55 protein-coding genes, 1 tRNA gene, 1 other RNA gene and 1 pseudogene (1 of these 58 only partly in view) are annotated in these 56556 nt (G+C 62.6%); 45 read left to right on the top strand and 13 right to left on the bottom strand.

Annotation, left to right across the window (positions count from 1 at the left end; translation table 11 throughout):
• Nucleotides 1–193: pseudogene (locus tag F2P47_RS17730) on the bottom strand (DUF4169 family protein); the annotation flags it as partial.
• A gap of 106 nt (nt 194–299) precedes the next feature.
• Nucleotides 300–566, bottom strand: coding sequence for a hypothetical protein (locus tag F2P47_RS14150; protein ID WP_152217033.1), 267 nt, complete (start codon nt 564–566; stop codon nt 300–302).
• A 17-nt stretch (nt 567–583) separates the two neighbouring features.
• Between F2P47_RS14150 and F2P47_RS14155 the strand changes: the two genes are divergently transcribed.
• Together F2P47_RS14155 and F2P47_RS14160 are read left to right on the top strand one after the other, a co-directional pair.
• Nucleotides 584–898, top strand: coding sequence for a hypothetical protein (locus F2P47_RS14155; RefSeq protein ID WP_152217034.1), 315 nt, complete (start codon nt 584–586; stop codon nt 896–898).
• Nucleotides 899–1094: 196 nt separating this feature from the next.
• Nucleotides 1095–4613 (top strand): AsmA family protein, encoded by a 3519-nt coding sequence (locus tag F2P47_RS14160; RefSeq protein ID WP_185681128.1) that lies wholly within the window; start codon nt 1095–1097, stop codon nt 4611–4613.
• A 17-nt stretch (nt 4614–4630) separates the two neighbouring features.
• On the opposite strand, the gene F2P47_RS14165 is transcribed toward F2P47_RS14160, so the two are convergent.
• The 4 genes from F2P47_RS14165 to ssrA form a co-directional block, all read right to left on the bottom strand.
• Nucleotides 4631–4861 (bottom strand): ribbon-helix-helix domain-containing protein, encoded by a 231-nt coding sequence (locus tag F2P47_RS14165; RefSeq protein WP_152217036.1) that lies wholly within the window; start codon nt 4859–4861, stop codon nt 4631–4633.
• 16 nt (nt 4862–4877) lie between these two features.
• Nucleotides 4878–6269 carry a class II fumarate hydratase gene (gene fumC, locus F2P47_RS14170; protein ID WP_152217037.1) on the bottom strand — a complete coding sequence of 464 codons (1392 nt, stop codon included), beginning with the start codon at nt 6267–6269 and terminating at the stop codon, nt 4878–4880.
• A gap of 212 nt (nt 6270–6481) precedes the next feature.
• On the bottom strand, nt 6482–6946 hold the full coding sequence (locus F2P47_RS14175) for an SspB family protein (protein WP_152217038.1): 465 nt from the start codon (nt 6944–6946) through the stop codon (nt 6482–6484).
• 130 nt (nt 6947–7076) lie between these two features.
• Nucleotides 7077–7433: a transfer-messenger RNA gene (gene ssrA / locus F2P47_RS14180) on the bottom strand.
• 214 nt (nt 7434–7647) lie between these two features.
• Here ssrA and F2P47_RS14185 point away from each other — a divergent pair.
• The 8 genes from F2P47_RS14185 (at nt 7648) to F2P47_RS14220 (ending at nt 14742) form a co-directional block, all read left to right on the top strand.
• Nucleotides 7648–8442 (top strand): thymidylate synthase, encoded by a 795-nt coding sequence (locus F2P47_RS14185; protein WP_152217039.1) that lies wholly within the window; start codon nt 7648–7650, stop codon nt 8440–8442.
• Between the two features lie 5 nt (nt 8443–8447).
• Nucleotides 8448–8945 (top strand): dihydrofolate reductase, encoded by a 498-nt coding sequence (locus F2P47_RS14190; protein ID WP_152217040.1) that lies wholly within the window; start codon nt 8448–8450, stop codon nt 8943–8945.
• Nucleotides 8946–9044: 99 nt separating this feature from the next.
• The gene (locus F2P47_RS14195; RefSeq protein ID WP_185681129.1) at nt 9045–9854 is read left to right on the top strand and encodes a dienelactone hydrolase family protein; all 810 of its coding nucleotides are present in this window, start codon (nt 9045–9047) and stop codon (nt 9852–9854) included.
• 78 nt (nt 9855–9932) lie between these two features.
• A complete protein-coding gene (locus tag F2P47_RS14200; protein ID WP_152217042.1) occupies nt 9933–11042 on the top strand; it encodes an S-(hydroxymethyl)glutathione dehydrogenase/class III alcohol dehydrogenase in 1110 nt (369 codons plus the stop codon).
• Between the two features lie 5 nt (nt 11043–11047).
• Nucleotides 11048–11599: a GNAT family N-acetyltransferase gene (locus tag F2P47_RS14205; RefSeq protein ID WP_246176908.1), complete on the top strand. Its 552-nt coding sequence runs from the start codon at nt 11048–11050 to the stop codon at nt 11597–11599.
• Between the two features lie 34 nt (nt 11600–11633).
• On the top strand, nt 11634–12479 hold the full coding sequence (fghA, locus tag F2P47_RS14210; protein ID WP_152217043.1) for an S-formylglutathione hydrolase: 846 nt from the start codon (nt 11634–11636) through the stop codon (nt 12477–12479).
• Nucleotides 12476–13738, top strand: coding sequence for a flavin monoamine oxidase family protein (locus F2P47_RS14215; protein WP_152217044.1), 1263 nt, complete (start codon nt 12476–12478; stop codon nt 13736–13738). Before fghA ends, F2P47_RS14215 begins: the two co-directional genes overlap by 4 nt.
• An 83-nt stretch (nt 13739–13821) precedes the next feature.
• A complete protein-coding gene (locus F2P47_RS14220; RefSeq protein WP_152217045.1) occupies nt 13822–14742 on the top strand; it encodes an SMP-30/gluconolactonase/LRE family protein in 921 nt (306 codons plus the stop codon).
• Nucleotides 14743–14864: 122 nt separating this feature from the next.
• On the opposite strand, the gene F2P47_RS14225 is transcribed toward F2P47_RS14220, so the two are convergent.
• A complete protein-coding gene (locus tag F2P47_RS14225; RefSeq protein ID WP_152217046.1) occupies nt 14865–16013 on the bottom strand; it encodes an Mrp/NBP35 family ATP-binding protein in 1149 nt (382 codons plus the stop codon).
• 165 nt (nt 16014–16178) lie between these two features.
• Between F2P47_RS14225 and hflK the strand changes: the two genes are divergently transcribed.
• The 4 genes from hflK (at nt 16179) to F2P47_RS14245 (ending at nt 19970) form a co-directional block, all read left to right on the top strand.
• A complete protein-coding gene (gene hflK / locus F2P47_RS14230) occupies nt 16179–17321 on the top strand; it encodes an FtsH protease activity modulator HflK (RefSeq protein WP_152217047.1) in 1143 nt (380 codons plus the stop codon).
• A complete protein-coding gene (hflC, locus tag F2P47_RS14235) occupies nt 17318–18202 on the top strand; it encodes a protease modulator HflC (protein WP_152217048.1) in 885 nt (294 codons plus the stop codon). The genes hflK and hflC overlap by 4 nt, the downstream gene beginning before the upstream one ends.
• A gap of 25 nt (nt 18203–18227) precedes the next feature.
• Nucleotides 18228–18413, top strand: coding sequence for a DUF2065 domain-containing protein (locus F2P47_RS14240; protein ID WP_152217049.1), 186 nt, complete (start codon nt 18228–18230; stop codon nt 18411–18413).
• Between the two features lie 87 nt (nt 18414–18500).
• Nucleotides 18501–19970 (top strand): DegQ family serine endoprotease, encoded by a 1470-nt coding sequence (locus F2P47_RS14245; RefSeq protein ID WP_246176909.1) that lies wholly within the window; start codon nt 18501–18503, stop codon nt 19968–19970.
• 6 nt (nt 19971–19976) lie between these two features.
• Here F2P47_RS14245 and serB read toward each other — a convergent pair whose 3' ends face one another.
• Complete coding sequence (gene serB / locus F2P47_RS14250) at nt 19977–20861, bottom strand: phosphoserine phosphatase SerB (protein WP_152217051.1); 885 nt, start codon at nt 20859–20861, stop codon at nt 19977–19979.
• A gap of 131 nt (nt 20862–20992) precedes the next feature.
• Here serB and miaA point away from each other — a divergent pair, with 131 nt between their 5' ends.
• From miaA to F2P47_RS14285, 7 genes are all read left to right on the top strand, one after another.
• Entirely contained in the window at nt 20993–21943 is a 951-nt protein-coding gene (gene miaA, locus F2P47_RS14255; protein ID WP_152217052.1) for a tRNA (adenosine(37)-N6)-dimethylallyltransferase MiaA, read from the top strand.
• Between the two features lie 147 nt (nt 21944–22090).
• Nucleotides 22091–23848, top strand: a complete 1758-nt coding sequence (locus tag F2P47_RS14260) for an acetolactate synthase 3 large subunit (RefSeq protein WP_152217053.1) — start codon at nt 22091–22093, stop codon at nt 23846–23848.
• A gap of 126 nt (nt 23849–23974) precedes the next feature.
• Entirely contained in the window at nt 23975–24487 is a 513-nt protein-coding gene (gene ilvN, locus F2P47_RS14265) for an acetolactate synthase small subunit (protein WP_152217125.1), read from the top strand.
• A 34-nt stretch (nt 24488–24521) separates the two neighbouring features.
• On the top strand, nt 24522–25541 hold the full coding sequence (gene ilvC, locus F2P47_RS14270) for a ketol-acid reductoisomerase (protein ID WP_152217054.1): 1020 nt from the start codon (nt 24522–24524) through the stop codon (nt 25539–25541).
• Nucleotides 25542–25699: 158 nt separating this feature from the next.
• On the top strand, nt 25700–26404 hold the full coding sequence (locus tag F2P47_RS14275; RefSeq protein WP_152217055.1) for an aspartate/glutamate racemase family protein: 705 nt from the start codon (nt 25700–25702) through the stop codon (nt 26402–26404).
• A gap of 65 nt (nt 26405–26469) precedes the next feature.
• Nucleotides 26470–26808 carry a cupredoxin domain-containing protein gene (locus F2P47_RS14280; protein ID WP_204886698.1) on the top strand — a complete coding sequence of 113 codons (339 nt, stop codon included), beginning with the start codon at nt 26470–26472 and terminating at the stop codon, nt 26806–26808.
• An 18-nt stretch (nt 26809–26826) separates the two neighbouring features.
• Nucleotides 26827–27690, top strand: coding sequence for an FTR1 family iron permease (locus F2P47_RS14285; protein WP_152217056.1), 864 nt, complete (start codon nt 26827–26829; stop codon nt 27688–27690).
• A gap of 2 nt (nt 27691–27692) precedes the next feature.
• Here F2P47_RS14285 and F2P47_RS14290 read toward each other — a convergent pair whose 3' ends face one another.
• The 3 genes from F2P47_RS14290 to F2P47_RS14300 all read right to left on the bottom strand — a co-directional run bounded on the left by F2P47_RS14290 (nt 27693) and on the right by F2P47_RS14300 (nt 29746).
• On the bottom strand, nt 27693–28400 hold the full coding sequence (locus F2P47_RS14290; RefSeq protein ID WP_152217057.1) for an alpha/beta hydrolase: 708 nt from the start codon (nt 28398–28400) through the stop codon (nt 27693–27695).
• A gap of 78 nt (nt 28401–28478) precedes the next feature.
• Entirely contained in the window at nt 28479–29420 is a 942-nt protein-coding gene (locus tag F2P47_RS14295; RefSeq protein ID WP_152217058.1) for a cation diffusion facilitator family transporter, read from the bottom strand.
• Nucleotides 29420–29746, bottom strand: a complete 327-nt coding sequence (locus F2P47_RS14300; RefSeq protein WP_204886700.1) for an ArsR/SmtB family transcription factor — start codon at nt 29744–29746, stop codon at nt 29420–29422. Before F2P47_RS14300 ends, F2P47_RS14295 begins: the two co-directional genes overlap by 1 nt.
• A 128-nt stretch (nt 29747–29874) precedes the next feature.
• Here F2P47_RS14300 and purT point away from each other — a divergent pair, with 128 nt between their 5' ends.
• The 22 genes from purT (at nt 29875) to F2P47_RS14410 (ending at nt 52590) form a co-directional block, all read left to right on the top strand.
• Nucleotides 29875–31071 (top strand): formate-dependent phosphoribosylglycinamide formyltransferase, encoded by a 1197-nt coding sequence (gene purT, locus F2P47_RS14305; protein WP_152217060.1) that lies wholly within the window; start codon nt 29875–29877, stop codon nt 31069–31071.
• A gap of 116 nt (nt 31072–31187) precedes the next feature.
• A complete protein-coding gene (locus tag F2P47_RS14310; protein ID WP_152217061.1) occupies nt 31188–32153 on the top strand; it encodes a LysR family transcriptional regulator in 966 nt (321 codons plus the stop codon).
• 484 nt (nt 32154–32637) lie between these two features.
• Complete coding sequence (locus F2P47_RS14315) at nt 32638–33678, top strand: rod shape-determining protein (RefSeq protein WP_152217062.1); 1041 nt, start codon at nt 32638–32640, stop codon at nt 33676–33678.
• Between the two features lie 53 nt (nt 33679–33731).
• Nucleotides 33732–34901, top strand: a complete 1170-nt coding sequence (gene mreC / locus F2P47_RS14320; protein ID WP_152217063.1) for a rod shape-determining protein MreC — start codon at nt 33732–33734, stop codon at nt 34899–34901.
• Entirely contained in the window at nt 34901–35434 is a 534-nt protein-coding gene (gene mreD / locus F2P47_RS14325; protein WP_152217064.1) for a rod shape-determining protein MreD, read from the top strand. The genes mreC and mreD overlap by 1 nt, the downstream gene beginning before the upstream one ends.
• A 20-nt stretch (nt 35435–35454) precedes the next feature.
• Nucleotides 35455–37332 (top strand): penicillin-binding protein 2, encoded by a 1878-nt coding sequence (gene mrdA / locus F2P47_RS14330; protein WP_152217065.1) that lies wholly within the window; start codon nt 35455–35457, stop codon nt 37330–37332.
• The gene (rodA, locus tag F2P47_RS14335) at nt 37332–38480 is read left to right on the top strand and encodes a rod shape-determining protein RodA (protein ID WP_152217066.1); all 1149 of its coding nucleotides are present in this window, start codon (nt 37332–37334) and stop codon (nt 38478–38480) included. The genes mrdA and rodA overlap by 1 nt, the downstream gene beginning before the upstream one ends.
• Nucleotides 38481–38649: 169 nt before the next feature.
• Nucleotides 38650–38725: transfer RNA gene (locus F2P47_RS14340), tRNA-Lys, on the top strand.
• 378 nt (nt 38726–39103) lie between these two features.
• Entirely contained in the window at nt 39104–40246 is a 1143-nt protein-coding gene (locus F2P47_RS14345; RefSeq protein ID WP_152217067.1) for a 4Fe-4S dicluster domain-containing protein, read from the top strand.
• Between the two features lie 4 nt (nt 40247–40250).
• Complete coding sequence (locus F2P47_RS14350) at nt 40251–40721, top strand: cyclic nucleotide-binding domain-containing protein (RefSeq protein ID WP_152217068.1); 471 nt, start codon at nt 40251–40253, stop codon at nt 40719–40721.
• On the top strand, nt 40721–41566 hold the full coding sequence (locus tag F2P47_RS14355; protein WP_204886702.1) for an FAD/NAD(P)-binding protein: 846 nt from the start codon (nt 40721–40723) through the stop codon (nt 41564–41566). The genes F2P47_RS14350 and F2P47_RS14355 overlap by 1 nt, the downstream gene beginning before the upstream one ends.
• Nucleotides 41567–41571: 5 nt before the next feature.
• On the top strand, nt 41572–42363 hold the full coding sequence (locus F2P47_RS14360) for an NADH-quinone oxidoreductase subunit B family protein (protein ID WP_152217069.1): 792 nt from the start codon (nt 41572–41574) through the stop codon (nt 42361–42363).
• Nucleotides 42338–43654 (top strand): Ni/Fe hydrogenase subunit alpha, encoded by a 1317-nt coding sequence (locus tag F2P47_RS14365; RefSeq protein ID WP_152217070.1) that lies wholly within the window; start codon nt 42338–42340, stop codon nt 43652–43654. The genes F2P47_RS14360 and F2P47_RS14365 overlap by 26 nt, the downstream gene beginning before the upstream one ends.
• Entirely contained in the window at nt 43639–44097 is a 459-nt protein-coding gene (locus F2P47_RS14370; RefSeq protein ID WP_152217071.1) for a hydrogenase maturation protease, read from the top strand. The genes F2P47_RS14365 and F2P47_RS14370 overlap by 16 nt, the downstream gene beginning before the upstream one ends.
• A 10-nt stretch (nt 44098–44107) precedes the next feature.
• The gene (locus F2P47_RS14375) at nt 44108–44371 is read left to right on the top strand and encodes a hydrogenase maturation nickel metallochaperone HypA/HybF (protein ID WP_152217072.1); all 264 of its coding nucleotides are present in this window, start codon (nt 44108–44110) and stop codon (nt 44369–44371) included.
• A complete protein-coding gene (gene hypF, locus F2P47_RS14380; RefSeq protein ID WP_246176910.1) occupies nt 44372–46705 on the top strand; it encodes a carbamoyltransferase HypF in 2334 nt (777 codons plus the stop codon).
• On the top strand, nt 46705–46944 hold the full coding sequence (locus F2P47_RS14385; protein ID WP_152217073.1) for a HypC/HybG/HupF family hydrogenase formation chaperone: 240 nt from the start codon (nt 46705–46707) through the stop codon (nt 46942–46944). The genes hypF and F2P47_RS14385 overlap by 1 nt, the downstream gene beginning before the upstream one ends.
• Nucleotides 46941–48044 (top strand): hydrogenase formation protein HypD, encoded by a 1104-nt coding sequence (hypD, locus tag F2P47_RS14390; RefSeq protein ID WP_152217074.1) that lies wholly within the window; start codon nt 46941–46943, stop codon nt 48042–48044. Before F2P47_RS14385 ends, hypD begins: the two co-directional genes overlap by 4 nt.
• A 4-nt stretch (nt 48045–48048) precedes the next feature.
• A complete protein-coding gene (gene hypE, locus F2P47_RS14395; protein WP_152217075.1) occupies nt 48049–49098 on the top strand; it encodes a hydrogenase expression/formation protein HypE in 1050 nt (349 codons plus the stop codon).
• Between the two features lie 241 nt (nt 49099–49339).
• Nucleotides 49340–49876: a DUF4405 domain-containing protein gene (locus tag F2P47_RS14400; RefSeq protein WP_152217076.1), complete on the top strand. Its 537-nt coding sequence runs from the start codon at nt 49340–49342 to the stop codon at nt 49874–49876.
• A 334-nt stretch (nt 49877–50210) separates the two neighbouring features.
• Complete coding sequence (locus F2P47_RS14405) at nt 50211–51749, top strand: hypothetical protein (RefSeq protein WP_152217077.1); 1539 nt, start codon at nt 50211–50213, stop codon at nt 51747–51749.
• Between the two features lie 112 nt (nt 51750–51861).
• Nucleotides 51862–52590: a hypothetical protein gene (locus F2P47_RS14410; RefSeq protein WP_152217078.1), complete on the top strand. Its 729-nt coding sequence runs from the start codon at nt 51862–51864 to the stop codon at nt 52588–52590.
• Nucleotides 52591–52610: 20 nt separating this feature from the next.
• On the opposite strand, the gene F2P47_RS14415 is transcribed toward F2P47_RS14410, so the two are convergent.
• Nucleotides 52611–53354: a glycosyltransferase family 25 protein gene (locus tag F2P47_RS14415; RefSeq protein ID WP_185681131.1), complete on the bottom strand. Its 744-nt coding sequence runs from the start codon at nt 53352–53354 to the stop codon at nt 52611–52613.
• A 134-nt stretch (nt 53355–53488) separates the two neighbouring features.
• Here F2P47_RS14415 and greB point away from each other — a divergent pair, with 134 nt between their 5' ends.
• Nucleotides 53489–54043 (top strand): transcription elongation factor GreB, encoded by a 555-nt coding sequence (gene greB, locus F2P47_RS14420; RefSeq protein ID WP_152217080.1) that lies wholly within the window; start codon nt 53489–53491, stop codon nt 54041–54043.
• Nucleotides 54044–54102: 59 nt separating this feature from the next.
• Here the strand turns inward: greB and F2P47_RS14425 are convergent, their stop codons facing one another.
• Nucleotides 54103–55488: a DEAD/DEAH box helicase gene (locus F2P47_RS14425; protein ID WP_152217081.1), complete on the bottom strand. Its 1386-nt coding sequence runs from the start codon at nt 55486–55488 to the stop codon at nt 54103–54105.
• A 392-nt stretch (nt 55489–55880) separates the two neighbouring features.
• Between F2P47_RS14425 and F2P47_RS14430 the strand changes: the two genes are divergently transcribed.
• Nucleotides 55881–56556: the 5' portion of a magnesium transporter CorA family protein gene (locus tag F2P47_RS14430; protein WP_152217082.1), read on the top strand. 293 nt of this gene lie beyond the right edge of the window; the window shows 676 of its 969 coding nt (coding positions 1–676); its start codon is at nt 55881–55883; the stop codon falls past the right edge of the window.

Consider the following 56556-nt stretch of genomic DNA (forward strand, 5'->3'; position numbering starts at 1 on the left):
AATCCTCCGCAAATCGGTCAGAGGATTGAATCACGCGCGCCCATGCGACAGCAATGGCGGAGTTTTTCAACGGTATCCGCCCGAAGCGGACACGGTTGCTTGCGGCGCGGGCTTCCTTTTCCGCACGTTCGCGGCGTTTACGATCTTCCTTGGCGTCTTTTCGCGCCTTGGAGAACTGAATGATGTCGGCCATGCCCGAAACCTGCGGCGATTGTATTTTCGGCAATGTTAGCGCGGAAGATGCCCCACTATCGCCGAAAAAATAGTGGCGGCGAAGGGACCTGAGGCTCCTTGGGGCGTCAATTGTGCAAGCTGGGCGGCCGCAGCCAATCGAACAGCTTTTGCATGATGTTGCGCATTTTCCAGCGGAGGGTCTTCAGGCGTCGGCGACGGCCGCAGTCGATCGCGTCGATCCGCGATGTCAGGCAGTCCCGGCGGATCGGAGGTGGAAAGACGCCATATGTGATCAGGCCGAACCGCGCATAGCGGGCGAGGCACTGGTCGATCGCGCGATATCCATGCGCATCTAAGAGGAATTCGAGGCCTGGGGCGTGAAGGTGCTGCAAAGGGTGCCTGGGCTGTCATGCAGGATCAATATGGTTTCCGCGCGAGTCTGGAGCCTCTGGGTTTCGACAGGACGGTTGAGCAGGACTATTCATCGAGGCTCCGCGGCCGCGACATGCCGCTGACGGCTTTGCTCGGCCGCGAAACCAGAAGGCTCGCCCTCAAGGCCATCTCGTGGATGCCGGTGCGGCTGAAGGGCGGGAAAACGACCATGCGTGTCGGCTTCGATCAGGCGGAATTGACCGCTTCGAAGGCCAATCCCATTGCGCAGGGTGTAGCCGAATGCCCCGCCGATGCGGACCGGGAAGCCCCTGTCCTGATGAACGAAGGTTAACCGCTTGAAGCTAAAGATATTTATGAAAGCGGCTGGTCTTCCGCCCGCCGACACCATATTTTGCCCGCAAATCGGCGGTAGCTTGCCGTTCGCCTTTTGCCTTGGGACGCTTCTTGCAGGCCTTGGCGATAGAGCCCCGGTCTGAGACGTCCGCCGCTCGCCGGTCCGATTATCCTTGCTGACTTCGGAGACAGTTTTGAACTCGGTTCTGTCCTATATCGCAGGGCTCATCATTCTGCTGCTGCTCGCGGCGCTTGTGGGCCCGACCTTTGTCGACTGGAACCAGTTTCGCAATCAGATCGAAGCTCAGGGGACGAAGCTGACGGGGCGCGAGTTGAAGATCGGAGGCGATATTCGCTTCGTTGTGCTGCCCGCTCCGCATCTGACGCTCAATGATGTCTCGCTCTCCAACCTCGAAGGCGGCGCGAATCCCGATTTCCTTCGCTTCGGCCAGATCGATGCCGAGGTCGCGCTGGCGCCCCTGCTGAGCGGCGAAGTTACCGTCTCGAGCGTCACCGTGGCGCGGCCGCAGGTCCATCTCGAAATCATGCGCGACGGGCGCAGTAACTGGCGCGGCCTCGTCGCGGACTCGCTGCGCGAGGAGGGCCTTTTCGGTCTTGCCTCGATCAGCCTCGAAAAAGTGACTTTCGACGACGGCACTATCACCTTTTTCGATCATCGCAGCGAGCGGAGCTGGCGCGTCGATCATCTCAATGGCGCCGTGATGGCGACATCGCTGCTCGGGCCCATTCGCGCAAACCTCAAATTCACGGCGAATGAAATTCCGCTGGCGTTGCGGCTTGCCGTCGGCAATTTCGCCGGGCTCAAGGCGTTCCCGGTGACTGCGGAACTGCAGACGCTGGCGCAGCCGGCGAAGCTTCTCTTCTCCGGCGTATCGACCGGCTTCTCGAGTGGCGTGCGGCTCGATGGAACGGGCACTTTCGAATATGGCTCGACGAAAACCGAAGATGGGCAGAAGCCGAGAGCGCCGCTGCGCATTGAAGCAGGCGTCGTGATCAGCGAGGATCTGGCGACCTTCCGCAATCTCGCGGTCTCCATGGCTGGGACGACGCTGAAGGGCGAGGCGCGGGCGGAGTGGAAGAAGCGCCCCAATGTGAGTGTGTCGCTCGATGGCGAGGCGCTGACGCTCGACCCGCTGGCCGACCGGATCGGCGAATTCCTGAGCGGGTCGAAAGTGCCTTTCGGTTCGCTTGCGGCGCTGCCGTTGCCGCAAGGCTTCGACGCCAAAGCGAATGTGAAAGTGGGCGGGCTCCTCATCCATGACGTGCTTGTGCGCGACGCGAGTTTCGCAGTCTCGCTCGACGATGGCCGGCTGAGCGTCGATCGGGCGGCGGGCGATATCGGTGGCGGCACACAACTGGAACTTTCCGGCGCGCTGGCGCATGGCGACAAGGGCGGCCAGTTCGGTGGCAAGGTCAAGGCGACAAGCCGCAACATGGGCGCGCTTGCGAGCTGGCTTGAGAGCCTTGGCGCGGTTCCCGGACAGACGGCGGAGAGCAACGCGGAAAAACCTGTGCCGCCTGTGCTGGCAAAGGAGCCGGGCCGCGCCTTCTCCGTCGCGTCGAACATTCAGTTGACGGCGGACAGTCTCTCCTTCAATGGCCTTACAGCGGCCTATGCGTTGACGCCAGATGCGGCGGATATCAAGGGCGATGTCGCCTTTACGGAACGCGACGGGCGCGCGCTGCTGCGCGGCGCGCTGACTGCCAGGAGCTTCGACCTCGATCCGCTGATCGCGCTTTGGCCGGCAACCGCGCCAAAGCCGCTTACGCTGCTCGACGCGAATGATGTCGACATCGCGCTGAAGGCGGACAGGCTCACTGTCAATGACGAGGACGTGACCGGGCTCGACATGTCGGTGGCGATGAACAAGGGCGAACTCGATCTCAGGCATTTTTCCGCCGTCGATCTCGCGGGCGCGAAGCTGACGCTTGCTGGCGTCCTTTCCGGGCTGACGCGAGGTGACATCGGTGCGCTGCAGGGTACTCTCCATGGCGAACTCGCGGCGGAAAAGACGGACAGGCTTTTCGCGCTGACGGGCATCGATGCGCCCGGCGTCAAAGGTCCGTTGCAACTGACGCTCGACACCACCTCCGGTGAGGGCGAGGAAAAGCAGACGCGGCTCGATACGCTGATGCTCAAGGGAGCGGCAGGCGGAAGCCGCGTCGACGCAGTGCTGAAGCTTGCCCATGCGACGGATGGAAAGATCGGACATGTCGATCTGCTCGCCAATGCAGCGAACGCCGATGGACGCGTGCTGCTTTCGCAGATGGGATTCACGCCCGGCGACGGCATCTCCGGCGCGGGTACTATCTCGCTGCAAATGAGCGGCGCGGTGGGGAACCCCTTTGATACATCGCTGCGTGTCAATGTCGGGCAGGGCACTTTCAACGCGAAGGGCGAGCTGGCCGACCCATTCGGGAGCGCGGACTTTGCGGGCCATGTCGACATCTCTGCCTCGGAGATTGCGCCCGTTCTTGCTGCCATTGGTATGGGGCAGCGTATGGCCGACTTCACGGTGGCGCAGGCAGCGGGGCCGAGCTTCGTCTTTTCGAGCGATGTGAAGCGCGATGCCACCGGACTTGCCTTGAGCAATCTGGAGGGTGTCGCCGGAAACCTGCATCTCTCCGGCGAGGCAAGCTGGTCGGCGCCGACAGACGCGGGCAAGAAGCCATCGCTCGCCGGCAAATTCGAGGCGAATGCGCTCGATCTTTCCTCTGTCTTCGCCACGACTGCCTCGGACCAGGGATCGCTATGGCCGACTGCGGCGCTCGACTGGTCCGTTCTCGGAACATTTGATGGCAATGTCGAGCTGAAAACCAAGGCGCTGAAACTCGGTGGATTGCGGCTTGACGATAGCGATATGCATCTGACGCTGGCCGATGGCGTTCTCTCGGCGACACCCTTCACGGCGAAATTCGCCGATGGCACAGCGACCGTTGGCGCGCGCATCAATAGCGGCAAGAATGGCGAAGCGGGCATCGGTCTGAGTGTCGCGGTCGAGGGGGCGGACATCGCGCTGGTGGGGCCGGAAGTCTTCGGTACCTCCTTTGGCACTGGCCGCACGGACATCAATGCGGAACTCAATGGCCAAGGCCGGAGCTGGCTTGCGCTCATCTCCTCGATCTCGGGCACGGGAACGCTGAAGACGCGCAATGCCGGCCTCGCGCCGCTCGACGTGCCGGCCTTTTCAGCAGGTCTCAAGACGCTGAAGTCGCTCGATCAGTTCACCGCGCTTGAAGGAGAGACGCTCGCCAAGGGGAATACGCCGGTGGCGGGGCTCGACGGCGATTTTGCCGTGAAGGATGGCATTGCACGATTGGATCGCGAGGCGCTGCAGCTGAAGGGCGGCAAGGGCAAGCTCACCGCCATGCTCGACCTCGGCAGACTCGCGGCGGATGCGGAGCTCACCGTGATGCCTGACGAGCCGCAAGGGGTGCCGGCCTTCTCCTCGGTGGTGGCCGGAAAACTCGGGGCGCTGGATCGGCGCAACGATACGATTGCGGTTCAGGGCTTCGTGGCGAAGCGCATCATCGCCGATACGGCAAGGGAGGCGGGTGTCGGCGCCATCCCTTCGGATTTGAAGAACCTGCTCGGCCTCAGCGACGACGAGTTGAAGGCGAAGGGACCAGCGGCGGGGGGCATTCCGCTGCCCGTGACGCGCCCGGCGCAGCCCGAGGCTTCGTTGCAGTAGGGCCTGCGACCTTTGGTTCAGACCGCGCAACTTGCCTTGTTTTTGAAATGGGCGAGGACGTAGACGCGGACCGCTCCCGAGAGGTTGCCCTCGTTGTCGCGGCCCTCGTCGATGCGGCGAACGAGTTCATTCACCGATAGATCTTCGGAACAGGCGATTTCCTTGAGCGCTTCCCAGAACGGGCGCTCAAGGGAAATCGACGTGCGGTGACCCGCGATGCTGACGGAGCGTTTGATCTCTGCGGGCATGCGGGTCTCCTGATTGTCACTCCGGCGAAATCATCTTCTCCGGACGGACCACGGCGTCGAACTCTTCATTCGTCACATAGCCACCGCCCACAGCTTCCTCGCGGAGCGTCGTGCCGTTCTTGTGCGCGGTCTTGGCGATCTTTGCCGCGTTGTCGTAGCCGATCTTCGGCGCCAGCGCCGTGACCAGCATCAGCGAGCGTTCGAGAGCCGCCTTGATGTTGTCTGTGCGGGCTTCGATGCCGACGACGCAATTGTCGGTGAAGCTGACTGCGGCATCGGCCATCAGCCGGACCGACTGGAGGAAGTTATAAGCCATTACCGGGTTGTAGACGTTGAGTTCGAAGTGGCCCTGCGATCCCGCGAAGGTGAGCGCTGCATTGTTGCCGAAGATCTGCACGCAAACCTGCGTCATCGCCTCGCACTGGGTCGGGTTGACCTTGCCCGGCATGATCGACGAGCCGGGCTCGTTCTCCGGCAGCGACAGCTCGCCAAGGCCCGAACGCGGGCCGGAGCCGAGGAGGCGGATGTCGTTGGCGATCTTGAAGAGCGAGGCTGCGACGGTGTTGATTGCGCCATGGCTGAAGACCATCGCGTCATGGGCGGCGAGCGCTTCGAACTTGTTCGGCGCGGTGGTGAAGGCAAGTCCGGTGATCGCGGCGATGCGCTCGGCGACCTTTTCGGCAAAGCCGATCGGCGCGTTGAGGCCGGTGCCGACGGCGGTGCCACCCTGCGCGAGCTGCATCAGTGCGGGCAGCGTCTGTTCGATGCGGGCGATGCCGTTCGTGACCTGCTGCGTGTAGCCCGAGAATTCCTGACCGAGCGTCAGCGGCGTCGCGTCCTGCGTGTGGGTGCGGCCGATCTTGATGATGTCCTTCCACTCAAGCGATTTCGCGTTGAGCGCGTCGCGGAGCTTCTTCAGCGCGGGGAGCAGGCGGTGGACGATTTCCTCGGCGCAGGCGACATGCATCGCGGTCGGGTAAGTGTCGTTCGACGACTGCGACATGTTGACGTGATCGTTCGGATGTACGGGCTTCTTCGAACCCATCTCACCGCCGAGCATCTCAATGGCGCGGTTCGAGATGACTTCATTGGCGTTCATGTTCGACTGTGTGCCGGAGCCGGTCTGCCAGACGACGAGGGGAAAATGCTCGTCGAGCTTGCCGTCGATGACTTCCTGCGCGGCCTTGACGATGGCCTCGCCGATCTTCGGGTCGAGGCGGCCGAGGCCCATGTTGGTTTCGGCGGCGGCGCGCTTCACGATGCCGAGGGCGCGGACCACGGGGAGCGGCTGCTTCTCCCAGCCGATCTTGAAGTTGCCGAGCGAGCGCTGCGCCTGCGCGCCCCAATATTTGTCGGCCTGGACTTCGATCGGGCCGAATGTATCGGTTTCGGTGCGGGTCTTGCTCATATCGCGCGCTCCTGAAGGCTTTTTCGATGGGCGCTGATTTAGCACGCGGGGAGGCGTGGGGGAAGGTTGGGAGAGGGTTCCATACCTCAGCCGTCATGACCGACTTGACCAGGCCATCCATGTCTTACCGCCCCGATTCCCACGGAATGAAGGCATGGATGCCCCGCTTTATGCGGGGCATGACAGAAAAAGGGGGAGCGAAACCGGAAAAGCTACTTCTTCCGGAACGCGTCGAGGCTGACGACCGCGGCGTCGCTCGTGGGGAGGGTGGGGGTCTCTTCGGCCTTGGGGGCGGGCTTCAGCGCTTCGGCAGCTTCGGGCTTCTTCACTTCGAATTGGAGGCCGAACTGGACGCTCGGGTCGAAGAAGCCCTGAACGGCCGAATAGGGCACGACCAGGGTTTCGGGGATCTTGTTGAAGGTGAGATCGACCGAGAAACCGTCCTCGCGCACATCAAGGTTCCAGAACTGATGCTGGAGCACGATGGTCATTTCCTCGGGATATTGCTTGCGCAGTTTTTCCGAAATGTTGACGCCGGGCGCATCGGTGCGGAAGGAAATGTAGAGGTGATGCTCGCCGGGCAGCCCCTTTTTCAGCACGACGTCGAGCGCGCGCTTGATAACGCCGCGCAGCGCTTCCTGCGCCATGAGGTCGTAATGCATCAGGTCTTCGGCCAAGGGGAACTCTCCACTCACAAGCATGCGCGGCCTGTCTGCCGCTCTTGCCATGATTCAATCAGCGTTTCGGGTCGAGGTCCAGATGGCAGGTCTCGACCGGCATATCGAAAAGTTCTGCAGAGATGAAGGAAGTGGGGGTTTCTGTTGCCAGGTACCCCCGAACCCCGCCTTAACCGGCTAAAGTCAAGGACTTCAATCGAAGTGCTGGCACTGCATTACGCAGCGACGGCAACCTCAGCATAGTTGTCGTTGGCAACTATAAAACGGCCCGATGACGGCGGAACCATGCCGGGCAAAAGAACTACTTTTACACCCTCGTCGATCCTAGTTCGCCCCCAGGAATTCCCGCCACGACGGGGAGATAATTGGTGGAGGCGCCGGGTACCGCCCCCGGGTCCGAATGGCTTATTATGTAGCCCGTTTATCGCCATAGTCGGTCGAAACCGACAGGACTTATATAGGCGCTCCTCATCCGAAAATAAAGGGCGCCCGGCCTATGCGCGGCTAGGGCGCTATCTTCGACTCGAAAGCCAGATTCGTGCAGAAAACATCCTGAAATCAGTGTGTTGCGCCGATTCGCGATGGAATCGGACGAGTTGAAAATGGACCGGTTGAAATAGTCTGTGGATAGAGCCCCGATAGCGATGCGCTCCGGCCGCGCGCGCTGTAGACTTGATCTGCGAATCCCCGGAGCGAAGCCGATGAAGCAGTATCTCGACCTGATGCGCCATGTGCGCGACCACGGCGTCAAGAAGACCGACCGCACCGGCACGGGCACGCTCAGCATCTTCGGCTGGCAGTCGCGCTACAATCTCGCCGACGGTTTCCCGCTGGTCACGACCAAGAAGCTGCATCTGAAGTCGATTATCCACGAGCTGCTCTGGTTCCTCGCGGGCGACACCAACATCGCCTATCTGAAGGCGAACGGCGTCGGCATCTGGGACGAATGGGCGGATGAGAAGGGCGATCTTGGCCCGGTCTATGGCTATCAGTGGCGCTCCTGGCCCGCGCCGAATGGTGAAAAGATCGACCAGATTAAAAATCTCATCGAGCAGATCAAAAAGACGCCGGACTCGCGCCGCCTCATCGTTTCAGCCTGGAACGTCGCCGATGTCGATCACATGGCGCTGCCGCCCTGCCATTGCCTTTTCCAGTTCTATGTCGCGGACGGCAAGCTCTCCTGCCAGCTCTATCAGCGTTCTGCGGACATCTTCCTCGGTGTGCCCTTCAACATCGCCTCCTATGCGTTGCTCACCATGATGGTGGCGCAGGTGACGGGGCTCGAGGCGGGCGAGTTCATCCACACATTCGGCGACGCGCATCTTTATTCGAACCATATCGAGCAGACGAACCTGCAACTCTCGCGTGAGCCGAAGCCGCTGCCGCGCATGTGGATCAATCCCGATGTGAAGTCGATCTTCGATTTCACCTATGATGATTTCAAGCTTGAAGGTTACGAAGCGCATCCGCATATCGCGGCGCCGGTCGCGGTTTGAGATTCATGCATATTTGTCTCGTCGTCGCCATCGCGGAGAACGGCGTCATCGGCAGTGAGAATGCCATGCCGTGGCGGCTCGCGGGCGATATGGCCTTCTTTAAACGCACGACCATGGGCAAGCCGATTGTCATGGGCCGCAAGACTTACGAGTCATTTCCGAAGCGCCCGCTGCCGGGCAGACCCAATCTCGTCGTCACGCGCGATGCCGCATACGACGCGCCGGGCGCGGAAGTCTTCGGTTCTCTCGACGCAGCGATTTCCCGCGGGGCGGAACTCGCGGGCGATGCGGGCGAGGTGATGATTGTCGGCGGCGCGGAGATTTATCGTCAGGCGCTGCCTCGGGCGACGCGCATCTATCTCACTGAAGTTCATGCAAAGCCCGAAGGCGACGCGCATTTCGTCTTCGACCGCGCGGTCTGGCGCGAAATATCGCGAGAGCGCCACGCGGCGGGCGAGAAGGACAGTGCGGATTATTCTTTCGTAGTGCTGCAGCGGCCCTAGGGCCGTTATGCGCAGGCTTGATCTGCGCATCCGTATCTTGCGTACAGACGGCCAGGGGAATCCATCAGGGTCTTGATGCAGGAAGAAGGCGGGCGACGAATGACCACATCCGAGATGAACCTTCCCGCAAGTCTCCATTATGTCAGCTTCCCTTCGCTGCATGACACGCCGCTGACGATTGCCGCGCGAATGCGCGTGCCTCAGCATGAGGGGAAGCTGCCCGCCGTCGTTCTGCTGCATGGCTCGGCGGGGCCCTCGGCGCGCGAAGGCGGATATGCGGATATGCTCAATATGGCGGGCTTCGCAACGCTGGAACCTGATCAGTGGGCCGCGCGCGGCATTGTTGGCGGCGCGGAGGGGCCACCCAAATCGGTCACCGAGACGCTGCCCGATCTCTACGGCGCGCGGGCCTTTCTCGCGAAGCATCCGAAGATCGATGCCGATCGCATCGGCGTTTCGGGCTTTTCCTTCGGCGGCGTCGCGGCCATGCTCGCGGCTTGCCATGCGCATAACGACAAATTCCTGCCCGGCGGCGCTTTCAGGGCGATCATGCCGACTTATCCCTCCACATGGCTCTTCAATCGCGTGCCGGGTTTCGAATTCGGCGATCTCGTCGATGCGCCCGTGATGCTGGTGACGGGCGCGCTCGACCAATATGACAATGACGCGCAAGTTTCGGCGAAGCTCGTCGAGGGCTTGAGGCCGGCTGACCGCAAAAAAGTTTGTATTGAGGTGATGGCCGACGCGCATCACGGCTTCGATATGCCGGGCGTCGATGTCGAGGTGAGTGACCCTTTCGGCAATCAGGGCAAAGGCGGGCGCGTGATCATGCGGCACAATCCCGAAGCGACGGCCAAGTCGCATCTGCTCGCCGCCGCCTTCTTTTCATCGACCATGCGCCCGCGCTGAACGCCAATCGAGGCTTGTCGTAGGGGCTTCCTGCGGCGACAATGCCGCCGCTATTCATTCAGCCTTTGGAGTAACGACATGGACGTGCGTGCGGCGGTGGCATTCGAGGCGGGAAAGCCGCTTGAGATCGAGACGGTGCAGCTCGAAGGCCCGCGAGAGGGCGAGGTGCTGGTCGAGATAAAGGCGACGGGCATTTGCCACACCGACGCATTCACGCTGTCGGGCCAGGATCCGGAAGGCATGTTCCCGGCGATCCTCGGCCATGAGGGTGCGGGCGTGGTGGTCGAAGTGGGCGCTGGCGTGAAGTCGCTGAAGCCGGGCGATCATGTCATTCCGCTCTACACGCCCGAATGCCGCGAGTGCAAAAGCTGCACGAGTCACAAGACCAATCTCTGCACGTCGATCCGCGCCACGCAGGGCAAGGGGCTGATGCCGGATGGCACGAGCCGCTTCTCCTATAAGGGCAAGCCGGTGCTGCATTATATGGGCTGCTCGACCTTCGCGAATTACACGGTCCTGCCGGAAATCGCGCTGGCGAAAATCCGTCCCGACGCGCCTTTCGACAAGGTCTGCTACATCGGCTGCGGCGTGACCACGGGCATCGGCGCCGTCATCTTCACGGCGAAGGTGGAAGCGGGCGCGAATGTCGTCGTCTTCGGTCTTGGCGGCATCGGCCTCAATGTCATTCAGGGCGCGAAGATGGTGGGCGCCAACATGATCGTCGGCGTCGATCTCAACCCGGCGCGCGAGGGCCTCGCCCGCCAGTTCGGCATGACGCATTTCGTCAACCCGAAGGAGATCAAGGGCGATCTCGTCGCGCATCTCGTCGAGCTGACGGGCGGCGGCGCCGATTACAGCTTCGAATGCATCGGCAATGTGCACACCATGCGTCAGGCGCTGGAATGCTGCCATCGCGGCTGGGGCGTCTCGACGGTGATCGGCGTGGCGGGCGCGGGACAGGAAATTTCCACCCGTCCGTTCCAGCTCGTCACCGGCCGCGTCTGGAAGGGCTCGGCCTTTGGCGGCGCGCGTGGGCGCACCGATGTGCCGCGCATTGTCGACTGGTACATGGACAAGAAGATCAATATCGACGATCTCATCACTCACGTCCTGCCGCTCGAACGGATCAATGAAGGCTTCGACCTGATGCATGAGGGCAAGTCGATCCGCTCCGTCGTCGTCTACTGACGCCGATGGGCACGCCGGAGATCAGTCTCGTCGTGCCGCATAGAGACCTCCTCGGGAGCTATGCGGCAGCGCTGCGGGCGGGCTGGTCTCCGAACACGTTTCGCGATGTGAGCGCCGACGAGCTTGAGGCGTTGGAGGCCGATCCGGATGAGTTCCTGCGCGATCTTCTGGGGCAGGAGGGCGCAGTCGAACTCGCCGATGGATCGACGGCGCCGCGCCTGCCGTTCAGGATTTTCTGGATCGACGACGGCGAGTTCTGCGGCGTCATCGGATTGCGCTTCCAACCGGGAACGGAAGAGTTGCCGGATTACGTGCCGGGCCATGTCGGCTACAGCATCGTGCCTTGGAAGCGACGGCGAGGTTATGCGACGCGGGCGCTGGCGCTCATCCTGCCGGTGGCGCGTTCTATGGGGCTCGCGCGTGTAAGCGTCACTTGCGACGCAGAGAATGAGGCATCTAGGAAAGTCATACTTTCCAATGGCGGCAAGCTTATCGGCATGACGCCGCGCGATCCGGAGACGGGCAGGCCAACGCTCAGTTACCGGATCGAGACCTGACGCGGACCCGCGTCACCAATTTGTTCGAGGTATCATGTCCATCGAGTTCATCGAGTCCCATCGCTGCTTCTCCGGCGCACTTCACTTCTGCCGTCATCAATCGGAGGCGACGGGAACGCCCATGCGTTTCTCGGCTTACGTGCCGGATGGCGAGGGACCTTTCCCGGTTGTGACTTTTCTTTCGGGTCTCACCTGCACGGAAGAAAACTTCACCGTGAAGGCGGGGGCCTACCGGAGAGCCTCGGCGCTCAATCTGGTGGTCATTGCGCCGGATACGAGCCCGCGCGGAGAAGGGGTCGCCAACGATCCGGCTTACGATCTGGGGCAGGGCGCGGGCTTTTACGTCGATGCGACCGAAGCCCCGTGGGCACCGCATTTCCGGATGGAGAGTTACATCGCGAAGGACTTGCAGCAGGTGGTCGCGGAGAACTTTCCCGTCGACATGAAGCGGCAGGGCATCACGGGCCATTCCATGGGCGGACATGGCGCGTTGACGCTGGCGCTGAAATATCCCGATCTCTTCCGATCCGTTTCCGCCTTCGCGCCCATCGTCTCGCCGACGCGGTGTCCCTGGGGGGAAAAGGCGTTCAATGCCTATCTAGGTGCGGACCGCGAAACATGGAAAGCGCATGACGCGACGCTGCTCATCGAGGCAGGCGCCGCGAAAGGGCATTACGAAACGATCCTCGTCGATCAGGGCGGGGCCGACAATTTTCTCGAAGCGCAATTGAAACCAGAGCTTCTGGAAGAGGCTTGCGCGAAGGTCGGCCAGAAGCTCGTGCTGCGGATGCATCCCGGCCACGACCATTCTTATTATTTCATCCAGACCTTCATCGACGATCATCTCGCGTTTCACGCAGCAACGCTTCTCGCGGCATGAGCGGGCAGGTCGACATTGCGATCATCGGCGCGGGTGCGGCTGGCATTGCCGCCGCGCGTCGCGCGCAGGATTATGGGCTGTCCTTTGCGCTGCTTGAGGCGAGGGACCGCATCGGTGGCCGCTGCCACACCGACACGACTTCGCTTGGGCTTACATGGGATCGCGGTGCGCATTGGCTTCATTCGGCCGCTGTCAATCCGTTGACGCGCGCGGCCGATGCGCTGGGCCACCCTTATCTCAAGCACGAAAGCTTCATCGACCGCACCTTGCATCTCGGTTCGCATCTCGCGGCCGAGGCAGAGAAGGCGGATTACCAGCGCGCTATCGACGCCGCTTTCGACGCAGTCGATGCGCTGGGCGCGAAGGGCCTCGATGTGCCGGTCGCGCAGGCGCATGATCGCGGTTCGCGCTGGTATCGCCTCATCGAACATCTGCACGAAGCGATCAGCGCCTTTCCGCCCGAGCGAATTTCAGCGCTAGATCTCTATCGCTATTACGACAGCGGCGAGAACTGGCCGCTGATCAGAGGCTATGGCGCATTGGTGGAGGCGCTGGGCGCGCATCTGCCCGTCTCTCTCGAAACGCCGGTGACGGCGGTGGATTGGTCAGGCCAGGGCGTCATGCTCGAAACGCAGAAAGGAACGGTGAAGGCGAAGGCCGTCATCGTCACCGTTTCGACAAACGTGCTGACGCGCGGCCTCATTCGCTTCGCGCCCGTCTTGCCGCAAGGCTTGCAGGCCGCGCTTGAGGGCGTTCCGACGGGTGTGGCGAACAAGGTCGCGATCAAATTCTCGCGCGATGTCTTTGGTCTCCCCGATACGAGCTATGCCTCCTTCATGGATGAGCGCGACCTCAAGCGGCATGCGCTGAGTTTCCAGGTCAGGCCGTTTGGACAGGAGCTTGCCATTGCCTATCTCGGCGGGCGCTTTGCCGAAGAGATGGAGCGCGAAGGCGAGGCGGCGATGATCGACATGGCGAAGTCCGCGCTTGCCGACATGTTCGGCTCCTCGATCCTCGGTTCGGTCGAGAAGGCGGCCGCGACAGGCTGGGGCATGGATCCTTATGCGCTCGGCGCCTATTCCTCGGCGCTGCCGGCGTGCGCGGAGGATCGGCTGACGCTCGCGGAGCCCGTTGGCGATCGCATCTTCCTTGCTGGCGAAGCCGTTCATCCGAGCTGGTTCTCGACGGTGCAGGGCGCTTTTCTCTCGGGCCGCGATGCCACGGAGAGGGCTTGCCTTGCCATCGGCCATCGTGCCTGACGAAAGCGCCCATTGCTCTTGCTGAAAGCCATTGCCAGAATGGCGGCATCGAAAAACACGAAAATGCAATCAGGGAGGATTTCATGTCTCAGCCGAAACTCATCGCGAGCGGCCTGCAGTTTCCGGAAGGCCCCATCGCCATGCCGGATGGCAGCGTCATTCTCGTCGAGATCAAGCGCGGCACGCTGACCCGCGTTCACCCGGACGGGAAGGCCGAGGTCATCGCGACGACCGGCGGCGGCCCGAACGGCGCGGCCATCGGCCCGGACGGCGCCTGCTACATCTGCAACGACGGCGGCTTCGAGTGGCACGAGGTCGGCGGCCTCACCATTCCGGGCGACAAGCCTGCGAATTATTCGGGCGGCCGCATCGAGCGCGTCGACCTCAAAACCGGCAAGGTCGATGTGCTCTACACGCAGTGCAACGGCAATCCGCTGATCGGGCCGAACGACATTGTCTTCGACAAGCATGGCGGCTTCTGGTTCACCGACCATGGCAAGGGCGATGGCCGTATCCAGTATCGCGGCGGTCTCTACTACGCGAAGATCGACGGCTCGCTCATCAAGGAAGTGGCCTTCCCCATTCTTTCGGCGAATGGCGTCGGTCTCTCGCCGGATGAAAAGACGGTCTATGTCGCCGACACCTATTCGGCGCGTCTCTTCGCCTTCGACGTCGTGGCGCCCGGCGAAGTGGCGCCTGCAGCGGGCCCCGGCGGTCCCGGCCGTTATGTCGGCACGGCGCCCGGCCATTGCTTCTTCGACTCTCTCGCGGTCGATGCGGAAGGCAATATCTGCGTCGCGACGCTGCTTCATGGCGGCATCACGACCTTCTCGCCGGATGGTTCGAAGATCACGCATACGGCCTTCGACGACATCCTGCCGACCAATATCTGCTTCGGCGGCAAGGATCTGAAGACGGCCTTCATCACGCTTTCGGCGTCGGGACGGCTCGTGTCCGTCGAATGGCCGACGGCCGGGCTGCCGCTCAACTTCCTGAACAAGTAAGAGCGGTCTAGGTCCAATCTTTCACGTCATGGCCCGCTTCATGCGGGCCATCCACGTCTTTACCTAATGAAAGGAAGTCGTGGATGCCCCGGACAAGCCGGGGCATGACGGATTGGAGTTGGTTATTCGACGCTGATCTTCGGCGCCTTGCGCGCGCTTGCGCCGAGCGCCTTGTCGATATGTTCGCCGACGCGCCGCGCGATCTCGATGAAGACTTTCGCCTCGTCGCTATCGGGCGCGGTGACAACGATGGGCGTTCCAGCGTCCGAGGTCTCGCGCACCGTCATGTGCAGCGGCACCTCGCCCAGGAAATCGCAGCCGAGCGTTTCGGCCATCTTCCGCGCGCCGCCCTGTCCGAAGATGTAGGATTTCTCGTTTGAGCCGGGACTAACGAAATAGGCCATGTTCTCGACGATGCCGAAGACTGGCACATGGGTCTTCTCGAACATGGCAAAGCCCTTGCGCGCGTCGATGAGCGCGATCTCCTGCGGCGTCGAGACGACGACCGCGCCCGTCAGCGGAACGCGCTGCGCCATGGTAAGCTGCGCGTCGCCGGTGCCAGGCGGCATGTCTACGATAAGCACGTCAAGCTCGCCCCATTCCGTTTCGCCGAGCATCTGCATCAGCGCCGACTGCACCATCGGCCCGCGCCAGATCGCCGCTGTGTCTTCCGGCACGAGATAGCCGATCGACATGGTCTTCAGGCCGTAACTGGTCTTGGGCTTCAGCTTCTTCGTTTCGGTCACTTCCGGCTTGCCGGTGAGGCCGAGCATGCGCGGGATCGAGGGGCCGTAGACGTCCGCGTCGAGAAGGCCGACGCGGCGACCGAGCTTCAAGAGGCCGAGCGCGAGATTGACCGCGACCGTCGACTTGCCGACGCCGCCCTTGCCGCTCGCGACAGCGACGATGGCCTTAATGCCCGGCACGTTGATCGGCCCGCCTTGAGGCGCGGCCCGCTGCGGCGCTTCATGCGAGTGGCCGGCATGCGAGTGGTCATGCGCGGGACGAGGCGCAGGCTGGTCGCGATGGGCGGTGAGCACGGCGGTGACGCTCAGGATTCCGGGAAGTTTGCGCACCGCTTCCTCGCATTGCCGCCGCAGCGGTTCGGAGGCGGGGCCGCGCTCCGGCGCCACCTCGACGCTGAAGCCGACATGGCCTTCGCGGAGCACGAGGCCCTGAATGAGGCCGGCGGAGACGACATCTTTGCCGCTTGCAGGGTCGGTGACGGCGGAAAGCGCCTTGAGAATATCTTCTTTGGATGCGCGGTTCATGCTCTTGCCTTGATGGGCCGGAATGCCCACATGCGAGTGTGCTTGGCGCGCCATCGGGCGCGGCGGGGCTCCGGGGCGCGCGTTGCGCCTTGGGGGTGAGTGTCATATAAACCCCGGTAAGAACAAAACCAACACCGGCGAATTTCCCCAAACAAAGGAAACTTGATGCCCTGGAGCAATCAGAATGGCGGCGGAGGCTGGCAGGGCGGTGGTGGCGGCAATAGAGGACCATGGGGCCAGGGGCCCTCGGGCGGTGGAAACCGTCCGCCGGATATCGATGAGCTGATCCGGCGCGGTCAGGACAAAATCCGCGAAATTCTTCCCGGCGGCACCGGCGGCTCGCGTGGCCCGGTCATTCTGTTGGGCCTGGCGGTGGTCGCCATCGTGACCATGACGAGCTTTTTCCGCGTCGATACAGACCAGCAGGGCATCGTGCTGCGCTTCGGCAAGTTCGTGCGCACCGAACAGCCCGGCCTCCATATGAAGCTTCCCTATCCAATCGAAACGGTTGCGACGCCGACGGTGACGCGCGTCAACCGCACCGATATCGGCACACGCGAAGGCGGCGGGCCCTCGGCCGAGGAAGGGCTGATGCTGACCGGCGACGAGAACATCGTCGATATCAGCTTTTCCGTTTTCTGGCGCATCAAGGACGCACCGGATTTCCTCTTCAATGTCGAAGACCCGGAACGCGCCGTAAAGGCGATGGCCGAAAGCGCGATGCGCGAGGCGGTTGGCCAGTCGAACATTCAGGTTCTTCTGACGACGGGCCGCGCCGAGGTTCAGACCCGGGTTCGCGATCTCATGCAGCAGGCGCTCGACACCTATGGCGCGGGCATCGTGGTGACGGAGGTGAAGCTTCAGAAGGTCGATCCGCCGTCTGCCGTCATCGACGCCTTCCGCGACGTGCAGGCCGCGCGCGCGGATCAGGAGCGTCTCCAGTATGAGGCGAACACTTACGCCAACACCGTTGTGCCCAAGGCACGCGGCAAGGCTTCGCAGATCCAGCAATCGGCGGAAGCCTATCGCGAACAGATTGTGGCGGAAGCGGAAGGCGAGGCGAAGCGCTTCCTCTCCATCTACAACGAATACAAGAATGCCAAGGACGTGACGCGCCGGCGTATTTATATCGAGACGATGGAGAGTGTGCTGGGCGGTGTGAACAAGGTGATCGTCGATCCGAACAATAGCAACGGCGTGATGCCTTATCTGCCCCTGTCGGGTCTCAAGCCCCTTACCCCGGCGACGGGCGGCGCATCTTCCGATGCGGCCGCGCCTGCGGCTACGAGCTCGGAGGCGCACCAATGAACAGATCGGTTGGCATCGGCGTCATCGCCGCTCTCATCGTCGCCGCTCTGGCGGCCTATCTCTCGCTCTTCACGGTCAATATGACCCAGCAGGCGATCGTGCTGCAGTTCGGCCGTCCGGTCGGGCAGGTGATCACGGAGCCCGGTCTTTATGTGAAGGTGCCGCTCATCCAGAACGTCGTCTATATCGACAAGCGGCTTCTGAACCTCGAGTCTCCGACGGAGGAAATCATCGCCTCCGATCAGAAGCGCCTCGTGGTCGACGCTTTCGCGCGTTACCGCATCGTCGATGCGCTGAAGTTCTATCAGGCCGTTCGCGATCCGCGCCTGACGGAGACGCGGCTGCAGCCGAGCTTCGGTTCGGCGTTGCGCAACACGCTGGGCGACAACAGCCTTGAAGCACTGGTGCGCGACAATCGCGCCGGGCTGATGCGGAAGATTCAGGAGAACTTCAACAAGACGGCGAGTGATCTCGGCATCGAGATCGTCGACGTGCGCATTCGCCGCGCGGACCTTCCCGAGGCGAACAGCCAGGCGATCTTCCGCCGCATGCAAACCGAACGCGAGCGCGAGGCGGCCGAAATTCGGGCGCAGGGCCAGGAACAGGCGCAGCGCATTCGCAGCAAGGCGGATCGCGACGTGACTGTATTGTTGGCCGATGCAGAGCGCGACGGACAGATCGCTCGTGGCGAGGGCGATGCGACGCAGAACAAGATCTATGCCGAGGCCTTCGGTCAGGACCCTGAATTCTTCGCCTTCTATCGCTCGATGCAGGCCTATAAGAAGGCCATCAAGAGCGACAACTCGACCATGGTCGTCGGGCCGGATTCGGAGTTCTTCCGTTATTTCGGCAATGAGGCCGGCACCGGCGCGAAGCGTTGAGGGGCCAGGTGCGGAGGTTATCGGCTTGATCGAGCTTCTCTCCGCGCTGGGCCTGATGCTGGCGATCGAGGGCGCGCTTTATGCGGCCTTTCCCGGCCCCATGCGCCGGGCGCTTGCCGCCATCGGCTCGCAGCCCGACACTGCGCTTCGAAGCACAGGGATGCTTGCACTCATCCTCGGGGTTGTGCTCGTCTGGCTGGTACGGGGATAGCGGCGAGAGAGGCCGCCCGCGAGCTTGGAGGTACGACGTTCGATGGGGCGAGTGAGCTTTGTGAGGGAGTGGAGGCCGCGAGCGGCTTTGGCCGCGCTTTTGGTTTCTGCCGGGCTTCTCGGTTTTGGCTTGCAGCCTGCCGAGGCGCGCATGGTTCCGCAAAGCCTTGCCGAGCTTTCCGCCAGGCTCTCGCCTGCGGTCGTCAATATCTCGACCACCCAGACCGTCACCGGCACGAAAGAGGACTCGGATGAGGGAGACCTCGACGAGCCGGGAAATCAGGGCGATGAAAATAATGGCGGCGACGGGGACGGCGACTCCGCCAATCCCTTCGGCCAGCCGGTGCCGGAAGCGCCCGTACCCCCCGGCGTGCCGCAGAAGGTGCAGTCGCTGGGTTCCGGCTTTGTCGTAGACCCATCGGGGATCATTCTCACCAACAATCATGTGATCGAGGGCGCCGACAAGATCGACGTGACCTTCGCTGACGGCACGACGCTGCCCGCGAAGCTGAAGGGACGCGACGAGAAGACCGACATCGCCGTGCTGAAGGTCGAGTCGAAGACGCCGCTCGCCTATGTGAAGCTCGGCGACTCCGAGAAGCTTCGCGTTGGCGACTGGGTGATGGCGATCGGCAATCCCTTCGGCCTCGGCGGCACGGTGACGGCGGGCATCGTCTCTGCGCTTAACCGCGACATCCATGCGGGCAATTACGACGACTTCATCCAGACTGACGCCGCGATCAATCGCGGCAATTCGGGCGGGCCGCTCTTCGCGCTCAATGGCGAGGTGATCGGCATGAACACGGCGATCATTTCGCCGTCCGGCGAATCCGTTGGCATCGGTTTCGCCACGCCGTCCAGCACCATCGCGCCCGTCCTCGCGCAGATACTCGAACATGGCGAGATGCGCCGCGGCTGGATTGGCGTTCGCATCCAGTCGGTGACATCGGATATCGCCGCGTCGCTCGGCCTTTCGCAGGCGCATGGCGCGTTGATCGCGGGCGTGACGCCGGGCGGCCCTGGCGAGAAGGCGGGGCTCGAAACGGGCGATCTCGTGACGGGTTTCGACGGTCATCCTGTGCGGGAAATGCGCGATCTGCCGCGCATCGTCGCCGAAACGGAAATCGGCAAGGAAGCATCGATTGAAGTGCTGCGCGCCGGCAAGGTGAAGAACCTGACGGTGAAGGTCGGCCATCTGGCTGAAACAGACACGAAGGCCAAAACCAAGGAGAAGCCTGCGGCGAAGCCACCTGTGGCGAAAAAGACCAAGGTGCTCGGCCTCGATCTCGTCAGCGTTACGCCGGACATGCGCGAACATTTCAAGCTCGGCGCCGATGTCGAAGGCGTGCTGGTGCTCGAAGTCGATCCGGTGAGCGCAGCGGCGGACAAGGGCATCGAGCCCGGCGACGTCATCATCCGCGTTGGTCAGTCGAACGTGAAGACGCCCAAAGAGGTCGTCGCCGCAGTGGACGCGGAGAAGAAGGCAGGCCGGAGTTCGGTTCTGCTTCGGATGCTCAGCGGCAGCGCGCCGCGCTTTGTGGCGTTGCCGGTGAAGTAGCTCGGGTCAGCCCCTGATCTCTTCCCGGTGATAACCCTGCAGATAGAGCAGAGCCGTCAGGTCGCCATGGTCGATGCGTGCATCGGCAGCCTCGGCGACGACGGGCTTCGCATGGAAGGCGACGCCCAGACCCGCTTCCTCGATCATGCCGAGATCGTTGGCGCCGTCGCCGACAGCCATGGTCGCATGGGGCGTGAGCTTCAGTTCTTCGCGCAGGTTCACGAGCGACTCGATCTTCGCATAGCGGCCGAGGATCGGCTCGCCCACTTCGCCGGTGAGTTTGCCGTCGGCGAAGATCAGCGTGTTGGCGCGGTTGAGATTGAAGCCGACGGCGGCGGCGACGCGCTCGGTGAAGAAAGTGAAGCCGCCCGAGACGAGGGCGCAGGTCGCGCCATTCGCACGCATCGTGCTTACAAGGGCGCGTCCACCGGGTGTCTCGACAATGCGCTCGGCATAGACTTTTTCGAGCGAGGCGAGGGGCAGGCCCTTCAACAGGCCGACGCGCTCTTTTAGCGCCGGTTCGAAGGCGATCTCGCCGCGCATGGCGCGTTCCGTGATCGCGGAAATCCGGTCCTTGATGCCCAGTTCAGCGGCCAGCTCGTCGATGCACTCCTGCTGGATGATCGTCGAGTCCATGTCGGCGACGAGAAGGCCCTTCTTGCGGTTACCCGCGACCTGCACCGAAAGATCGATTTTCGTGTCCGAAAACCTGGCCCGGATCGTCGCCTCAACGGATTTCCCGTCCTCGGCCTCGAAATGGAGGTCGCAGGCGGCACCCGGCGCAAGCCAGTCTGGCGCGGAGGGCGAGGGCAAAATGCTGCCGGCGGCGGCGACAAGTGTCTCGGTGAGTGCCGTGGCGCTGTTACCGATCAGGGTGAGGGTGTATTTCATGCCGAAACGAGTCCAGATACGTCATGCCCCGCTTCAGGCGGGGCATCCACGTCTTCGCTGCGAAGAAGGATTATGCCGCGAAGGCGTGGATGGCCCGGACAAGCCGGGCCATGACGACAAAAAGGTGTGCGGTGGATAAGCCACTCGACGTCAAACAGGCGATCCTTATTGCAGGGCCGACCGCAAGCGGCAAGTCCGCGCTGGCGCTCGGTCTGGCCGAAAGGCTGGGCGGCGAGATCGTCAACGCGGACTCGATGCAGATCTACCGCGAATTGCGGGTGCTAACGGCCCGCCCCTCGGCCGCGGAAGAGGCTCGCGTCCCGCATCATCTTTATGGCGTGATTTCCGGGGCGGAGCTTTGCTCGGCCGGTCGCTGGTCCCGCATGGCGATCGAAGCCATTGCCGATATCGAGGCGCGGGGCCATGTCCCTATCGTTGTCGGCGGCACGGGGCTTTATTTCAAGGCGCTGATCGAGGGCTTTTCGCCCATTCCGGACGTGCCCGACGCGGTGCGCGAGGCGGCGCGTTCGGAGGTCGAGGCGGCGGGCGACGAGGCCCACGCCCTGCTCGCGGCGGTCGATCCGGCTCTCGCCGAGGTCATCCGCCCCTCCGACCGGCAGCGCATCGCCCGCGGCATCGAGGTCGCCCGGGCGACAGGGCGGCCCCTCAGCGCATGGCAGAAACAGCCGCGCGAGCCCTTGCTCGCAGGGAGTATCGCCAAAATCGTGCTGGCGCCGGACCGCGCCTGGCTTCGCGCCCGCTGCGACGCCCGTTTCGAGACGATGGTGCAGGAGGGCGCCATCGAGGAAGCCCGCGCGCTTGCCGCAATGCACCTCGCCCCGGAACTTCCGGTGATGAAAGCCCTCGGCCTCAGGCCCCTCATCGACTATGTATCTGGAAAGATTGAGCTTTCAGAAGCCGTTACGCTTGGCCAGGCGGAGACGCGGGCCTATGCCAAACGGCAGGAGACCTGGTTCAAAACTCAGATGATTACGTGGCAGCGCTTTTCTGAGCAAGATTCGGAAAGGCTTTTGGCAAAAATCTTTTCATTTATTGATGGTTTGGGGTTGACCCGCCCCTGAGGCGCAGCTAGGTTGCCCGCGATTTTGAGGCTCCCTCGCTCGCTATGGCCCGGTCTGTCCGGGCCATCATGTTTTTGGAGGCGGCGAGAGGGACGTGGATGGCCCACATGAAGCGGGCCATGACGCACAAACGGAAGGAAGCGACCCATGGCTGCCCAGGAACTGACAGGCGCTGAAATTGTCATCAAGGCTCTGGTCGATCAGGGCGTGGACACCATTTTCGGCTATCCGGGCGGCGCGGTGCTTCCGATCTATGACGCGCTGTTCCAGCAGAACAAGATCCGCCACATCCTCGTCCGCCACGAGCAGGGTGCCGTCCATGCGGCGGAAGGCTATGCGCGCTCGACGGGCAAGCCCGGCGTCGTCCTCGTGACCTCCGGTCCCGGCGCGACCAATGCCGTCACCGGCCTCACCGATGCGCTGATGGATTCGATCCCGCTCGTCTGCCTGACGGGGCAGGTCGCCACGCATCTGATCGGCAACGACGCCTTCCAGGAATGCGACACGGTCGGCATCACGCGCCCCTGCACGAAACACAACTGGCTCGTCAATTCGGCGAAAGAGCTGACGCGCGTCATGCACGAGGCTTTCTATGTCGCGACCAATGGCCGTCCGGGCCCGGTCGTCATCGACATCCCGAAGGACGTTCAGTTTCAGAAGGCCGAATATGTCGGCCCGCAGAATGTCGTCCACAAGACCTATCGTCCGAAGGTGAAGGGCGACATCGAGGCGATCAAGGCGGCGGTCGATCTGATCGCCACCGCGAAGAAGCCGATCTTCTACACGGGCGGCGGCATCATCAATTCGGGGCCTTTCGCCAGCCAGCTGCTGCGCGAATTCGTGCAGCTCACGGGCTTCCCGATCACCTCGACGTTGATGGGCCTCGGTGCTTATCCCGCCTCCGACAAGCAGTGGCTCGGCATGCTCGGCATGCATGGCACCTACGAAGCCAACAATGCGATGCATGACTGCGACGTCATGATCAATATCGGCGCGCGCTTCGACGACCGTGTGACGGGCCGCATTGATGCCTTTGCGCCGAACTCGAAGAAGATACACATCGACATCGATGCGTCCTCGATCAACAAGATCATCCACGCCGATATCGGCATTGTCGGCGATGCGGGCCATGTCCTTGAGGACATGATCCGCATCTGGAAGTCGAAGGCCGTGAAGATCGACAAGTCCGCGCTTGCCGACTGGTGGAGGCAGATCGACCATTGGCGCGACCGTCGCTCGCTTGACTACAAGAAGTCGGACGAGATCATCAAACCGCAATATGCGATCGAGCGTCTCTACCAGCTGACCAAGGACCGCGAGACCTACATCACGACCGAAGTCGGCCAGCATCAGATGTGGGCGGCCCAGCACTATCACTTCGAGAAGCCGAACCGCTGGCTGACTTCCGGCGGCCTAGGCACGATGGGCTACGGCCTGCCGGCGGCTATCGGTGTGCAGATCGCGCATCCGGATGCACTCGTCATCGACATCGCGGGCGAAGCCTCGATCCAGATGTGCATTCAGGAAATCTCGACAGCCATGCAGTTCATGGCGCCGGTCAAGATCTTCATCCTGAACAACGAATATATGGGCATGGTGCGCCAGTGGCAGGAACTGCTGCATGGCGGCCGCTACTCGCACTCCTATTCGGAGTCGCTGCCCGACTTCGTGAAGCTCGCCGAAGCCTTCGGCGCGGTGGGCATCCGGGCGAAGACGCCCGGCGAACTCGACGACAAGATCAAGCAGATGATCGACACCCCCGGACCGGTGGTTTTCGACTGCGTGGTCGACAAGTTCGAGAATTGCTACCCGATGATCCCCTCGGGTGCTGCCCATAATGAAATGATCCTGGGCGACGACCCTGAAGCCGCCATGGTCACGGAAGAGGGCAAAATGCTCGTTTAACGGCTTTTCGGCCCCCAAAAGGGGCCGATTGCCCTTTCGCGCCGGGCCTCCCCTGGGCTATAGAGCCGGGGCAAAGCGGGGCAGGCGCTCGCCTTTATGTGAAAAACCAAGCCCGCAGGGACGATGATGAGCAACGAGAGCAATATCGAACGGCACACGATCGCCGTGCTCGTGGACAACGAGGCGGGTGTGCTCGCGCGCGTCATCGGGCTCTTTTCGGGCCGCGGCTACAATATCGAGAGCCTGACGGTGGCCGAGGTCGACCAGGCCGAGCACACCTCGCGCATCACCATCGTGACGGTCGGCACGCCCATGGTGATCGAGCAGATCAAGGCGCAGCTCGCGCGCCTCGTGCCGGTACACAAGGTCGTTGACCTCACGGTGGACACCAAGGCGGTGGAGCGCGAAATGGCGCTCATCAAGGTTACGGGCTCGGGGGAGAAGCGCGTCGAAGCGCTGCGCCTCTCCGATGCCTTCCGCGCGCGCGTCATCGACACGACGCATAATTCCTTCGTGTTCGAAGTGACCGGCGCGCCGGACAAGATCGACGCCTTCATCGGGCTGATGCGCCCGCTGGGGCTGGTGGATGTTTCGCGGACAGGTGTCGTCGCTATCGCGCGCGGCCCCGAGGCGATGTGACGGATTAAACGGAAAGTCGAAAAGGACGAGAGCCATGCGCGTTTATTATGATCGCGACGCAGACGTGAACCTGATCAAGGGCAAGAAGGTTGCCATCATCGGCTACGGCAGCCAGGGCCATGCCCACGCGCTCAATCTGCGCGACTCGGGCGTGAAGGAAGTCGCCGTCGCGCTGCGCGAAGGTTCGGCCACTGCGAAGAAGGCAGAAGGCGAGGGCCTGAAGGTTCTCTCTGTCGCCGAAGCCGCGAAGTGGGCCGACGTGCTCATGATGCTCACCCCGGACGAACTCCAGGGCGACATCTACAAGGATCACCTGCACGCCAACATGAAGCCCGGCGCGGCGCTCCTTTTCGCCCACGGCCTCAACATCCATTTCAGCCTGATCGAGCCGCGCGCCGACATCGACGTGCTCATGGTCGCGCCGAAGGGCCCCGGCCACACGGTGCGTTCGGAATACAAGCGCGGCGGCGGCGTGCCTTGCCTCATCGCCGTCCATCAGGACGCGAGCGGCAACGCCCATGACGTCGGCCTCTCCTATGCCTCGTCGATCGGTGGTGGCCGCGCCGGCATCATTGAGACGACCTTCCAGGAAGAGTGCGAGACGGATCTTTTCGGCGAGCAGGTCGTGCTCTGCGGCGGTCTGGTCGAACTCATCCGCGCCGGTTTCGAAACGCTGGTCGAGGGTGGCTATGCCCCCGAGATGGCTTATTTCGAGTGCCTGCACGAAGTGAAGCTCATCGTCGACCTCATCTATGAGGGCGGCATTGCCAACATGAACTACTCGGTCTCGAACACTGCCGAATATGGCGAGTACGTCACGGGCCCGCGCATCATCACGCCGGAAACCAAGGCCGAGATGAAGCGCGTTCTCACCGACATTCAGACCGGCAAGTTCACGCGCGACTGGATGCTCGAGAACAAGGTCAATCAGACCAGCTTCAAGGCCATCCGTGCCCGCAACGCTGCCCATCCGATCGAGGAAGTCGGCCAGCGTCTGCGCGCCATGATGCCGTGGATCGCCGCCAACAAACTCGTAGACAAGGACAAGAACTGACGCGATCTCGCGAACAGCCCTAGTCGCTACAGGGGGCCCTCCGCGGAGATCGCGGAGGGCCCTTTCTCTTTGGGGCGACGATGAATTGATGAATGTCATCCGGGTTTCATGCGGGGATGACAGTTAGACTTGAACAGTCGAGGTTGAAGGAGAGCGACATGCCCCCATCGTCTCAGCGTCACGGCGCCGACATCGCCTTTCTGCATACGGCGGCGATCCATATCGACACTTTCGACGCGCTCGGAGCCGAGATCGCGCCGGAATTGAAGCTCACCCATGTGGTGCGCGAGGATCTGCTCGCCGCCGCCGAGAAGGCGGGGCATGCGACGCCGGGGCTCGTGCTCAAGACGCGCGAGGCGCTGCTGGCATTGGCCGATGGAGGCGCGAGTACGGTCGTCTGCACCTGCTCGACGCTGGGCGCGGTTGCCGAAGCGGCGAATGCAGAGGCCGCCGTGCCGATCCTCCGGATCGACCGGCCGATGGCCGACCTCGCGGTTCTGCTAGGTCATCGCATCGGCATCGCCGCCTGTGTGCCCGCGACCGTGCCGAATACCGAGGCGTTGATCGCCGAATCGGCCCGGGCCGTCGCACGGGATTTCGAGCTCGAAACCTTCCTTTTCGACGACATCTGGACCGCGTTCCGGGAGGGGCGGCTCGACGACTATTACCAGGGGATCGCGGCACGGATCGCCGATATAGCCCGTCGCGTCGACGTGCTGGTCCTCGCCCAGGCCTCGATGGCCCCTGCGGCGGCGCTTTGTCACAATCTTCCGATTCCGGTCCTTTCCAGTCCCCGGATCGGCTTCGAGGCGGCGGCGCGGCTCGCCAACCAGGTCAAGACGATGCGGCGAAATGCGCGTTGACATAAGTTGCGAATGATTATCAGATGCCGCAAGTTCAATCTGCCTAACCTGCGGGCCCGAAAAACATGATGCGTCATTTCCTGTCTGCTGCGGCTGTGATCCTCGTCATGGGAGCCGCGGCGCCTGCGTTTGCCGAGGAGCCGGCGACTTTCGAAATCACGATCAAGGATCACAAGTTCGACCCGGCCGTCCTCGAAGTGCCGGCGAACAAGGAGATCAAGCTCGTCGTCAAGAATCTCGACGAGACGCCGGAGGAATTCGAATCCACCGAACTCAACCGCGAGAAGATCATCGGCGGCGGCAGGCAGGGCGTCTTCTATCTCGATCCGCTGAAGGCGGGGACCTACCCCTTCTTCGGCGAGTTCAATCAGGCGACGGCGCAAGGCAAGCTGATCGCCAAATAATTTGTAAGGTAGCTCGCCATGCTCGCGACCCTGATCATCGTCTTTCGTGAAGTCATCGAGGCGGCGCTTGTCCTCAGCATCGTCGCGGCTGCGACGAGGGGTGTGGCGGGCCGTCACAAGTGGCTCGTGCTCGGCGTCCTGGGCGGTCTTGCGGGCGCGGCCCTCGTCGCGATCTTCGCGGGCGCGATTTCAGACTCGCTGGAAGGGGCGGGGCAGGAAGTCTTCAACGCCAGCGTGCTCTTCGTCGCCGTCATCATGCTTGCCTGGCACAATGTCTGGATGAGCAGCCATGGCCGCGAGCTTGCCGCGGAGATGAAGGCTGTGGGGCACGACGTGTCGGTGGGCGCGCGCCCGCTTTATGCGGTTGCCATCGTTGTCGGCATGGCCATCCTGCGCGAGGGCTCGGAAGTCGTGCTTTTCCTTTACGGCATTGCGAGCGGCGGTGTCGGAGCCTCGGGCCTTCTGTTCGGCGGCGTGATCGGCGTTGCGGCAGGTGCGGCGCTGGGCTTCGCGCTTTATTTCGGTCTGCTCAATCTCTCGACGCGCCACCTGTTCTCGGTGACGAGCTGGCTGATCCTGCTGCTCGCGGCGGGCATGGCCGCGCAGGGCGCGAATTTCCTCACACAGGCCGATATTCTTCCTTCGCTCGGCCGCGCGATCTGGGACACGTCGTGGCTGCTGACGGAAAGCAGTCTCGTCGGTCAGCTTCTCCACACGCTGATCGGCTATACGGCGCGGCCCTCGGGTATCCAGATTGTCTTCTATGTGGGAACGCTCATCCTCATCGGCGGCGCGATGAAGCTCTACGGCGACACGCGCACCCAGGCGAAGTCCGGCGGTCAGCCGAAATCCGGCAACGCTGCGCCGCGTCCCATCGCCTGACTTCAGTAAAACCAGGAATTGACGCCCGAGCGGTCGAAGGGCTGCCAGGCTCCTTCCGGCAGCGCCAGCCGGTCGGCAATCGCCCAGAGCACGAGCGGATTGACGCTCATGCCCATGTGGCTGGCCTGAACCTCTATATTGTCCGTTTGCGGACTTTCCGCTTCGCGGCATGCTTCCCATGGCACGACGCCATCGCTCTTCGAATAGATAGCGGTGCAGGGCACGGGCGGCGCAACGCGCAGGCGTTTGGCGAGTTCGGGGTCGTAGCTTCCGTCCATTCTGTAGCCGGCGGCAAAGGGGCTTCCCAGCGTGATGACCTGACGCACCAGCGAGGGCAGATCGCGGGCAAGCTCGCGCGCATAGATGCCGCCAAGCGACCAGCCGATGATGCTGACGCGGCGCTGATAGCGGTCGGACAATTCCTTGAAGCGGTCGCGTACGCCCTGCCGGATCTTCTCGCTCGGGCCCCAGTTCATGCCGAGCTTCCAGGGATGGACCTGATAGCCAAGCATCTGGAGATAGCGGCGCAGCACCACCGTCGAGCCATCGGAAGTCAGCATGCCGGGCAGAACGAGAACCGGGTGGCCATCGCCGCGCGGCGCATGCATCAGCGCGGGCAAAGCGGGCGCCATGGAACCCAGTTCGAGAAAGGCGCGGAGTTCTCCGAGCCGGGAAAAGAGGCTCGGCTCTTCAGGCACGGAATAGGACATGGGAACTCCGGGGTGACGCAGCGGCACGCGCCATGTTAGCGCGTCCGGCGCTTCCGGTCACTCGATGATGACGGGCGCCTAATGAAGCCTGTCATGCCCGCTATCGGTGCATTCGCCGCGCTCGAGTTGCACGGTCGCATGGCCGATACCGAATTCTGAACCAAGCCGCGCCTTGATGTCGGAAAGCGCCGTATTGCCATCCACGCCATCCGCGAGGTGCGCATGGAGGGTGACGAGCGATTGGCCTTGCGTCAGCGACCAGGCATGGACGTGGTGGACATTGTCGACGCCCTCGACATTTTTTACGAGGTCGGCCGCGATTTCGTCGGGATCGAGTCCAGGTGGCGTCCCCTCCATGAGGATATGCGCCGAATCCCGCGTGATCTTCCATGCGCTGCGAAGAATGAGGAGCGCGACGAGGACGGAGAGCATGGGGTCTACCGGCATGAAGCCGGTGAGCAGAATGACAATGGCGGCAATGATCGCCGCGACAGAGCCGAGCAGGTCGCCCAGCACATGCAGTGCGGCGCCTTTGAGATTGAGGCTGTCGCCCGCGCCGTGAAGCATCAGGAAGGAGAGGATATTGACGCCAAGTCCGCCGATGGCGACGACGAGCATGGGGCCGCCCAGAACTTCGATCGGACGCATGAGGCGCAGGCCCGCTTCGACGATGATCCACGCCGAAAGCGCCAGCATGACGAAGCCATTGAGAAAGGCTGCGAGGATTTCGGCGCGATGCCAGCCATAGCTGCGTGCCTCATCCGCCGGACGTCGGGCGAGACGCACAGCAATCCAGGCGAGTGCCAGCGCGCCCGTATCGGTCAGCATGTGCCCTGCATCGGCGATAAGGGCAAGTGAGCCGGAGATGAAACCGCCCGCCGCCTCGACAAGCATGAAGCCGCCGGTGATCCACAGTGCGACGAGTACACGGCGCTCATTGCCCGCACCATGCTCGTGCGAATGACCATGACCGTGGTCATGCTCGCGATGATCCTGCCCGTGATGGTGCTCGGCAGACATTATTCAGGTTCCTCGTTCACATGGGCGACCATGTCGGCGATGACGTGGCGCACATGGGCATCGTGAATGCGATAGAAAATCTGCTTTCCGCGCCGTTCGGCAGTGACGAGGCGCGCAGCGCGCAGCAGCCGCAGGTGATGACTGACAAGGGAAGAGGAGAGGCCGAGCTTGTCGGCCATGTGACCGACTGATTGCGGCCCCTCCAGCGTCTCCACGACGATGCGGAGCCGGCTCGGATCGCCGAGCAGGCGGAACATTTCGGCGAGTTCCACCGCCTTGTCGTCGGAAAGCGAGGGCTCGGTTGTCGTCAGGGTGTGTTGGGGCATCTCAACCACATATGAACAGATGTTCATATGTATCGGAGTGGCGAGGGGGAATCAAGTCGAGTCGTATGGCTGCCCGCCTTGTGCTACATCGCGGCCATTCATATTCAAGCCTCACCGGGGAACCATCCATGCGTATCGGCACACCGCTCACAAAAGGCGCGACGCGGGTCATGCTTCTGGGCTCCGGCGAACTCGGCAAGGAGGTAGCGATCGAGCTTCAGCGCTATGGCGCGGAGGTGATCGCCGTCGATCGTTACGAGAATGCCCCCGCCCAGCAGGTGGCGCACCGCTCATACGTCATCCAGATGACCGACGCGGCGGCATTGCGCGCGCTGGTCGAAAAGGAGCGCCCGCATCTCATCGTTCCCGAGATCGAGGCCATCGCCACCGACGAGTTGGCGAAGATCGAGGCTGAAGGTCTTGCCGAGGTGATCCCGACGGCGCGCGCCGCGCAGCTCACCATGAACCGCGAAGGCATTCGCCGCCTCGCTGCCGAAGAGCTGGGCCTGCCGACTTCGCCCTATGCCTTTGCGGCCAGCGCCGAGGACCTGCGGGCAGGTGCGGCCAAAGTCGGCTTTCCCTGCTTCGTGAAGCCGGTCATGTCGTCGTCGGGCAAAGGGCAGAGTTATGTCGAGAATGCCGAGGGCGTTCAGGCGGCATGGGATTATGCGATGGCGGCGGGGCGCGTCGAGCGCCAGCTCGTCATTGTCGAGGGCCGCATCGATTTTGATTACGAGATCACGCAGCTTACCGTCCGCGCACGCGGCGCCTCGGGCGAGATCGAAACGCATTTCTGCGATCCGGTCGGCCATGTGCAGGTGAAGGGCGACTATGTCGAAAGCTGGCAACCCCAGAAGATGACCGCGAAGGCGCTGGCTAGTGCCCGCGATATCGCCAAGAAGGTAACGGATGCGCTGGGCGGGCGCGGCATTTTCGGCGTCGAGCTTTTCGTGAAGGGCGACGATGTCTGGTTCTCGGAAGTGAGTCCGCGCCCGCATGATACGGGCCTCGTCACGCTGGTCAGCCAGTATCAGAGCGAATTCGCGCTCCATGCCCGCGCGATCCTCGGCCTGCCGGTTTCGACAGAGCTTCTCGCGCCGGGGGCTTCCGCCGTCATTTATGGCGGCATGGACGAGCAGGGCATCGCCTTCGAGGGGCTCGACCAGGCGCTGGCCGTGCCGGGCACCGAGGTTCGGCTCTTTGGCAAGCCTGAATCCTTCCAGCGCCGCCGCATGGGCGTGGCGCTTGCCCGGGGGGCGGATATGGCCGAGGCACGTGCGCGTGCGAAGGAGGCGGCTTCGCGAGTGAAGCCCGTTAAGGGGTAAAAGCCCGTCCACCTATTGCAAATTCGCAGCATATTTTTTGTCATGCTGCATTTATTCTATGTTCAAAGCCCGGTACGCTCATCCAGGCAAGGGCGTTTTGCGCCAAAGCAGGTAGGATGAGCATGGATTGGGACGATCTCCGCTACTTCCTGGCGGTCGCGGGCGCGGGCAGCCTCTCCGGCGCTGCGCAGCAGCTTGGCGTCAACACAACCACCGTTCTGCGCCGCGTCGCCTCGCTGGAGGACGATCTCGGCGCTCGCCTTTTCGAGCGCGAGCGCACGGGCTACCGGCTGACGGCGGCGGGCGAGAAGCTTGTGGAGGCGCTGGAGCCTGTGGACAGGCGGCTTTCGGCTCTCCCCAGGGATTTTGCCGTCTCCGGCTCGGGCAGCGAGGGCACGGTGCGCCTCGCGGCCAGCGAGATGCTGGCGGCCACCCTCATTGCGCCGGAACTGCCATCTTTCCGGGCCGCTCATCCGGGTCTTGAACTTGAGCTGGTGGATGACCCAAGGGGCGCAAGTCTCGGCGCCGCCCCACGTATCGGTAATCCGCTGCGGGATGTGGATGTCGCGCTCCGCGCCGCCCGGCCGACCCAGGGCGACATGCTTATGCGAAAAGTCGGCGACATGGCCTATGGGCTCTATGCCTCGTCGGCCTATCTCGCCGAAAAGGGCCGGCCGGAGCAGATGTCGGACCTCGCCGGGCATGACATCATCGGCTTTCCTCGCGGCGAAACGCCATTGGGTCCGGTTTGGTGGATGTCGCGCGCCGAGAAATCTTCCAGTGTTACAGTCCGCTCGTGGAGCGCCGCCGCGCGCGCGGAAGCGGCGCGGCGAAACCTCGGCCTCACGGCCTTGCCATGCCTCATCGCCGACCGTGACCCGACCCTCGAACGGGTATTCGGGCCGGATCTGCTGGGTGCTCTCGAATTGTGGCTCATGGCGCGTAATGACCTCGCCCAGCTCGCGCATGTCAGGGCGGTTATGGAGTTCATTGTCGAGGCGGTGAAGCGCCATCGCGCGGCGCTCGAAGGGCGTTCGCACGAGATCACCGAGCTTGCCCTCAAACCCTTGAAAAGCCCCTAAAATAAGGTCTTTTTCGTTGCGCCTGTATCGGCTTTCGGCGTACAAACCTCAGGCCGCCGCGCACGCCCGAGGTGGAATCGCCGCGCTCGGCGATTCGCTGTGGTAGCCGAAACGCTGACAGGAAGCGATGTGCTTTCGCGGGGTGGGCGATGGTCCGGCCGGCACCAGCAAACAAGTGATGAGGCGGGTAAAAAAGAATGACCCGAAGGGTGGGAGCAAGCAGGAAAGCGGGGGTGGAAGGCACCGATTCTCGCGTCCACGCATCGCCCCCCTCCCGCAAGGCGCCCCGGCTTGTTCGCATACGGATAAATAATGGGGACATGCTTCCCGGACTTTTACGATAGCCTTGCCGTCCGGCTTCCGGCACGGCTGTGACCGGCGGCTTGTTAACCAAATAGCCACCGCGATTGAAGACACTTTCAACCGTCGACGGAACTTACGACTGCGAACTCCGCCGACATACCGTTAAAGGATAAAGATAGACATGCTTTCCGGTCTGCTCGGCATGTTCTCCGCTGATATGGCAATCGACCTCGGCACGGCGAACACCCTCGTCTATGTCAAGGGTCGGGGCATCGTGCTCAACGAACCCTCAGTCGTGGCCATCATCGAGAAGGGGGGAAAGAAGCAGGTGCTCGCCGTCGGCGAGGAAGCCAAGCTGATGCTCGGTCGCACCCCCGGCAACATTCAGGCGATCCGCCCCATGCGGGACGGCGTCATCGCCGACTTCGAAGTTGCCGAAGAGATGATCAAGCATTTCATCCGCAAGGTTCACAATCGGCGTTCCTTCGCCAATCCGCAGATCATCGTCTGCGTGCCGTCGGGTTCGACGGCGGTCGAGCGTCGCGCCATTCAGGAGTCGGCACTTTCCGCCGGCGCCCGCCGCGTCTATCTGATCGAGGAGCCGATGGCTGCCGCGATCGGCGCAGGGTTGCCGGTGACGGAGCCCACCGGCTCAATGGTTGTCGATATCGGCGGCGGCACGACGGAAGTCGCGGTGCTCTCGCTGGGCGGCATTGTCTATGCGCGCTCCGTCCGCGTCGGCGGCGACAAGATGGACGAAGCGATCATCGCCTATATCCGCCGCCACCATAACCTGCTGGTGGGTGAGGCGTCTGCCGAGCGCATCAAGAAGGAAGTCGGCTCCGCCGCAATTCCCTCCGATGGCGACGGCATGACCATCGAGATCAAGGGCCGCGACCTGATGAACGGCGTTCCGAAGGAAATCCGTATCGGCCAGCGCCAGATCGCGGAAAGCCTTGCCGAGCCCGTCGGCGCCATCGTCGAAGCGGTGAAGGTCGCGCTCGAAGCGACGCCGCCTGAACTCGCCGCCGATATCGTGGACAAGGGCATCGTGCTGACGGGCGGCGGCGCGTTGCTCGCCAATCTCGACCAGGTGCTCCGCGACGAGACAGGTCTGCCGGTTTCGATCGCCGACGACGCGCTTTCCTGCGTGGCGCTCGGCACGGGCAAGGCGCTTGAGCACATCAAGACGATGAAGCACGTCCTTTCATCGGTCTACTGAGTTCAGACGTCAGTTCCGCATGGGCGGGCTGAAGGGGCAGCGGAAGCACTAACTTGGCGATAGATCCAAACCGGTCAGCAGTCCCGATCCGCGAAATCTCCAACAGGATTTCGCTCGTCTTCATGCTGACGCTGGCGGCCGCCTTGCTGCTTCTCGGACGGGCGGAGACCTATGTCTTCGATGAGGCGCGGCAGGTCGTTACCGATATGACGGCGCCGCTGCTCGAAATTGCCTCGCGGCCCGTTTCCGCCGCGCGCCGCGTTGTCGAACGCACCGACGAATATGCCTATGTCTTCGACGAGAACGAGCGGCTTCGCGCTGAAAATGCCCGTCTCCTCGCCTGGAAGGACGCGGCGCTCAGGCTTGAGTCGAAGCTCGCGCGGTATGAGGCGCTGCTCAACGTCCAGATTGATCCGGCGATCAAATATGTCAGCGGCCGCGTCGTCAGCGACAATGGCGGGCCCTTCGTCGATACCGTCATCGTCAATGTTGGCCGTGAGGCCGGCGCGAAGAGCGGCGACGGCGTCGTCGATACGGATGGTCTCGTGGGGCGCATCGTCGCGACCGGCAAGAAGGCGAGCCGCATCCTGCTGCTTACCGATTTGAACAGCCGCATTCCCGTCGTCATCGAGCCCGCGCATTACAAGGCGGTGCTCGCGGGCGACAATACGGACTGGCCGAAGCTCGAATATCTGGCCTCCACGAGCAGCGTGTCGCCTGGCGACCGTGTCGTGACCTCCGGCGATGGCGGACTTATTCCGCCCGGCATACCCGTGGGCGTGGTCATCCAGACCAGCGACGGCTTCCTTCGCGTACAGACCTTTTCGGACCGCGACCGGCTCGATTTCGTGCGCATCCTCAAGTATGAATTTCCGAGCCAGATCGACCGGCAGGATCCTCCTGCGGTGCTGCTCGGACCGCCGGTTGAATCCAAGCCCGTGGAGCGCGTGAAGCCCGCCGCGACCATTCCGGGCGCCCCCAAACCCGCGACGCCACCTCTCACCGAGGGGGCGTCCGCGCCGGCAAAGCCCGCCAAACCTGCGCCGGTCGCCAAGAAGCCGGAGAAGAAGCCTGCACCGCCGCCGCAAGTCCTGCCGCCTGAAGCAACGCCAGCCGCGCCTTCTGCATCGACGATGCAGCCTGTGCCTGACGCGGAAGAGGATGTGCCACCGCCCGAGGAAGACGTCGTGCCGGGCAGCCAAGACACGCCGGGGACCGAGTGATGGCCAGGCTCGAATCCTATACGCCGACGCCGGGAGCCCGCGCGGGCCGCATCGTCCTGACGGTGTTGCCCTTTGTCATGGGTCTCGTCTGCGTATTGCTGTCCTTCGTGCCCATCGGCCGCATCTTCGGCACCTCGGTCATGCCGGCCTTCGGGCTGATGGCGATCTATTACTGGGCAATCGTGCGGCCTGAAATGTTCCCGGTCTATGCGGTGTTTCTTGTCGGCCTTCTGTCCGATCTCCTGTCAGGCGGGCCCATCGGGCTTTGGGCCTTCGTCTATGTGCTGACCTACATCGTCGTTCTGACGCAGCGCTTTCTCGCCATGAACGCGCCGTTCTCCGTCTTCTGGCTTGGCTTTCTGTTGGCGGCGATTTTCGCAGGGCTGGTCGGCTGGGTGGCGGCGTCGCTCTTTTATGGCGCGTTTCTTCCAATAAGGCCGATCGTCTGGCATCTCTTGGCGACGGTCGCGCTGTTTCCGCTTTTCGCTTTGATCTTCGGGCGCATCGAGCGCCGCATCCTTCCGTCAGGCTAGGGAAGGATCGGGGACGACACATGCAGATCGACGGAAGAGACAGTTCCCGCTACCAGACCTTCACCCGGCGTATGCTGGTGCTTGGCGGTGCGCAGGCGGCTGCCTTCGTCGTTCTGGCCGGGCGGATGTACTATCTGCAGGTTCTCAAGTCCGACGAATACCGGATGCTGGCGGAAGAAAACCGCATCAACGTCCGTCTGCTCGCGCCGCTCCGTGGTCGCATCGTCGATCGCTATGGCAGCGTGCTGGCTTCCAACCGGCAGAACTACCGCGCTGTGCTGGTCGCCGAGCAGACGCCGAATGTCGCCGAGACGCTGGACAGGCTTTCGCGCATCGTTGCGATCACGCCCTTCGACCGCAAGAAGATCATGCGCGATATCGCGCGTTCGCCGCGCTTTATGCCGGTGACGGTCGCCGAAGACCTGAGCTGGGAGCAATTCGCGCAGGTGAACATCAACGAGCCGGATCTTGCGGGCGTTCAGCCCGATGTCGGCGAGACGCGCCAATATCCCTACGCGATGGAACTCGCCCATGTTGTCGGCTATGTGGGGCCCGTTTCCGACAAGGAGATGGAAGCCGCAGACGACGAACAGCCGCTGTTGAAGCTGCCTGGCTTCCGCATCGGCAAGAGCGGCATCGAAAAGACCTATGACCAGGAGCTGCGCGGGATCGCGGGTGCAAGCCACGTCGAGGTCAATGCCTATGGCCGCGTCATCCGCGAACTCTCGAAGGATCAGGGCAAGCCCGGCGCGGAAATCGTGCTGACGCTGGACATGGAGATCCAGAAATTCGCCTGCGAGCGGCTCAAGGAAGAATCCGCCAGCGCCGTGGTCATGGATATCCACAGTGGCGATATTCTTTCCTTCGTCTCGACGCCGGCCTTCGATCCGAATGAATTCAACATGGGGTTGAGCCAGGACCAGTGGAAACTGCTGGTCGGAAATCCCTACAAGCCGCTGACCAACAAGGCGATTGCGGGCCTTTATCCGCCGGGCTCGACCTTCAAGACGATGACGGCGATTGCCGCGCTCGAGGCGGGCATCGACCCGAACCACACGGTCGGCTGTAACGGCAAATACGCACTGGGCAACCACGTCTTCCATTGCTGGAAGAAGGAGGGGCACGGTGCGATGAACATGCATGACGGGATCAAGCACTCCTGCGACGTCTATTTCTACGACGTCGCCAAGCGTGTCGGCATCGACGCCATCGCGAAGGTCGCAAGGCGCTTCGGGCTCGGCGAGACCTACGATCTCGAAATTCCCGGCGAGAAGAAGGGCATCGTTCCGAGCCGCGAATGGAAGCGCGCGACGACGGGCGTGAGCTGGCAGCAGGGCGAAACGCTCATCACCGGCATCGGACAGGGCTTCCTGCTGACGACGCCGTTGCAACTCGCGGTCATGGCCTCGCGGCTCGCCAATGGCGGCTTCGCGGTGAAGCCGCGCCTGACGCGCGCCGTGGGCGGGCAATTGCTGCCTGTGCCTGAAGCGCCGAAGATGGATGTCGACCCCGAACACCTGAAGATCGTGCAGGGCGGCATGAATGGCGTGTCGAACGAACAGGGTGGCACGGCCTATCGCGCGCGCATTGCCGAAGTCGGCATGGAACTCGCGGGCAAGACGGGTTCGGCGCAGGTACGCCGGATCAGCATGGCCGAGCGTGACTCAGGTGTGCGCAAGAACGATACGCTGGAATGGCGCCTGCGCGACCACGCGCTTTTCATCTGCTTTGCGCCCGTCGCTGACCCCAAATATGCTATGGCGCTTGTGATCGAGCATGGCGGCTCGGGTTCCGGCGCCGCCGCGCCTGCGGCGCGCGACATCATGCTCGAAGTGCAGAAGCGCAATCTGGCCCGGCCGCAAGCCTATGTGCCGCGCCCCGACGTGGAGGAGGCGTGATGTTGGACCTGCGCCGCTTCACTGGCCGCGACATGCGCATCAGCGACAAGCTGATGGAATTCAACTGGGGCTTCCTGCTTTTGCTCGCCGTTATCTCGTCGATGGGCTTCGCCATGCTCTATTCCGTGGCGGATGGGAGCTTTTCGCCCTGGGCCTTGAAGCAGATGGTTCGCTTCGTCGTGGGGGCCGGCATCATGATCGTCGTGGCGCTCGTCGACCTTCGGCTCTGGATGCGCATCGCCTATCCGCTCTATGCGATTGCGCTGGTGCTCGTCACTGCTGTCGACATTGTCGGCTTCAAGGGAATGGGTGCGCAGCGCTGGCTCAATCTCGGCATCATTCAGCTGCAGCCATCGGAGATCATGAAGGTCGCCATTCTTCTGGCGCTCGCCCGCTATTTCCACGGGTTGACGCTCGATGAAGTATCGCGCCTCAAGAACCTCATCATTCCGTTGCTCATCATCGTCGTGCCGGTGGGGCTGGTGGTGAAGCAGCCGGACCTCGGCACCGCGATTCTGCTCACCGTGTCGGGCGGCGTACTTTTCTTCGCGGCGGGCCTTGCCTGGCGATATTTCATTCTGGGCGGCGTCGCCGTTCTCGCGGCCATTCCGGTCGTCTGGGACCGATTACACGACTATCAGCGCAATCGCGTCTTTACCTTCCTGGATCCGGAGCGCGACCCGCTGGGCGCGGGCTATCACATTCTGCAATCGAAGATCGCGCTGGGTTCCGGCGGCGTTTTCGGCAAGGGGTTCATGGCGGGCACACAGGCGCATCTGAACTTTCTGCCGGAAAAGCAGACCGACTTCATTTTCACCATGCTCTGCGAGGAGCTGGGATTTGTGGGCGGGCTGACGCTGCTCGCCCTCTATGCGCTGGTGCTGATCTATTCCTTCAGCGTCGCCATGCAGTGCCGCAACCAGTTCGGCAGGCTGCTGGCGCTGGGAATATCGGTCAGTTTCTTTTTCTACGTTTTCATCAACTCGGCGATGGTCATGGGCCTCCTGCCCGTGGTCGGCGTGCCGCTGCCGCTTGTTTCATATGGCGGCACGGCCATGCTTTCGCTGATGTTCGCCTTCGGCCTGTTGATGAGCGTCTATATCCACCGCAACCTCGAAATTGCCCGCGGCAACAACGCTTTCTGGTGATCTGACCTGTCTTTTCGGCTTGGCGGGGATATACCGGGTCGTCGCCAAAAATAGTTCACGAAGGTTGCTGGACAGACCCTCTGAGCTTTGCTATTAGCAGCCACCTCAGACGGATTTGGTGGTCCCTGAGACCCGCGGCCGAAACTGCAACGCAGATCAGGCCCTCGGCGGGCGCATAGCTCAGTTGGTAGAGCAGCTGACTCTTAATCAGCGGGTCCGTGGTTCGAGCCCACGTGCGCCCACCAAAAAATCCAGCAATTTAAGTGATTTAGAGTTGGCGGGAAGTCCATCTGGACGTCTTCCCCGCTTTTGCGTCTGTACGCTGCATCTCACCTGACCAACACGCCCCCCAGGTCGTCGCACATTTTCCGCCCGTCGCCGGGGTTGCCATCTGGTTGGGGGCCCCTGATCCAGATCGGTACGCTGCCGGGGCAGGGGGTATTTTGCGTTGTCGCAATGAATAAACAGGTGTGGAATTCCTGAGCAAAGCTGATGATGTTGTTGCAGCATCGGTCAGGGGCGAGCACACAAGCCGACGGCGCGTGCAATGCGGTACGCAATAGAGTCACGAACTTCGACTAAGCAGGTTGGCGTGCAGTAGCGCATATGGACAGGCGGGAGCGATGAGCACAGACCTTGCGCTCCAGATCGGCGAGCATGCGCTTCTGGCGCGCGCCGAGTTTGGCAAGCTTATCGATGCCCTGCGCGGTCAGGGCTATGCCGTCATTGGACCGACCTTGCAGGGCGGCGCGATCGTATATTCGGAAATCAGTGGCGAGAGCGAGCTTCCCGTTGGATGGACCGATGAGCAGGAGGCGGGAACTTATCGCCTCAAGCGGCGCGAGGATGAGGCCCTGTTCGGCTATGTCGCGGGCGCCCAGTCGTGGAGGCCGTTTCTCTTCCAGCCGCGCCGGACGCTCTGGCGAGCAAAGGGAAGTGCTGCCGACTTCGCGATAGATCCCGACGTGAGAGAAACGCCGCGCTTCGCTTTTCTCGGCATGCGGGCCTGCGAACTCAAGGCCGTTTCCATTCAGGATCGCGTCTTCATGGATGGAATTCATCCCGATGCGGACTATAGCGCGCGGCGGGACGCGGCTTTCTTCATCGCCGTCAATTGTGCCAGGGCGGGCGCGACCTGCTTCTGCGTTTCAATGGATGCAGGTCCGCGCGCTGAAGCCGGCTACGATCTCGCGCTGACGGAGATAATAGGTGAGGGTCGGCATGATTTTCTGCTCGAGGTCGGTAGCCCGCGCGGCGCGGTCATTGCGTCCCTGCTTTCGTTGCGAGCGGCAGGCGACGGCGATGCTGCGGAGGCAGAGGCCATTGTTGAGCGGACGGCGCAAAGCATGGGCCGGGTGCTTCAAACCGAGGGGTTGAAGTCGCTGCTGCAGGAAAATCTCGAACATCCGCAATGGGACGACGTGGCCGAGCGCTGCCTTTCCTGCGGCAATTGCACGTTCGCCTGTCCGACCTGCTTCTGCCACACGGATGAAGATGTGACCGATCTCGACGGTCAGGCCGCAGAGCGCCATCAGCGCTGGGATTCCTGCTTCAGTCTCGATTTCTCCTATATCCGCGGCGGCTCGGTCAGGCCCGGCATCGCCTCGCGTTACCGGCAATGGATGACGCACAAGCTCGCGAACTGGATCGACCAGTTTGGAGAATCCGGATGTGTCGGCTGCGGACGCTGCATCACCTGGTGTCCTGCCGGAATCGACATTACAGCCGAGGCGGCCGCGATCCGCGCGAGCATCGAGAAGGATTGAGCTCATGGAAACGCACAAGCTCGAGGACGTCATTGCCGCAGCCCCTTTCTTTCGCGGGCTCGACCCTGCCTTCTGCGCGACCATCGCCGGATGCGGAAAGCATGTGCGGTTCGAGAAGGGGCAGACTGTCTACCGACAGGGCGATCCGGCCGACACCTTTTACGTCGTTCAGCATGGACATGTGGCGCTGGAGCTTCCCGGCGCGGGCCGGCCGCTCGTCCATCAGACGCTTCACGACAACGACATCCTGAATGCCGCCTGGGTGGTTCCGCCTTACCGCTGCCATTCGAATGCGCGCGCGGTCGACACCACGGTCGCCATCGCCTTCGACGCCGCCTGCCTGCGCGGCAAATGCGATGCCGACCACGATCTTGGTTATGAGCTGATGAAGCGTTTCGTGCCCATCGTCGTCGAGCGGCTCAATCGCGCCCGGTTGCAGGCGCTGGATGTCTACGGGCCGGGGAGCGCCGGCTGATGTCCATCGCCCCGTCGCGTTCCGATCCGATGGTGCCGCGGCGCTTCCGCATCGTCGAGAAGATCCACGAAACCGCCGACACCTATACGTTTACGCTGGTGCCCGTTGACGGCGAAACCGCCTGTCGCTTCGCGCCCGGCCAGTTCAACATGCTTTATCTCTTCGGCTATGGCGAAGTGCCGATCAGCATCAGCGGCGACCCGGCGGCGCCGGAACGCCTCGTTCACACGGTCCGCGCGATGGGTAGCGTCACCCATGCCTTCGCGACGCTCGAGGCCGGAGACATGGTCGGCGTACGAGGCCCTTTCGGAAGCGCTTGGCCGCTTGCGGCCGCAGAGGGTGGGGACGTTCTCATCGTTGCGGGCGGGCTCGGCCTCGCACCGCTGCGCTCCGCGATCTACCGGCTGCTCGCCGAACGCGACCGTTATCGTCGGATTGCGATCCTGCATGGCGCGCGAAGCCCGGAGACGATCCTCTTTGCCGAGGAACTGCGGCAATGGCGGCGCAACCTCGACATTGCCTGCGAGGTGACAGTCGATTATGCGGGCACCGATTGGCATGGGCGCGTCGGTGTCATTACGCAACTTGTGGCCTTGGCGGGCTTTGACCCGCAGCGTGTCACGACCTTTGTTTGCGGCCCGGAAATCATGATGCGTTTCAGCGTCGAGGCACTGAAGAAGCAGGGTGTTGCCGATGAGCGTATCCATGTTTCAATGGAGCGCAGCATGAAATGCGCGCTGGGGCATTGTGGGCACTGCCAGTTCGGACCGGCTTTTCTCTGCAAGGATGGGCCTGTGCTCAGCTATGATCGCATCCGCAACCTCGTCGGCATCGCGGAGCTTTGAAGTCCATGGCAAAGTCCAAACCCAAGCTCGCCGTTTGGAAATTCGCCTCTTGCGACGGATGCCAGCTTTCCATACTCGACCTCGAGGACGAGCTGCTCGCGCTGACGGGCGAGGTCGAGATCGCGCAATTCCTCGAAGCGACGCGCGCGGTCTCCGAAGGGCCATACGATCTCTCGCTGGTCGAGGGATCGATCACGACGGCGCATGACGCCGAGCGCATCAAGATGGTGCGGCAGCAGTCGAAAATGCTGGTCACCATCGGCGCTTGCGCCACTTCAGGCGGCATTCAGGCGCTGCGCAATTTTCGCGACATCAACGACTTCGTCGCGGCGGTCTATGCGCGACCCGATTATATCGACACGCTTGCGACCTCGACGCCGATTGCCGAGCATGTTGCCGTCGATTTCGAGCTCCGCGGTTGTCCCGTCAACAAGCATCAGCTTCTCGAAGTCGTCACCGCCTTTCTCTTCGGCCGCAAACCGATGGTGGCGGGCCACAGCGTCTGCATGGAGTGCAAGATGCGCGGCAATGTCTGCGTTACGGTCGCGCATGGCACGCCCTGTCTCGGGCCGGTAACGCAGGCCGGTTGCGGCGCGATCTGCCCGGCCTATGATCGTGGCTGCTACGGCTGTTACGGTCCGCAGGACACACCTGCCATGCCGGCAATGTCGAAGGTGCTCGAGGCGCACGAGATGAAGGGCCGCGACATTCAGCGTATTCTCAGGACCTTCAACGCGCACGCCGCACCCTTCCGTGAGGAGAGCCAACGTCATGACGCGGCGGACGATCAAGGTTGACCAGCTCGCCCGGGTCGAGGGCGAGGGCGCGCTGCACGCGCAGGTGATCGACGGCAAGGTCGAGCATGTCGAGCTCAATATTTTCGAGCCGCCGCGCTTTTTCGAAGCCTTCCTTCAGGGACGGGATTTCAGGGAAGCGCCCGACATCACGGCGCGGATTTGCGGAATATGTCCGGTCGCCTATCAGATGAGTTCGGTCCATGCGATGGAGGCCGCCTGCGGCGTTACTGTCGGCGGCGCGCTTCGTGATCTCAGGCGGCTTCTCTATTGTGGAGAATGGATCGAGAGCCATGTGCTCCACATCTACATGCTGCATGCGCCCGATTTCCTTGGCTATGAAGGCGCGGTCGACATGGCCCGCGATCACGCGGCCCTGCTGCAGCGCGGGCTCAGGATGAAAAAGGCCGGCAATGCGATTATCACGGTGATCGGCGGCCGCGAGGTTCACCCGGTCAATGTTCGCGTGGGCGGCTTCTATCGTCTGCCCGAGCGGCGAGAGCTGACGGCGCTGCACGATGAGTTGAACTGGGGCCGCGATGCCGCACTCGAAACGGTGCAGTGGGCGGCCGGGCTCCCATTCCCGGACTTCGAGCGCGACTATGAGCTCGTCGCCTTGCGCCCTGCGGATGAATATCCGCTGAACGAGGGGCGCATCGTCTCGAACAAGGGGATCGATACTGATGCCGCCGGTTTCGAAGACATCTTCGAGGAAATCCATGTTGCGCATTCGACGGCGCTTCACGGAAACACCAAGGCGCGCGGTGCCTATCTCGTCGGCCCGCTGGCGCGCTACAGTCTCAATTTCGACCGCCTGCCGGAAAGCGTGCAGGCGGCGGCGATGGAGGCAGGGCTCGGCCGCGAATGCCGGAACCCCTTCAAGAGCATTGTCGTGCGCGCCGTGGAGGTACTCTTTGCATTCGACGAGGCATTGCGGATTATCGACCGCTACGAAAGGCCGGCTGAGCCCTCGGTGCCGGTCGAGCCGCGTGCCGCTTCCGGGCAATGGGCGACGGAGGCGCCGCGCGGGCTTCTCTATCATCGTTACGACATTGCCGCGGATGGAAGCATCCGCGTGGCGAAGATCGTGCCGCCGACTTCACAGAACCAGCCAAGCGTCGAGGAAGACCTGCGCGATGTGATCGCCGCCAATCTCGCGCTTGATGACGATGCCTTGCGTGGACGCTGCGAGCAGACGATCCGCAATTACGATCCCTGTATTTCCTGCGCGACGCATTTCCTGAAGCTCAATGTCAGGCGCGAAGGAGGTGGGGAAACATGCGACGCCTCGTGATTGGCATCGGCAATTCGGACAGGGGCGATGACGGTGCAGGCCTGGCCGCCGCGCGCGAGCTTGCGAGAAACATTCCGCAGGTCGTCACTGTCGTGGAGTCGCGCGGCGAGCCTGCGGGCCTCATCGATCAGTGGCAGAAGGCGGATGTCGTCTTTCTCGTCGATGCCTGCGCAAGCGGTGTGGCACCGGGAACGATCCATCGTTTCGATGCGCGTCTGGCGCCGCTGCCGGAGCATTTCGGCGCGGTCTCGACACATGGCTTCGGCATAGGCGCGGCGGTTGAACTTGCACGCGCCATCGGATCGTTGCCGGCGTCGCTCATCGTCTATGGGATAGAGGCGGGTTCCTTCGAGCCGGGCGCGTGGTTGTCGCCGCCGGTCGCGAAAGCTGCACTCGATGTCGCTGCGCGCATTGCCGATGAACTTGCTTGCCTTTCAACCTGAAGAGGACCAGATGCACGAAGCCTCGATCATGAATGACCTGATGGCGAAGATTAAGGACATTGCCAAAAAGGAGGGCGTCACCCGCGTCACCGGCATCGAGGTATGGCTCGGCGCGCTCTCTCACATGTCGGCGGAGCACTTCCGTGAGCATTTCGAGGAATCCTCGAAGGGGTCGCTCGCGGAAGGCGCGCGTCTCGACGTTGAATGTTCGGACGATATCCGTCACCCCGACGCGCAGACCATCATGCTTAGGAGCATCGAAGCGGAGGATTGAATGGCGGAGCGGGCGCGAGAGTTTTCTGCCGGGCGCGCGCGCCTGCGCTTCATGATCCGTGGCGCCGTGCAGGGCGTCGGCTTCCGACCGTTCATCTATCGCACGGCAACGCGTCTCGGCGTTACGGGCCATGTCGAGAACACCGGCGAGGGCGTCGTCGTCGAGGCCGAAGGTGCGCCATCACTTCTCGAAGCTTTTGCGCAGGCGCTTGCAAATGATGCGCCCGTTCAGGCACATGTCCGGTCTGTTGTGCGTGAAGTTCTGCAGCCGTTGGGGAGCCGGAACTTCGTCATTCGCGACAGTGTCGCGGGGCGCGCGCGGAGCGCGGTGGTTCTGCCGGACATCGCGGCCTGCGACGCCTGTCTTGCCGAGATTTTCGACCCGGCGAACCGGCGTCACCTCTATCCCTTCACAAATTGCACGGATTGCGGCCCGCGCTATTCGATCCTGCGAGATCTGCCTTATGACCGTGCCCGAACCACAATGGCGGCGTTCCCGATGTGCGCGGACTGCGCACGGGAATATGCCGATCCGGGCGACCGCCGCTTTCACGCGGAGCCGACCGCCTGTCCGGTCTGTGGACCGCAGATGGCGCTATGGGATCGTGATGGCAGGGTGATCGCGGCGGATGGCGACGCAATTGAAGAAGCGGCGGGACTTCTTCGCGGCGGCGGCATCGTCGCCATAAAGGGGATCGGCGGATTTCATCTCTTTGTCGATGCGCGGAACGGCGAGGCGGTCAAAGTGTTGCGAGCGCGCAAGAGGCGGCCCGCCAAGCCGTTCGCCCTGATGGTGCCTTCGCTCGATGACGCGCGGCAGCTTTGCGATGTCAGCGTGGATGAGGAGGCGCTGCTCGCATCCAGTGCGGCTCCCATCGTTCTGACGCGCAGGCTTTCGGGCGCAGAGGTGGCGGAGGAGGTCGCGCCAGATCAACGCGTACTCGGGCTCATGCTGCCCTATGCGCCGCTTCACCACATGCTGATGCGGTCACTCGGCTTTCCTGTCGTCGCGACGAGCGGGAATGTGAGCGACGAGCCTATTGTCACTGATGAGCATGACGCGCTTCAGCGCCTTCACGCCATTGCGGATGCATTTCTGGTTCATGACCGCGCCATCGCGCGGCCCGCCGAGGATTCGGTGATGCGCGTGATCCTCGGCGCGTCGCAGGCGATCCGCCGGGGGCGGGGACTGGCACCCCTGTCGTTGACGCTCGATCCGGGTGTCGTCGGAGAATGCCCCTCGGTTCTGGCGCTTGGCGGCCATCTCAAGGCGGCGGCAACCTTGCTGCGCGGCACCGAAGCCATTGTTGGCGCCCATGCCGGCGATCTCGGCACGCTCGATGCGGAACGGAGATTCGCGGCGACACTCGAAGATCTCGAAACGCTGCACGGGATGCGCGCGGATATCGTCGCCTGCGATCTTCATCCGGACTATGCGACGACGCGGATCGCGGAGAGTCTGAGGCGGCCGATCATCCGTGTGCAGCATCATCTGGCGCATGTTGCCTCCGCCATGGCGGAGCACGCGCTCGGAGGCCCGCTTCTTGGCGTCGGCTGGGACGGGACCGGGTATGGCGCCGACGGTGCGATATGGGGCGGCGAATTTCTGAGAGTGGAAAGAGGCGAGTGGTCGCGGGTCGCGCATCTGCGGCCATTTCGACTGCCAGGCTCGGAGGTGGCGGCCCGCGAGCCGCGGCGGGCGGCGCTTGGCATGCTTCACGAAGCTCTGGGCGCACACGCCGTCGAGCGCAGCGATCTGACGCCTGTATCGGCTTTCAGCGCGGCCGAGCGCGTCGTCCTTGGCCGGATGCTCGAGCGTGGCGTCCAGTCTCCCTGGACGACGAGCGCCGGACGGCTCTTCGATGCCTTTGCCGCGCTGCTCGGGCTCGTGCTCGTTGCGAGCCATGAAGGTGAGGCGGCCATGCGTCTCGAGGCGTTGGCGGCAGAGAGCGAGGTTGAAGGCGCGGCGACGATGTCTTATCCCTTCGACATCGTGGCGCCGAGAGAAGGGCCGCTCGTCATCGATTGGGTGCCTATGCTCCGGGCGGTGCTGCGGGATCGGGCGGCGGGCGTTGCACGGGCCGAAATCGCCATGCGCATTCACGTGAGTTTTGCAGCTATGATCGCGGCGGTAGCGGCAAGGCTCGGCCTCGGCATGGCGGTGCTCAGTGGCGGCTGCTTTCAGAGCCGGCTGCTGACGGAGCTTGCTGCCGCGCGGATCGAGGCGGAGGGATTGACGGTCTTTCTTGCGCGCGCTGTGCCACCGAATGACGGCGGATTGTCGCTCGGTCAGGCGCTATGGGCGCGCTGGACAGCGTCGAAGGAGAAAAGCTGATGTGTCTCGCGGTGCCCGGCTGCATTCTTTCGACATCGGGCGAGGATTTTTCCCGGATGGGACGGGTCGATTTCGGCGGCATCGTCCGGCAGATCAATCTTGCCTTCACGCCGGAGGCGCGCGTCGGCGATTATGTGCTGGTGCATGTCGGCGTTGCCATCGCGACGATCGACGAGGCTGAAGCCGAGCGTGTCTTCGCCGCGCTCGAAAGTCTCGGCGAGGCCGGAGGCGCGGCATGAAGCATGTCGACGAATACAGGGACGCTGAAGCTGTCGCGCGGCTTGCAGGTGCCATTGCCGCAGCGACAACGCGGCCCTGGACGATCATGGAAATATGCGGCGGGCAGACGCATGCAATCATGCGCTTCGGGCTCGATCAGCTTCTGCCGCGCGAGATCACGCTTGTGCATGGGCCGGGCTGTCCCGTTTGCGTGACGCCGGAAGCCTATATCGACAAGGCGCTCGAAATCGCCGCGATGCCAAGCGTCATCTTCTGCTCATTTGGCGACATGCTGCGCGTGCCGGGTGCGAGGGGTGATCTTCTTGGCGTCAAGGCGCGGGGCGGCGATATCCGCATCGTCTATTCGCCGCTCGACGCGGTGGAGATCGCCCGGGCCAATCCCGGACGGGAAGTCGTCTTCTTCGCCGTTGGCTTCGAGACGACGGCACCCGCCAATGCGATGGCTGCGCATAAGGCGCGGAGCGAGGGCGTGAAAAACTTCTCGCTTCTCGTGTCGCAGGTGCTGGTGCCGCCCGCCATGGAGGCACTTCTGTCGGCGCCCGATACGCGCGTGCAGGGGTTCCTCGCGGCAGGGCATGTCTGCACCATCATGGGCACCGAAGCCTATGGGCCCATTGCCGCCCGCTATCGTGTACCCGTCGTTATTACCGGCTTCGAGCCGGTGGATATTCTCGCCGGCATACTCGCTTGCGTTCAGGCGCTGGAGGAGGACCGGCACGAGGCAATCAATATGTATGCGCGCATGGTGAGGCCGGAGGGCAATCTTCCCGCCCGTACGCTCATTGATGAGGTTTTCGAGATTGCCGACCGCGAGTGGCGCGGCCTTGGCGTGTTGCCGTCAAGCGGGCTCGCATTGCGGCCTGCCTATTCGGCGCTCGATGCCGAGCGCCGCTTCGGTGCGGCAGAAAACGCTGCCACGGCGCCATCCATCTGCATCAGCGGCGACATTCTGCGCGGTGTCTGCTCACCGCTTCAGTGTCCTGCCTTTGGCGGCGCCTGCACACCGGAGCATCCGCTCGGCGTCACAATGGTGTCGTCCGAAGGCGCCTGCGCCGCCTATTATCGCTATCGCGGTGCGACCCGCCTGGCGGGAGATTGAGCCCATGAGCGAATCCCGGAATGTCATCTGCCCCACGCCCGCGAGTGAGACGGAAGTCGTTCAAATGGCGCATGGCGGCGGCGGGCGGCTGATGAACGCGCTCATCGAGACAGTAATCCGTCCCGCCTTCGCCAATCCGCTGCTCGATCAGCGTCATGACGGCGCGGTCTTCGAGGCGGGCGGCGCACGGTTGGCCTTCACCACGGACTCATATGTCGTGAAGCCGCTCTTCTTTCCAGGGGGAGACATTGGCAGTCTCGCTGTCAACGGAACCGTGAACGATCTCGCCATGTGCGGCGCCGAGCCGCTTTATCTCAGCGCGGCCTTCATCATCGAGGAGGGGTTTCCGATTGTTGATCTGCGCCGCGTCGTTGCGTCGATGGAGGATGCGGCGAGACGCGCGAGCGTGAGCTTCGTCACGGGCGACACCAAGGTTGTCGATCGTGGCAAGGGCGACGCGCTTTTCATCAACACCGCCGGCGTCGGCACCGTCCGCGCGAAATCTCTGGTCGGTCCCGCAGCGGTTAAACCCGGCGATGTCCTCATCCTCAGCGGCGATCTCGGCCGTCATGGCATAGCCATCATGGCGGCGCGCGAAGGCCTCGCCTTCGAGACCGCAATTGCGAGCGACTGCGCGCCGCTATGGTCGCCGGTGCGTCGTCTGATCGAGGCCGGCATCGAGGTCCATTGCCTGCGTGACCTGACGCGCGGGGGCCTTGCGTCTGCTCTGATCGAGATCGCGGAAGCGGCGGCTTGCGCGATCAAACTCGACGAGACCACCATTCCCGTGCAGCCTGAGGTGCGCGCTGCCTGCGAACTTCTGGGGCTCGATCCGCTTTATGTCGCAAATGAGGGGCGCTTTGTTGCCTTCGTTGCTGAAGCCGACGTGGTGCGGGCGCTCGATCTGCTTGCCGGCGATGACGTGTCAGCTGGTGCCGCCGTGATCGGCCGCGTTACCGCGGAGGAGCGCGGCGCCGTCGCTATCCGGGGCGCATATGGTGCCATACGTAGGCTGACCATGTTGAGCGGGGAGCAGCTGCCCCGAATTTGTTGATTTTCACACGGCTCCTCATATGCGTCACCTTCATCGCCATCATTTTTCTGCTGCCGGCTTCGACGGCCATCCGCGACGCCGGACCGGCTTTGTGTGAGTGCCGGCCGGGCTGCGGCATTTCGACCAGAGACCCTGGAGCCGCGCTGGATTTTGCGCGGTTTGGCGTATGAATATTCGCCAAAGGCAATCGGCATGACGCGTGGAGGCGCTTTCCGCCCACGCGAATGGAGTGTAGCAAGACATGAGTAACGCCACGACGAATCGCGATCGCATTTTCGGTATTGTGCCCCGCAACCTTGCGACGCCGGTCACGGCCTCCGTCTTCGTCGTCATAGGCGTCTCCGGTCTCATGCTCTTTTTCGGCCTCTTCGAGGATTCCGTTAAGGAGATGCACGAATGGATCGGGCTCGCTTTTGTCGCGGCCGTGATCCTTCATCTGGCGCGGAACTGGATTCCCCTTCAGGTCATGATGCGGCAGAAGGCCACCAAGGCGTCGGCACTCGCCGTGGCGCTTGTCGCCGCAGTTTTCATCGGCGGCGCGATGATGGGCGGCGAAGAGGAAAATCCGCTTCGCGTCATGGCGCGCGCGGTCGAAACGGCGCCCCTCGAAGCGTCCGCAGCGGTGCTCGGCATTTCTCAGGACGAAATCTTCGCGCGCCTGCGCAAGGCCGGCATCGAGCCCGCGGCAGATGCGCGCTCGCTCGCCGACATCATCGAGAAGAGTGGCGCCGATCCGCGCCGCGTCATGGGCGCCGTGGTCGCCTCCACGCAGGACTAGCTGCTTCGAGACGGGCGTCTGTACGGGCGAACAATATCCGGTTGAGTTCGCCCGGCACATACCTCAAGGCTTTGATGGGCTGATGCTGGGTGTCGGGTCGGGTCGCCTCGTGGAAGGAGGCCTTTCCGAATTGGAAGGGACGGTGCGGCGATCTTCGTCTCCCGGCTTTGACTTTACTGATCTCCTGCTTTCAAGATGATCCTTGTTTCAGGGTACTGATTTTAGCCAAGGCTTTCGCAGGCTGCGCGTTGTTGGTGTGCATTGAGCGTGTGATGTCCGCCAGCCGCGGACAGGCATCAGACTGACCTTGTCCTCTCACGCGAGATTCTCGCTCATGCCTGAAGCCGGAAACCAGTCGGGGGCAGCAAGGCCAGATATCAGAACATTCGGCGTATCCTGGCCGTTGCTGATCGCGTTGGGGACGCTCTTTGGCGCGCTCGGTAGCTCGCGGTTCAATGCGGTTCTGGCAGACCCCGATACCTATTGGCATCTCGCCACAGGCCGCTGGATTATCGAACATAAAGCGCTTCCGCTGAGCGATCCGTTCTCGCATTCGATGCCGGGTGCGTCGTGGATGACGCATGAATGGCTGTCGGAGCTTGCGCTGACAGGTGTGTACCAGGCTGCTGGCTGGACCGGGCTGGTGGTTCTCGTCGTATTGTTGTTTGCAGGCACGTTGGCCTATCTGATGCGCTTCCTTCTTGCGCGCATGGAGCCGGCAGACGCGCTGCTCTTTACCGGGTTTGCCGGCTCCATGCTGATGAGCCATCTCCTGGTCCGTCCGCATGTTCTCGTATGGCCGTTGCTCGCCATGTGGGTGGGGGCGCTGGTGAACGCGGTCGAGGAGCGGCGTTACCCGCCCTGGTGGCTGGTGCCGTTGATGGCGCTCTGGGCCAATATGCATGGGAGCTTCACCCTCGGCCTCGCGCTTGGTGCGGCGCTGGCTCTCGATGCCGTTCTGGCCAGTTCCCGGGAGCAGCGACGCGCTGCGGCAATGCGCTGGGGGAGCTTCGTCGGATTATCGGTTGTGGCGTCGATGGTCACCCCCCTGGGGTGGCACGGCCTTTGGTTCTCGGTCGAATTCATGCGGATGCCGGTGCTGCTCGATTCCATTATCGAGTGGCGTTCGCCCGATTTCCACAAGCCGCAGATATTTGAGCTTTGGCTGTTGCTGATATTGGTCCTGGGATGCACGGGCCGCCTGCGCTTGCCCTGGCTGCGCCTGCTTATGCTACTGGCCTTGGTGCATCTCGCGCTCAAGCATCAGCGTCATGTCGAAATTCTCGGGTTGGTATCGCCTTTTCTCATCGCCTCGTCGATTGCATCACGCAAGCCGGTGGAGGAGGGTGCGAGGCAGAATGCTGCAACGCTCGACCGGCTATTCCACGCGCTCGCCGCGCCGGCGCGGCCGGGCGCACTCGCTGTCGCCATATTGTCAGGTGCGTTGTGGATTGGTGCAGTGCTGAAAGCGGGTGGATATGCTCCGGCGGCGGAGATTACTCCTGAGGCAGCTATGCGCGCCGCCGCGCAGGCAGGGGCGGCTGGTCCTGTTTTCAACTCATTCGAGTTTGGCGGTTATCTGATTTTCCGCGGCGTACCGGTGTTCATCGACGGTCGCGCGGATATGTATGGCGACGCATTTCTCAAGCGCTATCTGGATGCCCTGAATCTCACGGATCCGGAGAATCTCCCGAAAATACTGGCGGACTACCATGTCGGATGGACGCTGCTACATAAGGGAACGCCAGCGGTGGCGGTGCTGGACCGGATGCCCGGGTGGCGGCGTGTCTACTCCGACGAACTGGCGGTCGTGCATGTTCGCGAAGACGGCGGCGTAACGCGCGCGGGAGCTGCCAGTGGGGCCTCGAATTAGCGGGGCGAATGCCGGGCCTGCCTTCGGCGCCCGGCTTTGACTTTCCGTTTATTCCCGACTTCAAATAGAACCATGTTACTGGGCTTTGGATTCCTGTTGGGGGAGCCGCAAATTGGAACAGGCTTCTGAAAGGCCGGATATAATATTCGTCAGCTTCGACGAGCCGAATGCCGATGCACATTTCGAGCGGCTTAAAAGCTTCGAGCCGTCAGCAAAGCGCGTACATGGGGTACGCGGAATTTACGCCGCCTATCAGGCCGTCGCGGAGACGGCCACCACGTCTCATTTCTATATGGTCGATGCCGATAGCTGGGTTCTCGACGATTTTTCCTTTGCGATTCCGGATGAGGCCTCGCTGGCTGACATCAAAATGTGGAGTGCGCGAAACGCCGTAAACGGATTGCGATGGTTCAACGGTGGGTTGAAGCTCCTGAGCAGGCGCGCCGTCCTGTCGATGAATCCCGGCTCCATCGACTTCTTTTCATCGATGGCGGGTGAGCGTGTGCTGTCGGGGGAGATCGCTACGGAGACGCGGTTCAATGCGACCCCCTTCCTTGCCTGGCGGGCGGGCTTTCGCGAATGTGCCAAGTTGACGGGAAAAGTGGTCCGGTTTCGTGATGCCGGGGAGCATCTGAATATCTGGCAGACGCAAGGCGCGGACAAGCTCAACGGTGCCTGGTGTATGCTGGGCGCACGCATGGGGGCGAATTACGGTTTGAAGAATCCGGCCGGCCACTCGCTCCTCAAGATCAACGACATGCGGTGGCTGTATGACGTGTTCGAAGACGCGCGGAAATCGAACGCCATAGCGACGATATTGGCAGAGATTGCGGGCGGCTGAGCCCGCCTGTGCCGCCAGTCTTAGTCGAAGGGGACGCACAGCGAGAAATGGAGCGGCCGCTTTGCCAGCGACCTCAAGTCGTGAAGCCTTCGCCCCATGCTGTAGCGCAATGTCCGCTTCGGCTTTCGCGCGCGATGTGCCTCGATGCTGCTGTCGGTCTGGTTCTGGCCGAGATAAGGTGGCTGAATGCACAGTGCAGGCGTCATCTGATAGATGCGGAGTTGCGCGAATTCGGGGACGCGGTGGTCGAACATCAGAACGTCCACCGGATAGAGATAGGTTTCCGAAAGTTCGAGCAGCTTTTCCGCCCCGCGGTGGCTGACGATATACCCGCCGGCACCCAGATGGCGAGAGCGCAGCCGGTAGAGATTTCGATCTTCGATCTGGCTATCGGATTGTTTGTCGAGCAGGATGTCTTGCTGCGTCGTCTCGATCTTGATGAGATCGTAGCAGGCTGGCAACCAGTGATGCTGAGCGATGATGCGGTTGAAATCTGCACTGAGCAGCGCGTCGTCTTCGAGCACGCAAGCGCAGGGTTCTCCGCTAGCCAGCAATTCCGTCCATGCGGCGCGGTGGCTCTTGGTGCATCCGATCTCTGGAGGCGAGAGGTCGTAGCCGTCCGGGAAATGAAGGCCGCGGGCGAGTTCCTGCGGAGGCAGTTTCCAGCCGTCAATGGCCGCAATACGACGAAGGCCGGGTACCTGTGCTTGCATTGCCGCCAGGCGTCCGGTTTGGTTATCGAGATTGATGACGTAAACGTCCAAGCAAACGGCTCCGGCAAAAATTTGTTTGAGAATATCTTTATGAGATTCGTATTTAGTATAATCACTTGGCGCATGGGTTTCCACTTTGGGAACAAATCGTTGAAAATATCCGGAAAATTTTTACGTGATTGAGCATGAGTAAAGCCTTCACAAAAGAAAATGAAGCGGAAGCCGACGACGATCTCGACGCTGCCGATGCTTTGCCTCCGGGCACGAAGAATTACATTACACGCCAGGGTTTCGAGCGGTTGCAGGCTGAACTGCGCCAGCTCAAGCGCGTTGAGCGACCGAAGGTTGTCGAGACTGTGGCGTGGGCCGCCGGGAATGGCGATCGCTCGGAGAATGGCGATTACATTTATGGAAAGAAGCGGTTGCGCGAAATTGATCGCCGCATGCGTTTTTTGGGCAAGCGGCTCGAAATCGCCGAGGTCGTCGATCCGGCCCGTCAGAAGAAGCGCGATCAGGTCTTCTTTGGCGCGATCGTTACTTATGAGAATGAAGCGGGCGAGGAGCGGACCGTGCGCATCGTCGGCGTGGATGAGGCGCGCAGCGAACTTGGTGAAATAAGCTGGGTGTCGCCCGTCGCGCGGGCCTTGTTGAAGGCGGAAGTGGGTGATCAGGTGGAAGCGCGCACGCCGACCGGTCCCGAAACGCTTGAGATCGTCGATATTCGATACGAAGAAAAATGAAAAAGGCCGGGAAAGTTGAAGTTCCCGGCCTCTCGTTTCGTTGAAGTCAGTTGCTGTAATCAGCCGCCATTGGCGGAACGCTTGCGGGCGCGGCTGCCGGGGCGGTTGCGGCTCTGGTTGCGGCCGCCATCATTCTTGCGCTGTTCGCCCTGTGCTGTGGCCGCATGCCCCGATGCGCCGGGGCGCTTGCCATGCGCCTGCGACTTGCCTTGCGGCTTGCCGCCGCGCGGCTGGCCCTGTTTCGGACGCTGCTGCTGGCGGCGTTCGCCCTGAGGCTCTGCCGCGAAGGCGGCCGAAGGCGTGTCGCCGATCAGCGGGCGCGTATCGACGACCTGAAGCGTGCGACGCGTCAGACGTTCGATCTGCTTCAGATAAGAGCGTTCCGAAGCGTCGCAGAAGGAGAGGGCGATGCCGCTCGTTCCCGCGCGGGCCGTGCGGCCGATGCGGTGGACATAGCTTTCCGGCTCGTTCGGCAATTCGAAATTGATGACATGCGTGATGCCATCGACGTCAATGCCGCGCGCGGCGATATCGGTCGCCACGAGGACGCGGGCCTGTCCGCTGCGGAACTGCTCCAACGCGCGCTGACGGGCGCCTTGCGACTTGTTGCCGTGGATCGCTTCCGACGGCACACCGCCCTTTTCGAGCTGCTCGCTGACGCGGTTGGCGCAGTGCTTGGTGCGCGTGAAGATGATGACGCGGGAGAGGTCGGGGTTTTCGAGAAGCTTGGCGAGAAGCTCGCGCTTGCGCTTCTGATCAACGAAAAGCACATGCTGTTCGATGCGATCCACCGTCACGACTTCCGGCGTGACTTCAACGCGAACCGGCGAGCGCAGAATTTCTGCCGCCAGCGACTCGATTGACTTCGGCATGGTCGCGGAGAAGAGCAGCGAATTGCGCTCGCGCGGCATGGTGGCGATGATCTTCTTCACGTCGTTGACGAAGCCCATGTCGAGCATGCGGTCGGCTTCGTCGAGCACGAGAATCTTCGTGTCGGCAAGCTTCACATGGCGCTGGTTCATCAGGTCGAGCAGTCGGCCGGGCGTGGCGACGAGAATGTCGACGCCGTTCGCCATCGCCTTCACCTGACGCAGCTGGCTCACGCCGCCGAAGATGACCGTGTGGCTGAGGTGAAGGTGGCGTCCATAGACCGCAAGGCTCTCGTCGATCTGGATGGCGAGTTCGCGCGTCGGCGCGAGGATCAGCGCGCGCGCGCCGCGGGGCGTGCGCTTCGTCTGGTCATGGGCAAGTTTTTGAAGGATCGGCAGTGCGAAGGCCGCAGTCTTGCCGGTGCCCGTCTGGGCGAGGCCGAGCAGGTCGCGGCCCTGAAGCAGCGAGGGAATCGCCTGCATCTGAATGGGGGTGGGGGTCTCATAGCCCTCGGCGGCAAGCGCACGGCAAATGGGCTCGACAATGCCGAGATCGGCAAAAGTTTGGGTCGTCATGCTGTCACTAATCTTTCAGACAAGCGGATCGGCACCGACCGGTATGGTCGGACCTCTGGCGCGGGTTACCGCGTCCAACGCGCTTGGATCGGGGGGATCTGACTGTGCCGAGATTAGGCGCGTCCGGGGCGCAAGGCCCGCTGAAATGGACGGCGCAAAGCGCGCTCGCGAGAACAGTCAGGAGGGTAGATGCGCTCTCCGTCGCCATAAGTCAAGGTGCCGCGACGGCGGTGGTTCTCGTGACGCTCCGAATTCAGAACATTTCTGTCATATTTCGAGAGGACCGGGCGTTCCCGCGAAGAGATGCGACACGCGCCTTTCCCCATTGAGGCGGCGGCTCATTCTGGGCATGATCGCGCCATTCGCGAGGCTAAGGGCGTAAAGGGGAAGCGATGATAACTGCCTATGTGAGATCGAACGGCACGCTTAGCCCTTTGCCTGTCGAACCACATGGGCAGATCCCCGAGGCTGTGGTGTGGCTCGATCTGTTGGAGCCGACGCCTGAGGAGGAGCACTTCGTTGACGAGGTGCTCGGCCTCGACGTTCCCTCCGAAGAAGAAATGCAGGAGATCGAGGTATCGAGCCGACTCTATCAGGAGCGTGGCGCGCTCTACATGACGGCAACCGTCATGGTTGGCGCCGACACGGCCAAGCCCGGCCGCTCGCCTGTTACCTTCGTTCTCGTCGGTCACCGCCTTCTCACGCTGCGCTATGCGGAGCCGCTGCCTTTTCGTGTTTTCGCTGCAAAGGCGCGGCGCCACACCGTCCCCTCGAGCACGGGCGAGGAGGTATTGGCCGGACTTCTGGATGCCATCGTCGATCGCGTCGCTGATATCCTTGAGCGCGTTCAGGGCGAGATCGACACGCTGTCGAGCGACATCTTCGTGCGCGATGAAAATGCCCCCAAGCTCGATTTCGACGAGGTGCTGCGGCGCGTCGGTCAGGTGCAGGCGTTGACGACTCAGGCGCGCGAAAGCCTCGTCAGCATTGCGCGGCTTTTGAGCTTCATTGGCAGGCCCGGCGAAACGAAGCTGCCCAAGGCCTTCGAAAGGGGGTTCAAGACCATTG

This window comes from Parvibaculum sedimenti, assembly GCF_009184905.1.
In the GTDB taxonomy this organism is placed as follows: domain Bacteria; phylum Pseudomonadota; class Alphaproteobacteria; order Parvibaculales; family Parvibaculaceae; genus Parvibaculum; species Parvibaculum sedimenti.

What these genes read in the sequence shown, in the direction of transcription:
- F2P47_RS14155 (WP_152217034.1), top strand. Translation starts at nt 584, where the DNA reads ATGCAGGATCAATATGGTTTCCGCGCGAGTCTGGAGCCTCTGGGTTTC.
- F2P47_RS14165 (WP_152217036.1), bottom strand. Translation starts at nt 4,861, where the DNA reads ATGCCCGCAGAGATCAAACGCTCCGTCAGCATCGCGGGTCACCGCACG.
- fumC (WP_152217037.1), bottom strand. Translation starts at nt 6,269, where the DNA reads ATGAGCAAGACCCGCACCGAAACCGATACATTCGGCCCGATCGAAGTC.
- F2P47_RS14185 (WP_152217039.1), top strand. Translation starts at nt 7,648, where the DNA reads ATGAAGCAGTATCTCGACCTGATGCGCCATGTGCGCGACCACGGCGTC.
- F2P47_RS14190 (WP_152217040.1), top strand. Translation starts at nt 8,448, where the DNA reads ATGCATATTTGTCTCGTCGTCGCCATCGCGGAGAACGGCGTCATCGGC.
- F2P47_RS14195 (WP_185681129.1), top strand. Translation starts at nt 9,045, where the DNA reads ATGACCACATCCGAGATGAACCTTCCCGCAAGTCTCCATTATGTCAGC.
- F2P47_RS14200 (WP_152217042.1), top strand. Translation starts at nt 9,933, where the DNA reads ATGGACGTGCGTGCGGCGGTGGCATTCGAGGCGGGAAAGCCGCTTGAG.
- F2P47_RS14205 (WP_246176908.1), top strand. Translation starts at nt 11,048, where the DNA reads ATGGGCACGCCGGAGATCAGTCTCGTCGTGCCGCATAGAGACCTCCTC.
- fghA (WP_152217043.1), top strand. Translation starts at nt 11,634, where the DNA reads ATGTCCATCGAGTTCATCGAGTCCCATCGCTGCTTCTCCGGCGCACTT.
- F2P47_RS14215 (WP_152217044.1), top strand. Translation starts at nt 12,476, where the DNA reads ATGAGCGGGCAGGTCGACATTGCGATCATCGGCGCGGGTGCGGCTGGC.
- F2P47_RS14220 (WP_152217045.1), top strand. Translation starts at nt 13,822, where the DNA reads ATGTCTCAGCCGAAACTCATCGCGAGCGGCCTGCAGTTTCCGGAAGGC.
- F2P47_RS14225 (WP_152217046.1), bottom strand. Translation starts at nt 16,013, where the DNA reads ATGAACCGCGCATCCAAAGAAGATATTCTCAAGGCGCTTTCCGCCGTC.
- hflK (WP_152217047.1), top strand. Translation starts at nt 16,179, where the DNA reads ATGCCCTGGAGCAATCAGAATGGCGGCGGAGGCTGGCAGGGCGGTGGT.
- hflC (WP_152217048.1), top strand. Translation starts at nt 17,318, where the DNA reads ATGAACAGATCGGTTGGCATCGGCGTCATCGCCGCTCTCATCGTCGCC.
- serB (WP_152217051.1), bottom strand. Translation starts at nt 20,861, where the DNA reads ATGAAATACACCCTCACCCTGATCGGTAACAGCGCCACGGCACTCACC.
- F2P47_RS14260 (WP_152217053.1), top strand. Translation starts at nt 22,091, where the DNA reads ATGGCTGCCCAGGAACTGACAGGCGCTGAAATTGTCATCAAGGCTCTG.
- ilvN (WP_152217125.1), top strand. Translation starts at nt 23,975, where the DNA reads ATGAGCAACGAGAGCAATATCGAACGGCACACGATCGCCGTGCTCGTG.
- ilvC (WP_152217054.1), top strand. Translation starts at nt 24,522, where the DNA reads ATGCGCGTTTATTATGATCGCGACGCAGACGTGAACCTGATCAAGGGC.
- F2P47_RS14275 (WP_152217055.1), top strand. Translation starts at nt 25,700, where the DNA reads ATGCCCCCATCGTCTCAGCGTCACGGCGCCGACATCGCCTTTCTGCAT.
- F2P47_RS14280 (WP_204886698.1), top strand. Translation starts at nt 26,470, where the DNA reads ATGATGCGTCATTTCCTGTCTGCTGCGGCTGTGATCCTCGTCATGGGA.
- F2P47_RS14285 (WP_152217056.1), top strand. Translation starts at nt 26,827, where the DNA reads ATGCTCGCGACCCTGATCATCGTCTTTCGTGAAGTCATCGAGGCGGCG.
- F2P47_RS14290 (WP_152217057.1), bottom strand. Translation starts at nt 28,400, where the DNA reads ATGTCCTATTCCGTGCCTGAAGAGCCGAGCCTCTTTTCCCGGCTCGGA.
- F2P47_RS14295 (WP_152217058.1), bottom strand. Translation starts at nt 29,420, where the DNA reads ATGTCTGCCGAGCACCATCACGGGCAGGATCATCGCGAGCATGACCAC.
- F2P47_RS14300 (WP_204886700.1), bottom strand. Translation starts at nt 29,746, where the DNA reads ATGCCCCAACACACCCTGACGACAACCGAGCCCTCGCTTTCCGACGAC.
- purT (WP_152217060.1), top strand. Translation starts at nt 29,875, where the DNA reads ATGCGTATCGGCACACCGCTCACAAAAGGCGCGACGCGGGTCATGCTT.
- F2P47_RS14310 (WP_152217061.1), top strand. Translation starts at nt 31,188, where the DNA reads ATGAGCATGGATTGGGACGATCTCCGCTACTTCCTGGCGGTCGCGGGC.
- F2P47_RS14315 (WP_152217062.1), top strand. Translation starts at nt 32,638, where the DNA reads ATGCTTTCCGGTCTGCTCGGCATGTTCTCCGCTGATATGGCAATCGAC.
- mreD (WP_152217064.1), top strand. Translation starts at nt 34,901, where the DNA reads ATGGCCAGGCTCGAATCCTATACGCCGACGCCGGGAGCCCGCGCGGGC.
- mrdA (WP_152217065.1), top strand. Translation starts at nt 35,455, where the DNA reads ATGCAGATCGACGGAAGAGACAGTTCCCGCTACCAGACCTTCACCCGG.
- rodA (WP_152217066.1), top strand. Translation starts at nt 37,332, where the DNA reads ATGTTGGACCTGCGCCGCTTCACTGGCCGCGACATGCGCATCAGCGAC.
- F2P47_RS14345 (WP_152217067.1), top strand. Translation starts at nt 39,104, where the DNA reads ATGAGCACAGACCTTGCGCTCCAGATCGGCGAGCATGCGCTTCTGGCG.
- F2P47_RS14350 (WP_152217068.1), top strand. Translation starts at nt 40,251, where the DNA reads ATGGAAACGCACAAGCTCGAGGACGTCATTGCCGCAGCCCCTTTCTTT.
- F2P47_RS14355 (WP_204886702.1), top strand. Translation starts at nt 40,721, where the DNA reads ATGTCCATCGCCCCGTCGCGTTCCGATCCGATGGTGCCGCGGCGCTTC.
- F2P47_RS14360 (WP_152217069.1), top strand. Translation starts at nt 41,572, where the DNA reads ATGGCAAAGTCCAAACCCAAGCTCGCCGTTTGGAAATTCGCCTCTTGC.
- F2P47_RS14365 (WP_152217070.1), top strand. Translation starts at nt 42,338, where the DNA reads ATGACGCGGCGGACGATCAAGGTTGACCAGCTCGCCCGGGTCGAGGGC.
- F2P47_RS14370 (WP_152217071.1), top strand. Translation starts at nt 43,639, where the DNA reads ATGCGACGCCTCGTGATTGGCATCGGCAATTCGGACAGGGGCGATGAC.
- F2P47_RS14375 (WP_152217072.1), top strand. Translation starts at nt 44,108, where the DNA reads ATGCACGAAGCCTCGATCATGAATGACCTGATGGCGAAGATTAAGGAC.
- hypF (WP_246176910.1), top strand. Translation starts at nt 44,372, where the DNA reads ATGGCGGAGCGGGCGCGAGAGTTTTCTGCCGGGCGCGCGCGCCTGCGC.
- F2P47_RS14385 (WP_152217073.1), top strand. Translation starts at nt 46,705, where the DNA reads ATGTGTCTCGCGGTGCCCGGCTGCATTCTTTCGACATCGGGCGAGGAT.
- hypD (WP_152217074.1), top strand. Translation starts at nt 46,941, where the DNA reads ATGAAGCATGTCGACGAATACAGGGACGCTGAAGCTGTCGCGCGGCTT.
- hypE (WP_152217075.1), top strand. Translation starts at nt 48,049, where the DNA reads ATGAGCGAATCCCGGAATGTCATCTGCCCCACGCCCGCGAGTGAGACG.
- F2P47_RS14400 (WP_152217076.1), top strand. Translation starts at nt 49,340, where the DNA reads ATGAGTAACGCCACGACGAATCGCGATCGCATTTTCGGTATTGTGCCC.
- F2P47_RS14405 (WP_152217077.1), top strand. Translation starts at nt 50,211, where the DNA reads ATGCCTGAAGCCGGAAACCAGTCGGGGGCAGCAAGGCCAGATATCAGA.
- greB (WP_152217080.1), top strand. Translation starts at nt 53,489, where the DNA reads ATGAGTAAAGCCTTCACAAAAGAAAATGAAGCGGAAGCCGACGACGAT.
- F2P47_RS14425 (WP_152217081.1), bottom strand. Translation starts at nt 55,488, where the DNA reads ATGACGACCCAAACTTTTGCCGATCTCGGCATTGTCGAGCCCATTTGC.